Consider the following 50,219-nt stretch of genomic DNA (forward strand, 5'->3'; position numbering starts at 1 on the left):
CCCGGCGATCGCGCTGATCGCCTTCGCCGTGCTGTGGCCGGTGGTGAAGATGGTCTCCTCCTCGACCCGGCACTGGTCCCGCTACGGCGTGGACCTGGGCGCGAACGGGACCGACAACTACAGCAAGCTGTTCGACGAGCAGGACCTGAACGGGGTGCTGCTGCGCACCGGGATCTGGGTCATAGTGGTCGTCACCGTCACCATGGTGGTCTCGCTGGCCGTGGCGCAGCTGTTCAACCAGCGCTTCCCGGGCCGCACCGTGGCCCGCTGGGCGCTGATCGCGCCGTGGGCGGCCTCGGTGATGATGACCGCCATCATCTTCAAGTGGATGCTCTACCAGGGCTACGGCTTCATCAACATCCTGCTGGACGACATCGGCCTGGTGGACCTCAACAGCCCGACCGCGGACTGGCTGGGCCACTCGACCTCCGGGTTCGTCTGGGAGATGGCGGTCGCGGTCTTCGTCTCCATCCCGTTCACCAGCTACACCGTGATCGCCGGCCTGCAGACCGTCCCCGCGGAGGTTTACGAGGCGGCGAAGATGGACGGCGCGAGCAAGGTCCGCACCTACTTCTCGGTGACCCTGCCGATGCTGCGCCCGTCGCTGCTGGTGGCCGCGGTGATCAACGTGATGAACGTGTTCAACAGTTTCCCGATCATCTGGGAGATGACCCGCGGCGGACCGGGCTATGACACGTCCACCACCACCGTGTTCATGTGGGTGCTGAAGAAGGGCGGCCACATCGGGGAGTCCGCGGCCCTGTCGGTGGTGAACTTCGTGCTGGTGATCGCGATCGTCTTCGCCTTCCTGAAGGTGAGCAAGTGGAACAGCGAGGCCGACTGATGACGACGGTGACGACCTCCTCCTCTTCCTCTTCTTCCACCGGCCGCCGGGTGAGCTACCCGGGCCCGGTCAAGCCCAAGCGCGGCCTGCCCGGCAGGAAGATCGCGATCATGGGCGGCGCCTACCTGATCGCCCTGGTCTTCATCACGCCCTACCTGGAGATGTTCCTCACCGCGCTGCGGCCGGTGAAGGAGGGCGCGGACCCGACGATCATCCCGAAGCACTTCGAATGGTCGAACTTCACCTCGGTGTTCTCCGGGACGTCGAGCTTCGGCACCAACATGCGGATCACCCTGGAGATCGCCTTCGGCGCCACGTTCCTGGTGCTGCTGGTGGCGCTGCCGGCGGCCTACTACACGGCGCGCAAGAAGTTCCGCGGCCGCAAGGCGTTCCTGATCCTGGTGCTGGTCACGCAGATGTTCCAGCCGACCGCGATGGTGATCGGCATCTACGGTGAGATGCGCGACCTGGGCCTGATCGACTCGGTCTGGGCCCTGATCATGGTCGACGCCGGCTTCAACCTGGCTTTCGCGGTCTGGATCCTGTCGGCCTACTTCGCCGCGATCCCGGTGGAGCTGGAGCAGGCGGCGATGATCGACGGCGCGACCCGCTTCGGCGCGTTCCGCCGGGTGACGATCCCGCTGGCGATGCCGGGCATCGTGACCGCGCTGATCTTCACCTTCATCGCCGCGTGGAACGAGTTCATCGTGGCCCTGACCCTGACAACAAGCCCGGACAAGGCACCGTTGTCAGTGGCGGTGGACAACTACATCGGCCAGTACACGGTGGACTACGGACACCTGTTCGCGAGCACCGTCATCGCGACCATCCCGGTGATCATCCTCTTCGGCCTCATCGAACGGAAGGTCGTCGACGGACTGACGGCGGGATCCATCAAGTAGACGCGGCCATCGGCTGCTGGCCTCGGGACGGTGGCGGACACCGGCGAACCACACACCAACTCAAGGACCTGAGATGTTGCCACGAGTGGTGCGAAGCTTTTTCAGGACCCGGGCGACATGGTGCTCTGCGGTGCGTACCGACAACGCGAGCGCTTGCGCGATGTCCTTGTTGGAGGCGCCGGTGGCGAGGAGGTCAGCGACCTGGCGTTCGCGGGGGGTGAGATCGGTGCCGTAGCTGTGACGTCCCCGCGGGGCCGGGCGGTACTGGCCGGCCTTGCGCAGACTGCGCTGGCAGCGGGCAGCGTCGGCGGTGGCATCGAGCGCCGTGAAGGCATCGAGTGCCCGTTCGAAATGGGGTGCTGCCGCAGCGGAGTCGGCGGCGAGGAGGTGGCCGAGGTGTTCCGAGCAACGGGCGGCGTGGTAGGGGCGGGGAATCGCCGAGTAACGAAGGCGAGCTTGCTCCAGCAAGTCGAAGGCGGCTCGGGGGTCGGTGTCGGCGGCGATCAGGCCTTGGGCGAGGAGGATTTCGGCGGTCGCGGCCGGGGCGTCCGCACCGCGCGCTCCACTCGCCGCCCGGTCGACGATGTCGGCAGCTTCCCGGTGGTGCCCGGTCACTCCTGCTGCTTCGGCTGCGACGGGCAACAGATCCGTCTGCCAGACCCAGATGTCCTTGTGGCGCAGCGCCTTCAACGCCGGATCTACTGCATTCCAGGCGGCTGCGGGGTCGCCGCGCGCCAGATGGTAGCGGCCGAGAACGGCGCTGCCCACCAGATACGTGAGCGAGAAGGCGTCGCCCGTGCAGTAGCTGAGTGCATGCTGTGCTTCGCCCCAACGCCCGGCTGCTATGTCGAGTTGCGCGCGTATTTGCATCAGTTCCACGCCCACAGTGGGCACTGTGCTCTGGTGGGCCAAGTGGTCGGCTCTGTCGGCCAGGCTGTCCCAGCGGCCCTCGCCGAAGTCGAGTTCGATCCGGTCCACTGCGCACCGCACGAGGATGAATTGGTAGTTGATGCGTTTGGCCAAGTCCTCGGCGGCGTCAAGAAGCGCGGCGGCGCGCTCGTCACGGCCGATCACCAGGTAGTTGTCCGCCGTGTTGTACAGCGCCCGGCAGCGTTGGTAAGCGACTTCCAGGTTTCCCTCTTCGGTCGGGAATCGCTGAAGGAGCTCGTCGACGGCCGGGTCTGCGAGGTTCCCCAGCAAGGTGATGCGACTCGCAAGGACACCGGCACGCGCGACCGGGTCGTCTCCGCGCTCGACGAGCACCCGCGCCCGCTCCATGTCGGCCAGGTTCTGTTCGCGGGTACGGGAGAGAAACTGGCCGGCACCGAGCGTGGCCAGGGCGACGGCTGCCTGCTCGGGTCGCCGTGCCTCCAGCTCCGTGACGGCGATCTCCAGCTCACGGATGCCTTGGGGGTCGGCGTGATTCATCAGTACCCGGCCGACGTTGAGGCGGATCTTGCCCCGTACTGCCTCCGGCAGCGAGGTGTCCGCGACGATGCGCCGCAGGAGGGGGATGCTTTCGGCGGGTTCGGTGCGGCGCTTCATGATTCTGCTGAGCTCCAGAGCGGCCCAGACGCGGATGTCGGTCGGCAGGCTGGCCTCGGAGAGGAGGTGCTGGAGCTGGCCTGCGGCGATGCCGTCGTCGCCGATGGCGATGGCGTGCTCGGCCGCGGTCTTGGTGCGGGGGATCCAGATGGTGGGGTCCCCGAGTTGGCGAGCGTGATAGGCGAGCTGGACGACGGGAGCGTCGGCTTGATTCTCCAGCGCCGCGATCGCCTGGCGGTGCAGGCGCCGGCGACTGGGCCCGAGGATGCGCTCGTATACGGCCTGGCGGGCCAGGACATGACGGAATGCGTAGCGGTCAGGGCTGGTCTCCTCCAGGACGTGAGCGGTGAGGGCGGCTTCAAGAGCGGTCTCGGCTCGCTCCTGGCTCAGGCCCGCAAGCTGGGTGAGGGTTTCTTCACTGGCGGGCACAGCCAAAATGGCGGCTGCGTGTACAACCGCTACGGCATCCTCCGGAAGGTCGGCTACGCGGCAAGTCACGGCTTCTTTCAAAGCCCGGGGGACACCCGCCTCGCGAAGCACGGTCATCGGGGTGGTGCCGGTCGGGGCGTGGACGAGACGGTCGGCGAGGAAGCGGAGATCCTCTTCGGCTACGAGGGGCAGGCCGGCGCTGCGCTGGTAGAGCTGAGGACCCAAGACGGCCGCGGCGCCGTATCCGATGACCGTTTCGGCCAGTTCGGTGATGTGCCTCTGGTCCAGGGGAGCAAGGGTGAGGTCCAGACCGGCGGTGCCGACCGGACGGCGATAGGGGCTGCCGAGGACATTGCGGTGCTCTGGCAGTTCTTCCTCACGATAAGTCAGAAGCAGACGCAGGTGGGGAGGGGTGTTGCGGGCGAGCAGGAGAAGGAGTTCACGCGTGGCCTCGTCGGCCCAGTGGACATCCTCGATGGCCAGCAGCGCCGGGCCGAGAGCTGTGAGTACGCCGAGGATTGCGTGGGTCAGCCCGGGGCCTTGGGGACCGCCGACCGGAGCGTCGGCCGGGTCTGGGAGCGCGTCGGCGAGTTCGGGGACATACGGAGCCAGCTGAGCCGTGACTGGGCTGAGCGTGACATGGCCTGCTGGGAGACGAGCGGACTGCAAAGCGTCGATGACTGGCCCAAAAGGCAAAGGTTCACGCAGCGGGTGGCACCAACCGCGCAATATTTGCACTCCGCTCGCTTCCACGCGCGCGGCGGCTTCGTCGAGGAGGCGTGACTTGCCGACGCCCGCTTCGCCCGCGATGAGGACGACTGCGGGTTCCTGCTCAAGCGTTTCCAGGAGAAGCTTCAACTCCTCGGAACGGCCGACGAAGCCGTAGTTGGCACGGGAGGGCTTGCTCCGAGTGTCATGCTTCGTTGCGGTCACTCTGCCACCCACCGATCTGGGTCATTACGGGATCGCCGGCGCCCGCCCTGAACCCGCTTCTACAAACGTAGCTCTCTCAGGGGCATGTTCGCCTGCGCTGCAGAGGGAGGGCAGTACCCACTCCTCCGCTGCCCATACACATACCTACGTAATGAGGCCGTGGACCTAGCGGACTGCGGGTCCCCTCTATACGGCCACCTATGACAACCGAAACCATCTGTCTGTTTTGTTATCGAAAATCGGTGCCCAGGCTCTGGAATGAGCTCGCCTGCCGGTGTCTGCTGGAAAGTGTGTCGAGAGGGACCGTCGACACATCGTGCATATACCGCTGTAAAACCAACCCGGCGTAGAAGGAACAATACCGTGATGAAGGAACTCTGCCGTGTGACTCGACGTCTCCGCGATGAGGCAGAACCAGAAACGGCGATGGCCGGACATGCCATACGGCCCGGGCTCGGAGGGCTCGCTGCTGGAGTGGCCTTGATGTGGCTGAACGGCCGTCGTGTCCGGAATGAACTGCTCCGCACGCGGTTCGCCGCCGAGCATGACAGCTTGACAGGGTTGCCCAACCGCTCAGCGCTCCGTCGACGCTACGACATGGCGCTCAGGGCGGGCCACCGCCCCAGCCTCATTCTCCTGGACCTCGACGGTTTCAAAATGATCAACGACACCTATGGGCACGACGCAGGCGACGCAGTCCTGGAAGCGGTCTCTCGTCGACTCGATGCGTCGTGTCCGGCCGGCGGCCTCGTCGGTCGCCTGGGCGGTGACGAGTTCTTGGTGGTGCTACCCCAGTCATCGCCTGGCGGAACGGCCGACTCGGTTCAGGCGCTGCTGGATTGCCTAGCCCGTCCGATTGCGTTGGGCGGCGAGGTGAGCCTGGTCGCCGCGGCTTCCATCGGCATCGCATTGCCTGACGGCGCGATTACATGGAGCTCACAACTAAAGCGCGCAGACATTGCCCTTTATCGAGCGAAGAGCGGATTTTCAAGTGTAGTCTTCTTCCGAGCAGGAATGCAGCAACCCTAACCTGTGCTGATGCGTCGCCGATCGACTTTTCAGTGGCGTCCGCGATAGCACCGTGTCGCAAGCGCGCAACAATTATTGGCTCTCGTTGCGAAGCATGCCTCGAAGCTCTTCGGCCCGCCGACATTAAGCCCGCCGGCCGTTTCGGTGCAATGGCTTTCCTCGCTGGAGTCCATTTCTACCGCTCGACTGTTCGGAGGTGTGGGCATGTCTGAGGAATCGATCTACCTGAACCCCTCCGAGGAGGCCGCTGAGGCCGGCCTGGTGCTCGACGGCATCGGGCGGACTCCGCACAGGATCGGACAGTGGGCCGATTGCCGCCCGGTGTACACAGGTCTACTGCTCACTGCCGGCTACGGCGAAGTCAAGATCGAGGGCCGAGGCCGTGACCGCCGGGTGGGGCCCGGCTCCTTCTGCTGGTTGCCTCCGCGTGTGCCGCACGTCCTCAGGACGGACGACGGCGGATGGTCCGACCACTGGATCCAGTTCCACGGTCCGGCGACTGAGGCCTACGAGCGGCTCGGCCTGCTGGCTGGCGGGCCCCTCTTGACGACCCTGGGCGACATGCCGGTGCTCATCAACGAGCTGCGCCAACTGGCCCTGGCGGCGGCTCAGCCGGAGTCGGTCGGGCGCGATCTGGCCGCCGGGGCGCGGCTGCACCGCATCATTCAGCTCGTGCACCAGGCCGGTGTGCCACTGGGCGATATCGGCCGGGCTGCCGTGGACCACCTGGTCCAGCACGCTCTGGAGTCGGTCGACATCCAGGGCGTGGCTCGTCGGATGTACGTCTCCTACGACACCCTGGCAGCCAAGGTGAAGGCGCTGACTGGATGCTCACCGATGGAGTTCGTCATCCGTGAGCGGCTGGCTCACGCCCGGGATCTCCTGACGACCACGGCCCTTCCGATCTCCGCCATCGCCGAAGCGTGCGGGTATGACGATCCGAGCTACTTCGCCCGCCAGTTCACTGCGCGCGTGGGGGTCAGCCCGAAGGCGTTTCGCCTTGGGTCCGGCGATCGGGATGACGCCGGTCGGCGCGTCGTCGGCCCTGATGTCGCCAAGGCCGATGACGCGACGGGTGAAGCCGACTCATGACCTCAGAGGTCACACAGCCCGGTGACGCCGGTGGGTTGACGGGCCCCGGCGGTCGATACTCTGCGGACTCCGCCGTGGACTCGACCCGCCCGAGCACACGGCGGAGCAGGCCGGTCAGCGACCCGCTGAACGGGAACCGTGGTCACCTCGCCGCCGAGACCGCCGTCGATGCATGGGGAATCCGGCCACGACGGCCGCGATCCCGGCTCCGCCGATCACCAGCGCGAGCGTCACCGAGCCGGACGAGGCGGACTGCACCGTCAGGTCGGATCGCGGTGCGAGCGCCGAATCGGAGGGCGGAAGAGGCGACTGGGCCGATGTATCGACGATGGACGAACCTGGCGTTCCTGGGATTTCGCTGCTCGCTGTGACGCTGGGCGTCACCGCGGTCGACGAACTCGTGATCGACGCACTGGACGACCCGGCCGTCTTGGCTGAGGCGGACCCCGACGTGTTCGAACCCGACGGGGACGCGCCCGGACCCGTCGCAGTGGCCGCACTGCGCGGCTTCGTAGTAGTCGCCGCTGTCGTAGCGTCCGCTGTTGTCGCCGCTGTTGTCGCCGCCGCTGTTGTCGGCGCCTCCGACGTCGTGTCCGCTACGAACCCGCGTGTCACGTGCGCTCCTTTACCGACCGCGGCGCGACTGTACGCGGCATGCCCGAGGCAATCACCCCCGTACTCGTCATTGGCGACCGACGACCCGGTCAGCCCTCCGGCGTCCGTCGAGGTGGGCGCGCCGAAGGTGACCCCGATGAAGGGCATCCCCGCGCAGTTCGAAATCCCGAGGTAGTACTCCACGAATCCGCCGTAGTACCCGGTCAGGTTCCCACTGCCGGTGCTCAGCGTCCAGGTCCCGATGTGTGTGGACACGCCGGTGACAGTGTCCCTGGCGGTCCCGGTCCATGTATCCTCTCCGGTCCGTGCGACGGTCAAGGCGTAGAGGTGTCCATAGACACCGTCGAAATCCACCCCGCAACTCATGCCCGCTCCGCCGTCGGCACCGTTGTGGCACAGCGGATCCGTGGAAGTCGTACCCGCTATGAAGCTGGAGAACGCCGCGTGTAGCCGCTCGTGCCCATTGAGGTTCGGTCGCGGCTGCAGGCCCATGTACGCGCCGCCAGACTTCGTGAATCCGAACTGCTGCGCGAAGTAGGTGCCGTCCTCATGCAACGTCTTCGGGTCGACCGTCATCGGAAAGGTGATGTTGGTCAACCCGGCGGATGGAACGTTCGGAATCGACCAGCCGATCGAGATGTTGCCTGCACCGACGCTGGCCGAGGCAAGCGAGGGGGCGATCCCGAGGGTGGCCGAGAGTGCGGCGGCCAGCACTGCCGCGCCGACCTTCAGGCGAGGTGATCCAAGCACGCGTTCGTTTCCTTCCGTGGATGTTATTGAGCGTGTACTCGTCAAACCACTCAAATTCGATCTTCTCAATCCGATCAACAACGGCGGCCCTCTGTCTGCAGCGGGGCTCGCATAGGAGAGTCGGCAGCAGCCGCGGGGTCACAGAAATCTGTCCGAAGCGTGAGCTGAAGGGTGGCGGACAGACGTCTGGACCCGTCTCGCGCGCCGGCGGAGAGTCATGTCCGGGACGCGCTTGAGACGGCGCCTGGCTGCGCACATCTCGCCGCCCCTCCGGTCCACTCTGGGCGAATAGTTACCGCAGGTACCTTTGACCACCAGGGTCGTCCGTGATCTCGCGGCCAATGTTGCTTGAAACTGAACGATTTTTTGCCGATCCACTCACTGGACGTCACACTCGCTGCGCGCTTCGATGTCCGGCATGCGCACGCTTACTCGTCTGCTCCGTGGGCACGTCCCACGGATCCTCGCAGCGGCCTCGCTCCTCGGGACCGCCCTCGTGGCCTTCGCGCCCACTCCGGCGTCGGCCGCCACCACCACCGTCGGAAACGTCACGGCGTTCTCCCAGTCGGGCGCCACCTATTCGGTCTCTGCCGGTTCGACCGCCGTGCAGGTGTCGTTCCTGCGCGCGGACATCTTCCGGATCCAACTGGATCCTTCGGGGTCGTTCACGAACCCGGCCGGCAGCAAGATCGCGGTGAACACCGCCTTCACGCCGCCGGCAACGACCTGGTCGGACGCCGGCTCCTACTATCGGATCGACACCGGCTCGGTGACCCTGCGGGTCTACAAGGCGCCGCTGACCTTCGCCGCCTACCGGCCCGACAACAGCACTCTGATCTGGGCCGAGTCCGCGGGCATCAGCTGGACCGACACCGACACGACGCAGAGCCTCGGCCGCGGCCCGAGCGAGCAGTTCTACGGGACCGGGCTCCGGCTCGGCGCGTGGGCGCTGCGCGGGATGACCGTGCCCATTGCAGCCGACAACGGCTGGGCGGAGAACAACAACGCCAGCCCGGCGCCGTTCTACATGAGCACCAACGGTTACGGCGTTCTGCGCAACACCTGGCAGAAGGGCTCGTACGCGTTCAACAGCCCGGTCACCACGACGCAGAACGAGAAGCGGTTCGACGCTTACTATTTCATCGGCAACGACCTCAAGGGCGTCCTCGGGTCCTACACCGATGTGACCGGCAAGCCGTTCCTGGCGCCGGAGTGGGGTTTGGAACTGGGCAATGCCGACTGTTGGAACGCCTCGAACCCGACCTACAGCGGCGACCACACGCGCCTGGGGCATCAGACGACCACCGACGTGATCGCCTACGCCCAGGCGGCGCGGAACGCGAACATGCCGTCCGGCTGGTTCCTGCCCAACGACGGCTACGGCTGCGGCTACACCAATCTGCAGACCACGGTCTCCAGCCTGGCGAGCCTCGGCTTCCACACTGGCCTGTGGACCTCCACCGGTCTGCCGAGTATCGCCACCGAAGTCGGCACCGATGGCACGCGGGGCGTGAAGACGGACGTCGGTTGGGTCGGCGGCGGCTACGAGTACGCCTTCGATGGCGTGCAGCAGGCGGTGAACGGGATCGAGAACAACTCGAACGCGCGCCGGTTCGTCTGGACCGTCGACGGATGGGCGGGTACGCAGCGTAACGCCATCGTGTGGACCGGCGACAACTCCGGTACGAACGACACGATCCGGTGGTCTGTCCCGGCGGTGGCCAGCGCAGGCCTGTCAGGGCTCAACTACGCCTCAGGGGATGTCGGCGGCATCGGCGGCGGCGACCCGAACCAGTTCACCCGTGACCTGGAGTGGAAGTCCTTCCTGCCGGTTTCGATGACCATGTCAGGCTGGGGTAGCACCAACCCCAGTGCCGGCTACAACGACAAGGAGCCGTGGCAGTACTCCGAGCCGAACCTGTCGGACAACCGCAAGTACCTGGATCTGAAGATGCGGCTCATGCCGTACCACTACACCATGAGCCACACCGCCTCGGTGACCGGCGTGCCGGCGACCCGTGCTCTGGTTCTGGAGTACCCGAACGACCCGGTCGCGCAGGGCAACTCCGTAAGCGAGGAGTTCATGGCCGGCGACAACTTCCTGGTCGCGCCGGTCGTCGACGGCACCACCACCCGCGACGGCATCTACCTGCCGGCCGGGGTCTGGACCGACTACTGGACCGGCAAGACCTACCAGGGTCCGACCACCGTCAACGGCTACAACGCGCCGCTGGACACGCTGCCGCTGTTCGTGCGGCAGGGCGCCATCGTGCCGATGTGGCCGCAGATGAACTACACCGGCGAGAAGCCGGTGTCGACGCTGACATACGACGTCTACCCGCGCGGGAACTCGTCCTTCTCGCTGTACGAAGACGACGGCATCACCCGGGACTACCAGAAGGGGTCCTCCGCGACGCAGGCCGTCAACGTCACGGCGCCGGCGTCGGGCTCGGGCAACGTCGTGATCAGCGTCGGCGCCAGCACCGGTTCCTACACCGGCAAGCCGGCAAGCCGAGGCTACGAATTCACGACGCACTTGTCTGGAGGGCCCAGTGCGGTGACCGTGGGGTCGACCGCGCTGGCCGCTCTGACCAGCAAGGCCGCCTACGATGCGGCCACCACCGGCTACTACTTCGACCCCAATGACCACGGTGGACTGCTGTGGGTCAAGGCCGGCAACCAGTCCGGGGCGTTCACCACCACGTTGACGAACGCCACGGTTCCCACACCGCCCAGCACTGTCCCGTCGCCACTGATCTCGAAGGCCGGCTGGACCGTGAAGTCCTACGACAGCCAGGAGACCAACGCGGAGAACGGCGCCGCGGTCAACGCCATCGACGGCAACACCGGCACTTTCTGGCACACCGACTGGTCGGTGAGCCCGGTCCCGGGACTGCCGCACGAGATCCAGATCGACATGGGCACGCAGTCCTATGTCGACTCGGTGAAGTATCTGCCCCGGCAGGACGGAGGCATCAACGGCCGGATCGGCGACTACGAAGTCTATCTCTCCCTTGACGGGGTCACGTGGGGTTCGCCGGTGGCCGTCGGGCACTTCGCCGACGACGCCACGGAGAAGACCGTGGCCTTGGCCTCGACCAAGGCCCGGTTCTTGCGGCTCCGGGCGCTGAGCGAGGCCGGCAACCGCGGACCGTGGACGAGCGCGGCGGAGATCTCCGCCACGGGTGTCGCGGTTCCGCCCAGCCCTGCGGTTCAGCCCCCGGCAAACGTGGAGCTCGTGGGGCAGGCTGCGAGCAAGTGCATCGACCTTCCCTACGGCAGCACCACTCCCGGTACGCAGCCCACGCTGTACGTCTGCACTAAGAACACCAACCAGCTCTGGACCTTCACCGGCAGCGGAACGCTGACCGGCAAGGATGGCGTCTGCCTGGATGCCTCAGCGCCGATCATAGCGGTCCAGACCTGCGGGACCGGCATCGCGGGACAGAAGTTCACGGCACACGCCGACGGAACCGTGACCAACGGGCCCGGTGGGAGCAGCTGTCTGACACCGGTCGGGAACGGGACGGATAACGGCGTGCAGCTGCAGCTGGCCATCTGTGTCGGGTCCCCTTCACAGAGGTGGAACTTCGTCAGCCCGTAGTGAATCAAAGAACGCCGCTGCGGCGAGGACTCTGCCTCGCCGCAGCGGCCTCTCCGGCCCCTGACACACCAACCGGGCCGGAGCCAGACGGGGCTTGAAGTTCATCACCGACATCGAGTGAGGAAAAGGTGACCAAATCACGAACAGGAGCACGGCTCCTGACTCTGAGCGCGGCCTTTGCGCTCGCTGTGCCAGCGGCTGGTCTGCTGTGTCCGGGCAGTGCCGCCGCCGCCACCCCGACGGCCATCGTCATCGACGGTTCAGCACGGTTCACCGTCGAATCACCCACACTGATCCGGGTCGAGTACGCCGGGGACGGCGTGTTCCAGGACAGTCCGACCTTCACCGCCGTCAACCGGGCCATGCCGGTCCCCGCTTATACGACCTCGGTGTCGGGCGGATACCGCATCATCCAGACTTCCGCCCTGACGCTGAAGTACCTGGAGGGCTCTGGACCGGTCAACGGCAGCAACTTGTCAGTCAACCTGACCGCGGGCACCCAGGCGGTGACGGCCTACCCCAAGTTCCCTCCGGCCAGCGGCACCTGCACGTATCCGGCCGGCTGTGAGGCTGAGCAGCTGGCGCTGTCCGGGTCGGCCGCAGCGGCCACCGACCACACTGGATTCACCGGAACCGGCTTCGTCGCCGGGTTCACCTCCGGGGCGGCAATCAGCTGGCAGGAGTCCGTCCCGGCGGCCGGCCAGTACGCGGTGCAGTTCCGGTATGCCAACTCCACCGGCGGCGACGGGAAGAACCAGACACGGACCGCCACTGTCACGGCGAACGGCGTCTCCCAGCAGGTGAGCCTGCCGACGACGGCGGACTGGAACACCTGGGCCGTGTCGTCGACCACGGTGACCCTTCCTGCCGGGAACTCGCCGGTCGCGGTTTCCTGCGGCTCGGCCGACTCGTGCAACGTGAACATCGACTCGGTGGCCGTGACCGCGGTCGGCGCGACATATCCGACTCCGGTCCCGGCACCGATTTCGTCGACCAACAACCTCGGCGGATACCGGCGCGCTCTGGACCAGGTCGGCGGCTCGGTGCCGATGGCGGACGGCGTGCTTTCCCGCGACGGCTGGTATCTGATGGACGACACGGGCACCGGCTTGCTCAACAGCGACGGGAGCCTGACGCCGCGCCCCGGCCATGGTGGTGCCGCCTACCAGGACGGCTACTTCTTCGGCTACGGACACAACTACAAGCAGGCGCTTCAAGACCTCCACGACCTCACCGGACCGGCGGCGACGCTGCCCCGGTCGGCGTTCGGGGTCTGGTTCAGCGACTACAACGCCTTCTCTCTGGCGAACTACCAGAACACGCTGATCCCCGCCTTCCGCAGCACGAAGACGCCGATCGACCAGCTGGTGGCGGACACGGACTGGAAAGCTCCAAACCAATGGGACGGGTGGGAATTCAACCCTGCACTGTTCCCCGATCCCAAGGCGCTGTTCACCTGGGCGTCGCAGCAAAATCTTCAGCTGGCGCTGAACATCCACCCTTCCATCAAGTCCTCGGACCCGCAGTACGCCGCAACTCTCGCGACAGCGGGCAATCTCGTCTCCGGGGAAGACTTCGATTTCCGGGATCCCAAGCAGCTGCGGGCCTTTTTCAATCTCCACTCAAACATCGAGACGAATGACGGAACGCCTGTCTGGTGGCTGGACCAGAGCTTCAACGAAGGGGCTGCCAAAAATTCGGACGTCTCGCCGGACAGCTGGATCAACGCCCAGTACAAGGCCCATGGCGACGCCCTGGGGCAACGTGGATACGTCCTGGGCCGGGTCGGCGGCAACGGGTCCGACTACTACGGCTTCACTCCCGGTGTCTCCGGAGCTTGGGCCGACCATCGCTCAGCCGTGCACTTCACCGGCGACACGTACGCAGCGTGGCCGACGCTCGCGTTCGAGGCGCAGTTCACGGCCCGCGAGGGCAGCGGCATCGGAGAACCCTACGTCTCCCACGACATAGGCGCCTTCAACGGCGGCAGCGGCTACGACGACCCGGACATGTACGCACGCTGGGTCCAGCTGGGTGCCTTCCAGCCGATTCTGCGACTGCACTCCAACCACGGATTCCGGCTGCCCTGGGATTACAACTGCACCACGGCGAACTCCGCGGCCACCGGGTGCGCGGTGACGCCGGCCGCGAACTATTCGCCGGCAGCTGCGGCCTCCGCCGAGAAGTTCCTGCAACTGCGCGAGGCACTGGTGCCGTACACGTACACCTTGGCCCACCAGGCCACGACCACCGGTCTGCCGATCGTGCGCGGACTGTATCTGAACTACCCCGAGTACAACGAGGCGTATGACTACGGCACTGAGTACACCTACGGTGACGACGTACTCGTGGCGCCGGTGACCACCGCCGGCACCGGTACGGTGAACACGACGGTGTGGTTCCCGCCGGGAGTGTGGACCGACTACTTCACCGGAAAGACCTACACCGGACCCGGTACCGCCTCGGTGTCGACCACACTGGACACGATGCCGGTGTTCCTGCGCGCCGGCGGCGTCATGGCCACCCGGACCGACTACGTCGACTCGGCGAACGCGTCCCCGATGAGCCAGGTCACCCTGGACGTCGCCGCTGGCGGCAACGGGGCGTTCAGGCTCTTCGAAGACGACGGCGTCAGCCACTCGGCCGCATCGGCCACCACCGCGATCGGCTACGACGATGCCGCGCACGCGGTCACGATCGGCGCGATGTCGGGTACTTACACAGGCGCCGTCGCCAACCGCACCTGGACGCTCAAGGTGCGCAACGTCGCGACAGCGCCCTCTGCCGTCACCGTCAACGGCGCCGCCACGACTTTCTCCTACGACGGCACGGCCCATGTCTTGACCGTCACCACCGGGTCACAGCCCACCTCGGCGGCGACAACGATCGCCTACAGCACGGGGACGATCACTTCGGCGACCGGGCCGATCATCGGGGTCGGCAGCGGTCGGTGCGTCGACGTGCCCAACGGCTCCACGCTGGACGCGACGCAGCTTCAGTTGAACGACTGCAACGGCGGATCCGCCCAGGCCTGGACCTTCCCCGGCGATGGGACGATCCGCGCTCTCGGCAAGTGCATGGACGTCCGCAACGCCTCCAGCGCCGACACCACTGCCGTTCAGCTGTACGTCTGCAACGGAACTGCCGCGCAGCAATGGACATATGTCAGCGCCAGCAAAGAGTTCCAGGCGCTTGGCAAGTGCCTGGACGCCTATGGAGGCGGCACAGCGACTGGCACCCAGCTGATCATCTACACCTGCCATGGCGGGACGAATCAGCAATGGAGTCATCCATGATGCGACCCGCCGAAGACACGGTGAATCCCGGCGCGTTCAGGCGTCCCCGCAGTACGTCACCGTGGTCTGATCGCGCATATGAAGGTTCGCATCCGACGGTCCTCCGCAAGGCGATCGCGTCGTCGTCGTGACCGACCCAATGAAAGGCGGCTGGGAATCCCAGCCGCCTTTCGGCTATCCGAGCGCGGTTACAGCAGGGCCTGGCCCTCACCGCGATAGGTGGGCGGAGAGCCGACGATCCGGTCGCCGTCCACGAGGTGAAGGACGTTCACACGCTCGCACACCTCACCGGCCTTGGTGTGCCGGAACCAGACCCGGTCCCCGACGGCGAGTCGTGCGGCGCCTGGGCCGACGAGCGGCGTCTGTACCTCACCGGCTCCTTCGAGGCCGGTGAGCCGCAGCCCCGCCGGCCACACCGGCGTCGGCAGCCGATCGGCCCCGGCGGCGCCCGAAGCCGGCCAGCCGCCGCCGAGGAGGGTCGCCCGATCGGCGTTCGGGCGCCGGACCACCGACTGGACGAAGAACGCGGCCGGCCGGGGTTGGAAGCCGCGATAGGTGTCGAACAGCGTGGGCGCGTAGAGGCCCGATCCCGCACCGAGTTCCGTGACGGCGGCTTCCGAAGCCGTGCTCTCCAGGCTGCCGGTGCCGCCGCCGTTGACGAACTCCAGCGGCGCCAGCTCGCGGACGGCGGCGATCACGGCGGCGCGGCGGCGCCGAAGCTCGCGCCTGGAGACGGCCTGCAGGGTCCTGATGGCCGTCCGCCGCATCGGCGATCCGGGTGCGTCGTCACCGACGCCGGCGATCTGGGCCTCGTAGGACATCACGCCGACCAGCCGCAGTCCGGAGCGGCCGACGACATCCCGGGCCAGCTCGCGGGCCTGCGCAGGCTCGTGCAGCGGTGACCGGTGGGCGCCGAAGTGGAGCCGGCCGCCGAAGGCCACGAGCGAGGCGTCCAGATCGAGGCAGACGCGCAACGGGTGGCCGCCCGCGGCGGCCGCCGCCGTGAACCGATCCAGATGCGCGGGGCTGTCCGCCATCAGCGTGATCCTGGCCGCGAGTACCGGATCCTCCGCGATCCGGCACAGCGCGTCGTCGTCGGCGGTGGGGTAGCCGACGAGGATGTCGTCGAACTCCTCCGCGAGCCACACGGCCTCGGGAACGGTGAAGGCGAGGATCCCCCGGTAACCGGGCATCGCCAGCACCGACCGCATGATCGCCCGGCAGCGTACCGATTTGCTGGCCAGGCGGATCGGCTTTCCGCCGGCCCGGCGTCGCATGGATTCGGCGTTCTGCCGGAGGGCTCGCAGATCGACCACTGCGAACGGCGGCTGGAGGTCGCGGGTGGCCCGTTCGAGGGCTGCGAAATCAATGGCGGCGTCATTGGTGGCGGCGGAGCTGGAAGCGGTCAACGGTCAGGCCTCCCGTCCGGCCGGAGCGCCGAGGACGCGAGCGACGTAGTCGTTCGTGAACAACCCGTGGGGATCGAGGCGTGCACGGACGGCCTGGAAGTCCTGCCAGGCGGGGTACCGCGCCGCCAACGTGGCGGCGGACTGGAAGTGGCGCTTGCCCCAGTGCGGGCGGCCTTCGTACTCGTCCATGATCGCCTCGACGGCGCGGAAGAAGGGCTCGTACTCGGCTCGCACGACCTGGTGGACGGCGATGTACGCGGTGTCGCGGCCGTAGGCGGTGGACAGGAAGGCGTCGTCGGGTGCCGTGAACCGCACCTCGATCGGGAACAGCACCGGAATCCATCGCGCAACGATGAGAGCCCTGACACGTTCCAACGCCTCCACAGCGTGCACGCGAGGAATGGCGTATTCCATCTCCGTGAACCGCACCCGGCGCTTGTGGGCGTAGACGCGATGGCTGTCGTTCAGCTGCTCATAGCGGCCGATCACCCCGGTGAGCGCGCGGGCCACTCGCGGCACCGCGCCCGGGAACAGGCGCCCGAAATGACAGGCGGCGCCCAGCCCTGCGTTGCTGAGCAGGTCGTCGTTCCACCACGCGGCGAGGCGTCCGGGCGGCGCCGCGGGGCGGTCGGTGCGCTGCGAGGCATAGGTCAGCACCTTGTCGGTGTGCGGCAGGGCCATGACTTCGAAGTGGTCGTGCTCGGCGACCAGGCGATCAAGATCGACGAGCACCTCGGTGGCCGGGCGGACCTCGTCGATCCGGTGAATGCGGAACGCCGGCACGCAACGGAGGGTGTAGCTGGAGATCACGCCGAGGGCGCCGACCGAGACCCGCGCGGCACGCCAGGCGTCGGGGTCGCGCGCCTCGTCGATCTCGACCACGTCGCCGGTCGCGGTGACCAGGCGGCAACCGACGACGTTCGCCGACAGGTTGCGGAAGCGTTCGCCGGTGCCGTGGGTGGCGGTCGCCAGCGCCCCGGCCAGGGACTGGGTGTCGATGTCGCCCTGGTTCTCCAGGGCCAGGCCGTGCTGGTGCAGCTCGGCGGTCAGCCGGTGCAGCTTCACGCCGGCCTCCACGCGCACCAGCCCGGTCGCCCGGTCGACGCCGAGGACCCGCTGCATGCCGGTCTGGTCGATCATGACGCCGTCGGTGAGGCAGGTGTCGGTGAACGAGTGCCCGCTGCCGACGGCGCGGACCCGAAGGCCTTCGCGGGCGGCGCGCTTGATCGCCGCGCTGAGCTGCTCCTCGTCCGCGGGCCGCTCGACACGAGCGGGGACACAGGCCTGTTGCCGAGCCCAGTTGCGCCACTTCTCAGCCACGGTGGTCTCCTTCACGAGGGCGGTGCACAGCGTCCGGGGTATGGCCGCCAACGTAAGTGCGCATCTTCCGCGAGGGAAACAACGTGTTGAACGTGGGTCTACAATGATTCGTTGTGGATGTGGCCACGCAGAAGCTGCGGAACTTCGTCGTGGTGGCCGAGGAGCTGAACTTCAGTCGGGCGGCCGCCCGCCTCTTCGTCACCCAGCAGGCCCTGAGCAAGCAGCTCCGCGATCTCGAGGACGCGGTCGGCACCAGGCTGCTGGAGCGCACCACCCGCAGTATGGCGCTGACCTCGGCCGGCGAGGCGTTCCTGGACGCGGTCCGGGAGTCGCTCGCTGTCCTGGACGCCGGCGTGGCCGCGGCGCGCAGCACCGGCCAGGGCCTGTCCGGGACGATTCGGTTGGGTTTCGTCATCGGTGGCGCCCTGGAGCTGACCACGCCGATCCTGGCCGAGTTCGCGGCCCGCCATCCGGACATCAAGGTGGAGCTACGGGAGAGCGGCTTCGACGACCCGTCCGGCGGCCTGTCCGACGGCCGGTCGGACGTCGCGCTGATCCGGCTCCCCGTGGCGACGCCGGATCTGGAGTGGCTGCCGCTGTTCGTGGAACCGCTGGTCGCCGTGCTGCCCCCGGACCACCCGCTGGCAGTGCGGGCCGTCGTCACGCCCGCCGACATCATCGGCGAACCGCTGACCGTCGGCCGCACCGCCGACACGGCCTGGCGGCGCTACTGGACGCTGGACGAGTACCGCGGCGGCCGTCCGCCCGCAGTGGTCCGGGAGAGCACTTCGCACACCGAGGAGATGCAGGTCGTCGCCGCCGGGCTGGCGTGCTCGGTGACGGCGGTCGGCGCGCGGCGGTACATGCCGCACGCCGGAGTGCGGTTCGTGCCGCTCGCCGGGGTGACCGGGTCGGCGCTGGTCGTTGCCTGGCGGCGCGGGCACCGAAAGGGAGCGGTGGAGCGGTTCGTGAACGTGGCGCAGGAGGTCCGGGATCGAGAGCGCGGTATCGTCGCGGCCATTGAGGATCCGGAGGCCTAGTCGGTCGCAGTCTGCTCGGCCCGCGGCTGGGCTGATGTGCGGACTGGGCTGGTATGCGGGCTTGCTGGCCCGCGCAGACCGGCCTCGCCACTGCGCTTACAACACCTAGTTGTAGTTCGACGCCGAAAGCGTTGTTTCCCGTGCGCGCTGGCACGTCTTTATGGTCGCCATCACACCTCGCCGTTGCAGGGGGGACCGAGAAAGGCGCCGCTATGTCAGAGTCTCGCAGCCGCTGGTCAGCCGTCATCGCCTACGCCCTGCTGGGCGCCGCGACGCAGATCCTTTGGCTGAACTACTCAGGTGTCACTACCGTCGCGGCCGAGCACTACGGCGTTTCCGAGAACGCCATCGGCTGGCTCGCGCAGGTCTTCCCGCTGATGTACATCGTCCTGGCCATCCCGGCCGGCCTAGTCCTCGACCGCTGGTTCCGCGGCGGCCTGTCGGCCGGCGCCGTCCTGACCACCGTCGGCGCGTTGCTGCGGCTCGGGGGCCCGACCTACGGCTGGCTGCTGGGCGGACAGGTCGTCGTCGCGGTCGCTCAGCCACTGGTCCTCAACGCCGTCACCGGCATTACTGGCCGCTACCTCGCTCCAGAGAACCGGCCGAAGGGTATCGCCCTCGGTACCGCGTCCACGTTCGCCGGCATGGTCGTGGCCTTCGTCCTCGGCGCGGTTTTCCCCGGCGCGGACCAGCTCGGCGCGCTGACCGCCGTCAGCGCGGCCTTCACCGTCGTCGCGGCGGTGGCCATGCTCGTTACGGTGCGCCGCCCCGGCGAGCACCACCATGCCACCGAGCGGCCGGGACTGGCCACCCTGCGGCTGGCGTGGTCCGACCCGTTCGTCCGCCGCCTGTGCCTGTTCGCGTTCGCCCCGTCCGGAGCCTTCATCGCCCTCACGACCTACGCGCAGGCGCTGCTCACGCCGGCCGGCGTCAGCTCGTCGACGGCGAGCCTGCTCCTAATGGGCAACGTCGCCGCCGGAGTCGTCGGCTGCGCGATCGTGCCGGTGTTGGCGGCCCGGCGCGGCACCGAGGTCAGGGTCCTCTCCGGCGGCCTGCTGATCACCGCTACAGCGGCCGTCGCCATGGCGATATCACCAGGAACTGCCGTCGGGGCCGTCTGTCTGACGGCAATCGGCTTCGCACTCCTCCCAGCGCTGCCCATCGCCTTCGAACTTGCGGAACGTCACGCCTCACAGGCCGAGGGCACGGCGACCGGGCTCATCTGGATGGCAGGCAACCTCGGCGGCCTCGCCGTCGCGGGCGCCACCGGAATGCTCGTCGGCGACCCCACCACGGCCTTCCTGCTCCTCGGCGCGGTCGCGCTGCTCGGGCTTCCAACAGCCGCTCGTCTTCGCCGCGTGTCGGTGGCAGCGGCGTAGGACCGAGGGCGGAAAGAGCGAACGGGCGTCGTGCCAGCAATCCATACCCGGCTTGTGGCTTTGATCCTTACCGTGGTGTGGACGAGTCTGTGACGTGCGGCGTCGACCTATAAGTCCTCTCACGGCCACTGAAACTGTCCGTGACCCTTGCTTCTTCACCCAGGCGATGTATTCGGCTGGGGAGGCGGCCTAGCCGGTGCAGCGGCACCGCCGGCGTAGGCACACACAGGTCTCATCCGAACGACGGTGGGCCCGCGGCCTCCCGAAGAAGTCCGCGGGCCCACCGCGATCCGAGTTCTGAAGCTACTAGGTCAAGATCATCCGGCCCACATCGGGCCCCATGAGGCTCGAAAACGCCCATGATCAACTGAAGGTGTCCAGCAGCTTCATCCCAGGTCGGCAGTCGTCTTTGCGCCTACGGCGCAGGCCGCTGCCCTAAGCGTGTTCAGATGTCGAAGTACAGCTCGAACTCGTGCGGCGTCGGGCGCAGCCGCACCGGGTCCACCTCACGCTCGCGCTTGTACGAGATCCACGTCTCGATCAGGTCCTGCGTGAACACGCCGCCCTCGAGCAGGTAGCCGTGGTCGGCCTCCAGCGCGTCGAGCACGGCCGGGAGCGAGGCCGGCACCTGCGGGATCGAGGCGTGCTCGTCCGGCGGGAGCTCGTACAGGTCCTTGTCCACCGGGGCCATCGGCTCGATCTTGTTCTTCACGCCGTCCAGGCCGGCCAGCAGCATCGCCGAGAAGGCCAGGTACGGGTTGGAGGACGGGTCCGGGCAGCGGAACTCGATGCGCTTGGCCTTCGGGTTCGAGCCGGTGATCGGGATGCGGATGCACGCCGAGCGGTTGCGCTGCGAGTAGACCAGGTTCACCGGGGCCTCGTAGCCGGGGACCAGGCGGCGGTAGCTGTTCACCGTCGGGTTGGTGAAGGCCAGCAGCGACGGCGCGTGCTTCAGGAGGCCGCCGATGTAGTGCCGGGCGGTGTCCGACAGGCCCGCGTAGCCGACCTCGTCGTAGAACAGCGGGGCGCCGTCCTTCCACAGGCTCTGGTGGCAGTGCATGCCCGAGCCGTTGTCGCCGAAGACCGGCTTGGGCATGAAGGTGGCGGTCTTGCCCGCGCCCCAGGCGACGTTCTTGATGATGTACTTGAACAGCATCAGGTCGTCGGCGGCGGCCAGCAGGGTGTTGAAGCGGTAGTTGATCTCCGCCTGGCCGGCCGAGCCGACCTCGTGGTGCTGGCGCTCGACGACCAGGCCGGAGTCGATCAGCGTGCGGCTCATGGTGGCGCGCAGGTCGGCGTAGTGGTCGTTCGGGGCCACCGGGAAGTAGCCGCCCTTGACCCGCGGCTTGTACCCGCGGTTGCCGCCCTCTTCCTTGCGGCCGGTGTTCCAGAACGCCGCCTCGGCGTCGATGTGGTAGTAGCTCTCCTGCGAGCCGGAGGCGAAGCGGACGTCGTCGAAGACGTAGAACTCGGCCTCGGGGCCGAAGTAGCAGGTGTCCGCGATGCCCGAGCCGCGCAGGTACGCCTCGGCCTTCTTGGCCACGTTGCGCGGGTCGCGGGAGTAGGCCTCGCCGGTCAGCGGGTCGTGGATGAAGAAGTTGATGTTGAGGGTCTTCTCGGCGCGGAACGGGTCCAGGCGCGCGGTGGTGACGTCCGGCAGCAGCTGCATGTCGGACTCGTGGATGGCCTGGAAGCCGCGGATCGAGGAGCCGTCGAAGGCCAGCCCGTGGGCGAAGACGTCGGCGTCGAACGACTCGACCGGCACGGTGAAGTGCTGCATCACGCCGGGCAGGTCGCAGAACCGCACATCGACGCTCTTCACGTCGTTGTCCTTGAGGTACTTCAGTACCTCGTCGGCGTTCGAGAACATCAACTACTCCTTTGAGTACGCTTCTCACCGGCCGCTTGGCGCGCCTGCCGACGGCTCACCTGCGGGCCGGGTCTCCCAACGGGCACTCCTGTGACCGTAGGACAGGGCGGTTTCCCGGCCGTGTCCCTTTTGTTTCCGGCGTGTTACACGGAGCCCCGGCACTGTCCAACCTACTCCTTAGATCACGACCACCCCCTCCGGACGCCTCCGACCGATGGTGGTGGCGGGTCTGAAACCCGCCCGGGGTACCGTGGTGGCATGACCTCGTCCGACTACTACGGCCAGCGCCTCGGCCTGCCGCGCTCGGGTCCCGGCTCGCTGGCCACGGTCGGCCGCCGGCTGGCCGCGCTGATGATCGACTGGGCGCTCGCCTACGGGCTGGCCTACCTGCTGGTCGGGGACCGCCTGCTGAAGACCGGCCAGTTCGCGGCGCTGAGCTTGCTGGCGGTGATGTACCTGGTGGGGCTGGGGATCAGCGGCTCCACCCTGGGCATGGCGGCCCTGGGGCTGCGCGTCACGTCCGACCAGGGCGGCAAGGCCTCGCCGTACGCCGTCGGGATGCGCACGGTGCTCCTGTTCCTGTTCGTCCCGGCCGTGATCTGGGACGCCGACGGCCGCGGCATGCACGACCGGGTGGCGCACACGATGATCGTCGCCACCCGCTGAGGATCATGGCGACCCGCTGAGCCGCTCGGTCGAATCGGCGGCTCCAGGACCGCTCGGCTGAACCGGCGGGGCTTGAGGCTCCCTTGAGCCGCCTGCGGCGCCGAACAGGCTGTTCCGAACCCTCTCGCGCCTTTCCATGCCCGCTCAGGAGCCCGAAGAGCCGCTCTGCGGCACTCCCGGACAGGAACGAGACATGACAACGGCCCGCGACCGTCACGGTCGCGGGCCGTCCGACTCCCCAGCACGTTCCGTGGCATTTCGGCGCCATTACATCGGGCGCACTGCCACTCTGCGACGACTAGCGGATCTGGCCCCGCGGCATCTTCCCGTTACGCGGCATCGGGCCCTTCGGGATCGGCATGTTCGGGCCCACGGCCTTCAGCCGGTTCTGGAACGCCAGCACCTGCGCCGGCCGCAGGTACGACTTGCCGGCCGCGGGCTTGAGCCGCATCACGGTCCGGTTCAGCCGGCCCAGCGGGACCATGCCCTCCTCGTCGCCGGCGATGATGTCCTCGGCCACCAGCGGCACGTCCGGCCCGAACAGCCGGGTCAGGTGCCGGCGCTCCTCGGTGAACAGCGTCTTGAGCCGGTTCGGGTTGCCCTCGCCGACCAGGATGATGCCCGGCCGCCCGAGCACCCGGTGGATCATGTCCTGCTGCCGGTTGAACCGCACGCCCGGGGTCACGTCCCAGCCGCGGCGCAGCGTGTCCAGCACCGAGGCGGCCGCCCCGGGCTGCCCCTTGATCGAGGCGTAGGCCGCGCGCTGCGCCCGCCGCCCGAAAACGATCATCATGGCCAGCACGGCCACCGGGATCCCGAAGATCCCGTAGAACACCGGCGACCCCAGCAGGAAGCCCAGGCCCACGAAGACCACCAGGGCTCCCACGCCCCACGCGGCCAGCACCAGCGGGAGCTTGGGATCCTCCTTGCGGGTCATCGAGTAGACCTCGCGGATCTGCCTGATCCGGCCCTTCTTGGGGGCGGCCCCGCCGTCGGGGGTGTTCGTCGTGGTGTCGCGTGCCATGGCACGCAGGATACGTGGTGCTCGCGCGTGGTGGTAAACCAGTTCGGTGCTCAGGTCGCCGGCCGGCTCGCCATCGGGTCCTCCGGTTACTCGGCGCCGGCGCCGAGCCTGGTGAGCGACTCGTGCGCGGCGGCCCGCACCGCGGCGCGTTCCCGGGCCTCCAACACCGCCGCCCGCGCGTTGGCGAGCGCGCGCTGGTGGCCGCCGGCGCGCAGCACGCGGCGTTCGAAGGTCAGGAGCATGGAACGGACAGAGGACGTTGCGGAGCTCATGGCTGAGGACCTCGACCTGAAGACAAGCGGGCAGACAGGGGGAAGTGCGGGAGTGCGTTCGCTGGGCGATATACAGCGCGGCTGGTGGCGTGCCGCTGCCACTATCAAAGTTCTTTGTTACCGGTCTGGCGCCGGAGGGTCAAATCGTGGTAACGGGATACGCAATACTCCGCATTCCCGTGCCGGAACACGAAGCGGCCCCGGTCGCTCGGACCGGGGCCGCTTCTCACAACTTCCTGATATCGACGGGTTACGCGAGCACCGCCGCCGCGGCGGCCTCGCGGGCCGCGACCGCCTCCTGGTACAGCCGCCCGGCGCGGTAGGAGGACCGCACCAGCGGGCCGGACATGACTCCGAAGCCCATCTCCCGCGCCTCCTCGGCGAGTTCGACGAACTCCTCCGGCTTCACCCAGCGCATCACCGGGTGGTGCCGCGGCGAGGGGCGCAGGTACTGGGTGATGGTCACCAGGTCGCAGCCGGCCTCGCGCAGGTCGGCCAGCGCCTGCGAGATCTCCTCGCGCTCCTCGCCCATCCCCAGGATCAGGTTGGACTTGGTGACCAGGCCGAAGTCGCGGGCCTGGCGGATCACGTCGAGCGAGCGCTCGTAGCGGAAGCCGGGCCGGATCTCCTTGAAGATCCGCGGCACCGTCTCGATGTTGTGCGCCAGCACCTCCGGCCGGCTGCCGAACACCTCGGCCAACAGCTCGGGCTTGGCGTGGAAGTCCGGGATCAGCAGCTCGACGCCACAGCCGGGCAGGAGCTCGTGGATCTGGCGGACGGTCTCGGCGTACAGCCAGGCGCCCTCGTCCTCCAGGTCGTCCCGCGCGACACCGGTGACGGTGGCGTACTTCAGGCCCATGGTCTGCACGGACTCGGCCACGCGGCGCGGCTCGTCGGTGTCGTAGGCCTTCGGCTTGCCGGTGTCGATCTGGCAGAAGTCGCAGCGCCGGGTGCACTGGTCGCCGCCGATGAGGAAGGTGGCCTCGCGGTCCTCCCAGCACTCGTAGATGTTGGGACAGCCGGCCTCCTCGCACACCGTGTGCAGGCCCTCGCTGCGCACCAGGCTCTTCAGCCCGGTGTACTCCGGGCCCATCTTGGCCCGGGTCTTGATCCAGCTCGGTTTCTTCTCGATGGGGACGGCGCTGTTGCGGACCTCAAGCCGGAGCAGCTTGCGGCCTTCTGGTTCTGGGGTGACGGCCGTCACTTCGAGTCTCCTTGTGAGAGGGGTACCGCGGTTTCCTGTGATTACCAGCCTACGCGGGCTGGAGGCTATTCCTTCACCGCGCCGACCAGGGCGGACGCCTGGGATTGCTCGGCGAGCACGTCCTGGAGGTGCCCGGCGATCAGCGGCGCGACCTCGTCGACGGTCACGTCCCGGCCGAGCTCGGCGGACAGCGAGGTGACGCCGGCGTTCCGGATCCCGCAGGGGATGATCTTGTCGAACCAGGCCAGATCGACGTCGCAGTTGATGGCGAAGCCGTGCATGGTCACGCCCTTGGCCACCCGCACGCCGATCTGCGCCAGCTTGCGGTCGGCCTTGCGCTGGCCGGCGTTGGACGGGGCGTACTCCGGGCCGGCCAGCCGCGGGTCGAACTCCTCGTCCTCGTCCACCGGGGCGCCGACGGTGCGCAGCTGCAGGTTCAGCCCGCCGAGGTCCTGGCGCTCGATCGCGTCGCCGAGGATCCACACACCGCTGCGGCCGTGGATCCGGGTGGTCTCCAGGCCCAGGTCGGAGCAGGCCCGGATCATCGCCTCCTCCAGGCGCCGGACGTGGCCGACCACGTCCATCGCCTCCGGCAGGCGCAGGATCGGGTAGCCGACCAGCTGGCCGGGCCCGTGGAAGGTGATGCGGCCGCCGCGGTCGACGTCCAGGACCGGGGTGCCGTCGGTGGGCCGCTCCTCGGGGGCGGTGCGGCGGCCCGCGGTGAACACCGGCGGGTGCTCCAGCAGGATCAGGGTGTCGCCGACCTCGTCGGCCACCCGCTTGGCGTGGACCTCGCGCTGGAGATCGAGCGCCGCCAGATACGGAACGGCCTCCGCGCCGAAACCGGCGCGGAGGACCGCGATTCCACTTTCGTCAGACACCCCTCAAGGGTACGCCTGCTTCTTACCGCCCCTACTGGGCCGGGGCGGTCGGCACCTTGAGCACGCCCAGGGTCACGTTGACGGTGTTGGAGCTGCCGTCACGGGTGAAGGTGACCGGGATCGTGTCGTTCGGCCGGTGCGAGCGCACCGCGGCGGCCACGTCGGCGTAGGAGTACACCAGCCGGTCGCCGATCTTGGTGATCACGTCGCCGGACTTCAGGCCCGCCTTGTCGGCCGGCCCGCCGGAGGGCACCTGCTCCACCTTGTAGCCCTTGGTGGTACGGGTGGTGGTGTCGCCGTTGCCGGACTGCTGCACGCCCAGCGAGGCGATCTGCGCCGGCTGGCCCTTGGCCAGGGCGTCGACGATCGGCAGCGCCTCGCTGATCGGGATCGCGAAGCCCAGGCCGATGGAGCCGGCCTGCTCGCTGCTGCCGCCGAGTCCGCCGGACTTGCTGTTGGAGGCGATCGCCGAGTTGATGCCGATGACGTTGCCCTGCATGTCGGTCAGCGGGCCGCCGGAGTTGCCGGGGTTGATCGCGGCGTCGGTCTGCACCGCGTCCAGCACCACGGTCTGGCCGGTGTCGCCCTGGGTCTGCACCGGACGGTTCAGGGCGCTGACGATGCCGGAGGTGACGGTGCTGGTCAGGCCGAGCGGCGACCCGATGGCGACCACCTGCTGGCCCACCGCCAGGTTCTTGGAGTCGGCGAACGAGGCCTTGGTCAGGCCGGAGACGCCGTCGGCCTTGATCACGGCCAGGTCGGCCAGCGGCTCGGTCCCGACCACGTGCGCGGTGGCGGTCTTGCCGTCGTTGAACGTGACGGTGATGGTGGCCGGGCCGCCGGTGCCCTTGGTGGAGCCGTTGTTGCCCTGGTCGCCGCCGAACGGGTTGTTGTTCTGCTGCTGGTTGCTGTTGCTGTTGCTGTTGCCGGCGGCCGCCGCGGCCACCACGTGGTTGTTGGTGACGATCAGGCCGTCGGAGCTGTAGATGATGCCGGTGCCCTCGTCGCCGCTGCCGTCCGAGGTGCTGACCTGGATGTCGACCACGCTGGGCATGACCGACGAGGCCACCTGGGTGACGCTGCCGGGGGTGTTCAGCGCGGTGTTGTTGGTGTTCAGCGGGGCGCGGCCGCTCGACGTGGGCGACGCGGACGCAGTGCCGCTGTCCTTGACCGCGTAGGTGACCGCGGTGCCGATGCCGCCGCCGATCAGGCCCGCGACCAGGGCCACCGCGACCAGCATCTTGCTGGCGCCGGACGCGGAGCGCTTCTCCTGCGAGCCGGGGGGCATGTAGGGCGGGAAAGTCTGAGCGTCGGAGGGCGCGGCCCAGTTCGGCGGAGGGGTCGGGCCGGGGCCGAGGTGGGTGCCGTTGCCGTTCCCGGGCTGCTGCGCGGTGTGCTGCTGGGCGGCCTGGCCGAAGGCGGCGCCGGGCTGAGTCGGCTGGCCGGGCGGCGTCGGCTGGCCGGGCTGAGTCGGCTGGGCGGGCTGGGCAGGCTGGCCGGGCTGGGCCGGCGGGACTGGCGCCGCCTGCGCCTGCGCGGCCTGCGTCGCCGGAGCGCCCTGCCCCGCGGCCGGGTCCGGCTGCGCCGCCTGGACCGCCGGCTGCACCAGCGTCTGCTCGTCGGCCGGCTGGATCAGCGTCGGCTGGTCGGCCGCAGCCGGTGTGGGGGCCGTCGCACCGGCCAGGGGGTCCGCACCGTCGCCGGCCGGGAAGGACGCCGTCGTGGCGTTGGGGTCCTGAGCCCCGGAGCCGCCGGACGTGGCGGGGTTCGCGCCGAAGGTGTCGCGCACGTCCTGGTGCGCGGCCTCGCCGGCACCGTTTTCGCCCAGGCCGCCGACGCCGCCTGCGTTGCTCGAGGGTTCGTTCATGTCGAGGAGCTTCGCCTGTTCACCTTAAGAGCTGCTGAGACCTGGTCAAGAGGTGACCGAAAAGACACCCAGGAGTGCCGCGTCGCCGCGGGTGCGCTCCTGGGTTCCGACCTTATGCCGTCGTGGACGTCTGTGACATGTTCGGCACGTCACGGCGTCGCGCGCGGCACGGATGCTCAAGGTGTTGACCTTCTCAGGGGCGCGCGACGATCACGCGGCCGGGGGCGGCGGGTCGGTCTCGGCCGCCGCCTCTTCGGTCGGGTGTCCGGGCAGCCACAGCCCCAGCAACGCGCCGCCGCTCGGGGCCCGCGCCGCCGCGACCCGGCCGCCGTGGTTCTCAGCGGCCTGCCGCACGATCGCGAGGCCCAGCCCGGAGCCCGGCATGGTGCGGGCCTCGGGGGAGCGGTAGAAGCGCTCGAAGACGTGCGGCAGGTCGGCGTCGGCGATGCCCGGCCCCTCGTCGGAGACCTGGAGCAGGCCGTCGGTCAGGCGCACCGTGACCGTCCCGTCCTCCGGGCTCCACTTGGCGGCGTTGTCCAGCAGGTTCGTCACGGCACGCTCCAGCGTCGCCGGATCGCCCTCCAGGAACCAGGGCTCGACCTGGATGTCGAACTTCAGATGCGGGGCCCGGCGCCGGACCCGGTCCACGGCCTGCCGCACCACGTCGGCGAGGTTCACCGGCTCCGGCGCGGCCTGCGGCGTGGCGTCGCGGGAGAGCTCGACCAGGTCGCCGACCAGGACCGAGAGCTCCTCCATCTGGGCGCGCACGTCCGCGATGAGCTCGGCGCGGTCGGCGTCGCTGATCCGGCCGCTCCCGGGACCCTCGGCACCGGGCTCCGCCCCCGGCCCGAAGACCTGCGCCAGCAGGTCGATGTTGGTGCGCATCGAGGTCAGCGGGGTGCGGAGCTCGTGCCCGGCGTCGGCGATCAGGCGCCGCTGGTGCTCTTGCGAGCGGGCCAAGGCGGTCAGCATCGCGTTGAAGCTGGTGGCCAGCCGTGCGAGCTCGTCAGTGCCCTGCACCTCGATCGGCCGCAGGTCGCCGGTCCTCGCGACGTACTCGGTCGCCTCGGTGAGCCGGTCGACCGGCCGCAGGCCGGTGCGGCCGACGGTGATGCCGGCGCTGCCCGCGACCGCGATCCCGGCGATGCCGACCAGGATGGAGACCAGGGTGAGGCGTCCGAGGGTCTGCTGGGTGTCGTGGGTGGACTCGGCGAGGAGGACGCCCTGGTGTTCCCCGGGGAATGCCGCGTTCTGCGCCACTGGCACGGTCACCATGCGGACCCGGGTCCCGTCGGCGAGCTTCACCGTCCGGAACGCGGTGCCTTCTCCATTGAGGGCCACCTGGAGGTCCGCCTCGGACGGCTTGAACATCGGAGGGCTGTCCTTCACCACGTACACCTGGTCGTCGCTGTTGAAGACGACCACCTTGGTGTCGCTGTAGGTCGGCAGGTCGAACTGCAGGAGCGGCTGCTGATACCGCCGGGCTTCCTCCACCTGGCCCTGGACCATCTGGGCGGCCTGGCTCGCGTGGTTGTACAACGTCGTGTCGGTCTGGCTCAGGATCTGGTTGCGGACCGTCACGAACGCCGCCATCGAGGCCAGCGCCACGCTCACGCCCACCGCCACCATGACCAGCGCCGTGATCCGGGTGCGCAGCGGGACGTGCGACATCAGCTCGGTTATCCGGGCGCGCAGGCGCTCGTACGGTCCGGGACGCCCCTCGTGGTCGTGCCGCTCAGCTTCGGCGAAAGGGTTCACGGGGCCGTCTCACGCAGCGAATAACCCACCCCTCGGACCGTGTGGATCAGCCGCGGCAGGTTCTCGGCCTCGGTCTTGCGGCGCAGGTAGCCGACGTAGACCTCCAGCGAGTTGGCGGTGGTCGGGAAGTCGTAGCCCCAGACCTCCTCCAGGATCTGCGCACGGGTCAGCACCTGCCGGGGGTGCCTCATCAGCAGCTCCAGCAGGTTGAACTCGGTCCGCGTGAGGCGCACCGGCTTGCCGGCCCGCGTCACCTCCCGGGTGGCCGGGTCCAGGGTGAGGTCGGCGAAGGCCAGCGGGGCGTCCGACTGGTCGGCGAGCGTGCCCTGGGTGCGGCGCAGCAGCGCGCGCAGCCGGGCCAGCAGCTCCTCGAGGGCGAAGGGCTTGGGCAGGTAGTCGTCGGCCCCGGCGTCCAGGCCCGCGACCCGATCCGGCACCGCGTCCCGCGCGGTGAGCAGCAGCACCGGCAGGTCTTCACCCGCCGAGCGGAGCCGACGGCACGTCTCCAGCCCGTCCAGCCTCGGCATCATGACGTCGAGCACCACGGCGTCCGGCCGCCGCTTCGCGATCGCCTCCAGCGCCTGCAACCCGTCTGCCGCGAGCTCCACCTCATAGCCGTTGAAGGCCAGCGAGCGGCGCAGCGAGTCCCGGACCGCCTGGTCGTCGTCCACCACGAGGATGTGCATGGCCGCATTCTGCCCCGCCCGGTTGAGAAAGCGCTGAGATCAACCCGACGTCTTCCCCAACCGCACCCCCCACCCCAAGCGTGCGCATTAGACCATTAGAGGGATACAAGTTATCCACACCCCCCCTTTATCCACAGACAGTCATGTCACGGTCGCACTCAGTGCCCACCACTCGGCACAGTATCCGTCATGGATCACGACCTCACCACGGCCCCCGAGCCCGGCGCCCCCACCGCCGGCCACCCGGAGACCGTCAGCCCTCATCCGCCCGGCCCCCCGGCCCCGAGCCCGGCCGGCCCCCCGCCGCCTCCCGCCGGCGACCCCGGCCCGGTCATGTCCGAGGATGCCGGTCGAGGTCCCGCGCCCCACCTCGGCGGCTCTTCGTCCTCCGGCGAGACTGACAGCGGCTGTGCTTCCATCCCCGCCCCCGCGAGCGGTTCCGGCAGCGCCGACAGCGGCGGGAGCGACACCGATCGCGTCGGCACCGATCGCGTCGACAGTGACCGCGTCGACAGCGACCGCGACTCCCGCCTCGGCACCGATCCCGGCGCGACGGGTCTCGACAGCCGCGTCGCCCCTGCGCCGGATTCCGACGCGGGTCCCACCCCGGCATCTGCCCCCGCCTCGGCGCCTCTCACCGCCCCTGATCCCGGCGGCACCCCCTCAGGGGGCGTCGACGCCGGCGGTCTCGACGGCGGCAGCGCCGGTGCCACCCCCGGCACGGTCCGTCTCGCGTCCCCGGGCTCGGTCGTGGCCTCGATCCCGCTCCTCTTCGGCTTCCACCCGGACAACAGCCTGGTCATCCTCGGCATCGGCCGCTCGGCCGGCGGCGGCCGCTACATCCGCCACGGCGTCCGCATCGACCTGGACCAGGTTCGCGGCCAGGAACGCACCGCGGCGCTGGAGCTCGCCGCCCGCCTCCGCGACCACGAGGCCGAGATCGCCATCCTGGTCGCGTTCGGCCCCCGCGGCGCCACCGGCGCCAAGGCCCGCCCCGACCACTGCCGCAAACTCATGGCCGCCTTCCGCGCCCAGATCGAGGCCGCCCCCACCGAGGAACGCGTCACCGTCGTCGACGCCCTCTACACCTGCAACGGCCGCTGGTGGTCCTACATGTGCCGCAACCCCCGCTGCTGCCCCACCGCCGGCACCGTAGTCCCCGCCGAGGCACCCCCGGGCCTGACCACCGCCCTCACCACCCGCGGCCACACCGTCTACCCCAGCCGCGAAGCCCTCGACGCCACCCTCGCCCCCTACCCGCCCGACGTCCTGGCCCGCACCGCCGCAGCCGCCGAACACCTCGACCCCACGTGGTACGACACCGACGCCGGCCTCGCCGACGCCCGCCGTCTGATGGACACCCTCCTCCTCCGCTGCGGCGAAGCGGGCCCCCACCCGGCACCCGCCCCGGCCACCCACCGCAGCACCGTGGACCGCGCCACCGCGGACCGCGGCACACCCGCCCGCGTCACCGCCGCCCGCACCACTCCGCGCCGCCTCACGACCACCGCCACGATCAGCGCCGCAGCTTTCGCCCCCGCCGCACGGGCCCGAACAGCCGCCGCCGAGTCACCGCGTTCCGCTCGCCGGCGCATCACCGCCACGGCCACGGTTCCGGCCGCGGCCGACTGCGACACGTCGACTGCTGACTCACCTGCCGTGTCCCGGGCACCCCACGGCGTCGCGGACACGGTCCCGGTGACGACTGAGAACGGCCTCTCCCACGCCGACTCAGCCACCACCCGCCGCTCCCGAACGGGCGCCGAGTCTCCCCGCGCAGGTCGACGCATCTCAGCCACCACCGCGGTGCGCTCCGAGTCGTCGGATCCCGCCGCCCGGACCACGTCCCTTCGCAGCGGCGCCTCCTCCGCCGAGCGTGGGTCCTCCGCCTCCACGACCACCCGCGAGCCCAATACCGCAGCTGGTTCCCCCCGCTCTGCCCGACGTGACGCCGCCATCACCTCCACTGGCCCCGTCGACATCGCCTCTAGCACCTCCGCGGTCCCGTCCTCTCGTCGGACCAACCGTGTCCCCGCACTAGGCGCTCCTGCCGACCCCTCCGCGCCCGGCACTAGCCGCGTCCGCATCGCTGCGGCCGAGCCCTCCCGCTCCGCACGCCGAGGCGCAACAGTCACCGTCTCCGTCGACACCGGCGCCACCTCCGAAGCCCCCGCGCCAAGTGCCTCCACCGACGGCTTCGCGCCGGCCCCTGCCCCCGCCACCACCCGTGCCCGCGCCCGCATTGCCGCGGCCGAGCCCTCCCGCTCCGCTGGCCGCGGCGCAGCCGCCACCGTCTCCGTCGACACTGCCGCCGCCATCCCCGCGGCCCGCTCCGGTCGCCGCGCCAACCGCATTCCTGCCCTCGGCGCCCCCGTGGAGGACTTCGCACCCGACGCGGACGCGCCGCCGATCAGCGATGCGGAGGCGGCGCAGCTGCTGATCGCCCTCCTCAACTGGCGCGTGCGCGACTACCTCGCCTGCGCGGCTGCGACCGAGGATTCCGCGGGGCGGTTGCTGCGGCTGTGCACCGAGTTGGCGCGGCGGGCGCCGCATCCTGAGCTTCGCCTCGCCCCCTACGCGCTGGCAGCGTGGGCGGCGTGGGCGATCGGCCGGCCGTCGGTCGCGCAGTGCGCGGTCGACCGGGCGCTGGCCATCGATCCCGAGTACAAGTTCGCCTCGCTGATCCGTGCCGGCCTGCATCACGCCATCGATGGCGAGGGTGTGCGCGAGTCCGCCGCCAATACGCGGCGCGATCTGTTCGGTGAGGTCCCCGTCGATGCCGACGTCGCCGATCCGGAGTCCGCTCCGGTCCCCGTTCCTTCTCAACGTTCGACCGAATCCGTCCCCGTAGACACCGATCTGGAGGTGCCATGAGCATCCGCATAGAGCAAGTCGCCACCCCGAGCACGCCGCCGAACCGGCGTACCCGGCGGCGTCTGCCCCACAACCTGGGCGACGTCCGTCGCCTCGCCGCACAGGCCCTGCTTCGTCCCGGCGGTGAGCCCGGCGCGACCCGGCTGCCGCGCCTGACGCGTCGTAGCACGTCGTGTCTCGCCCTCGCCGTGGCCGCGCTGGCGGTCCCGACGGTGCCGAGTACGGCCTCCGCCGCCGCGCCGGCGCCGGCGCCGGGGGTCCACGTCCGGCACCACCTCCCGTCGCACCTGACCTTCCCGGACCCGGGTGCCGTGACCTTCCAGACCTGGGCCACCGCGGGCTGGTCGTTGACCCCGCCGCACGCGGCGGTCGATCCGCGCTGCCTGACCCTCCCGCACCACCACCGGTGCACGCCGTGGCAGTTCCCGGTCACCGAGCCGATGGCGTTCTCCGGGCCGGTGCCGGTCGATGACAGCCGTTCTGTCGTCGGATCCTTCCCCGGCTCCCACCTCAGCCCTCGGGTCGGGGGTGACGTCGACGGTCCCGACACGACCGGGACGTCCGGAGGTGGGGACTCCTCAGCGGACGTGAGCACCACGACACCCGGCGGCCGTGCGGACTCCGACGTCCCACGTTGGGCGTCGACGGGTCACCAGCGCGGTGACTCCGAGGCCATGCGCCCTCGCGTGCTTCCCGCCGCGGCCAGCGCCGCGCCCCTGAGGACACCCTGTCTGCGAGCGGCCTACCTGGTCGGCAAGGACCGCCGCATGCTGGCCCATCTGCGTCCGGCCGTGGATGCCATGGGCGTCGTCGTCAGCCATCGCCACGCGGCGTGCGCGGCGATGGTCGACCATCTCTCTCAGGCTCGCGCCTGATGCCCAGCGCCACCTGCCGCTTCGCGCGCGCCCGCCTTCGGGCGGGCCGCGCGGTCCTCCGCCTCGCCGTCAGTGTCGGAGCCAGAGTCGGGGCCGGAATCGGAAGCAGGCTCCGAGCCCGAGCCCGCCGCCACTTCCGCCGCCCACGCGCGGTGCTCCTGCTCCGCCCACCGCCGCGTCACCCAGCCGGTCCGCATCCCGACCCGCGCCTGCCGGTCGTTCACTGCGAACCACACGTGTCCGATCACCACGAACCCGATCGCCAGCGCCAGCCAGTCGTGCACGAAGGTCGCGCCGGTCCGCATCGACACCCCGACCAGGTGCGGGAACCACATCAACGTCCCGGTCCCGACCATCACCAGGATCGCCCCGCATTGGAACGCCGCGTTCAACTTCTGCCCGGCATTGAACTTGCCCACCGGCAGCGCCAGTTCCCGAGCTCGTTCCGCCCGCCACGCCCGCTTCTTCAGCCAGGTCCGGTCGGTGTCGTTGTGCCGGCTCAGGCGCCGTACGTCTGCCCGATACGCCCGCGACAGCAGCCCGGCCGCCATCGGGATGGGCAGGCTCCAGCCGCTGTAGAGGTGGATCAGGGCCAGGGCCTGACGGTGGCCGATCCGCACCGACAACGACGGCAGGTAGAGGACCGCTCCGGTCGCGATCAGCGTCAGCATCAGCGTGGCGGTCGTCCGGTGCACCAGGCGCTCGGCACGGGTGAAGCGTTCGATCCGCCCGCCGCCGGCGGTGCCCGTGTCGGTACCGGCGTCGTCGCCGCCCTCAGCTCGTCGGAACATCGCCGGTCCTGCCGTTCGACTTGCCCACCCACGCATCGACGTCGTATCCGAAGTTCTCCCAGTATCCGGGACGGACCGAGTCCACCACCTGGATCTCCGACAGCCACTTGATGCTCTTGTAGCCGTACATCGGCGCCGCGTAGAGCCGTACCGGCCCACCGTGGTCGTGGCTCACCGCCCCGTTCAGCATCCGCGTCGCGATCAGCATGTCCGGGTTCTGCGCCTGGTCCAGGGTCAGCGACTCGGTGTAGGTCCCGTCGAAGGACACGAAGCGCAGCGCCTTCGCCGAGCTCTGTACTCCGGCCAGCGCCAGCATGTCGCGCAGCCGCACGCCGCTCCACGGCACCTTCGGCACCCGCCACCCGGTCACGCACTGGAAGTCGCGCACCATGTCGGTCTGCGGCAGCGCGGCCAGATCGGTGAGCGAGAACTTCTGCGGCCGGTCCACCAGCCCGGTGACCGCCAGCCGATAGGTGGCCGGGTCCGCCTTCGGCACGTCGCCGGTCACGGTGTAGAAACGCCACTCGTTGCCCAGCGGAAGGAGGTTGGTCAACCCTGTCGGGTCGTGTTGTGCCACGCCGGCCAGGAACCGCTGCACGGCGGCTCCGCCGACCACTCCCACGGCCCCCAGGCCCACGACGCCGAACACGACGCGCCGCCCGACCGGCCGCCCTTCCCCATCCGGCCGGTCGGGCCCTTCACCAGCACCGCCGCGGCCGGTCACGCCGCGCGGGACGTCGAATGCCTCACCCACGTACCCATGACATCACCGCAGGTCACGCCGCACCACCATCCGGAAGGGAGGTTCTCGGGTTCGTAATAATTCCGCCACTGATCTGGCCGCCCGTTCAGGAAGGAGCGCAGACTGCTGAAACGGCGAGGGGCCGGGCCGGCTCGGCACCTCCGCCGAGTCCTCGTGTCCTGACCAGGGAGACCACTGCGTGACACCGCCTCCGATCCCGCGCCGCGACAACGGGGCCACCTTCGACCGGCTGTTCGCGGAGGGCGCCGAAGCGGTGCTGGCCGGAACCCACGGCATCGAGGTGCCGCCCGAGGACGGCGGGTCGCGGTGGGGCGTGTCCGCCCTGCTCCGGCCGGACGCCGAAGCGGCGGTGACGCTCGAAGCGGTGGCCCGGGCGGCCGCGGCGGTGGCCGGCGACGGCCACTGGCTGACCGGGGCCGTCCAGAGCTCGCACCTCACGATGCGAGCCTTGGAGCAGCCGCGGGTGGAACCGGTGCCTGCCGACGACCCCGGCGTCGCGCGGTATGCCGCAGCGTTGCACCAGGCGATGGCCGGGATCGGTCCGCTGGCCTTCGAGGTCGTCGGCCTGACGCTGACCCGGTTGTCGGTGATGGCCTGCGCGCTACCGGTCGACGACGCTCCGGACCGGCTGTCCGCCGCCTTCGCGGAGGCGCTGGGGCCGGACGCGTGGCTGGAGGACGGGCTCGGCTTCCAGCGCAGCATCTGGTACCTCAACCTGCTGCACTTCGCCGCCCCGGTCCGCCGGCCGCAGACGGTCGTGGAGTGGGTCGCCGCGCGACGGGCCTTCGCCCCGATTCCGGTGCGGATCGCCGAGGTCGAGGTGGCGGCGTGGCGGTTCACCGGCTCCGGGATGGCGCCGGTGCGCCTGGCCGCTGTGCCGCTGCCGCTGCCGACGCCGACGCCGACGCCGCTGCCGACGCCGACGCCGCTGCCGCTGCCGACGCCGACGCCGCTGCCGACGCCGACGCCGCTGCCGACGCCGCTGCCGACGCCGACGCCGCTGCCGACGCCGACGCCGCTGCCGACGCCGACGACCAGGCACTAGTGGCGGTGATTGCGGCGGTGCTGGCCTCAGTGGCGGTGACTGCGGCGGTGCTGGCCTCCTCCGAGGAGCAGCCGTCGTGCCTCGGCTCGCCACCAGGCCGGTTGGGTCTGCGTGATCGTGGACCATGGCTGGTCCGGGTGCAGGCCGTGGGTGAGGAGTGCTTCAGCGCGGATCTTGATCGAGAAGAAGCCGTGCCAGTGGCCGTCCTCGCGCTTGCCGCAGGTCAGGTGGATGAGGATGTCGTCGTCGCCGAGCGGCATCCAGTCCATGCCGTGGTCGAGCAGTCAATCGACGATCGTGGCGCGCGGGGAGGGGCAGCCCGGGAGGTTTTCGTACCATGTCAGGGTGATCCACTCAGGATCCTCATTCGCCATGATGCGAGCGTAGCTCCGCTGTGGTGAGGGGGGCTGCTGTTAACGGACTGGCCGCGGGCGTTACCCTGTCGGCCGACCCCAGTTCTCGTCACCCTGACGACATCACGCTACGATGAGCGGATGCCACAGGACCTCGACGCCCCTTATGACCCGGCCGCCTACCCGCCGTTCGCGGTGACGGTCGATCTGGTGGTGCTGACCGTCGGGGAGCAGGGGCTGAGTGTGCTGGCCGTGCGGCGGGGCGAGGCGCCGTTCGCGGACCGGTGGGCGTTGCCCGGGGGCTTCGTGAAGCCGGACGAGAGCCTCGGCGACGCGGCGGTGCGCGAGCTGGCCGAGGAGACCGGGCTCGGGCTGCAGGTCGCGGTGCAGGACACGCAGGGCGTGCCGGACCACGGTGTGCACCTGGAGCAGCTGGCGAGCTACGGCGATCCCGGACGCGACCCGCGGATGCGGGTGGTGTCCGTGGCGTACCTGGCGCTGGCGCCGCTGACCTCGCTGGAGCAGGGGGTGGCGGGCCGGCCGTTCCCGTCGGCCGGGGGCGATGCGCGCGCGGCGGCGTGGCTGCCGGTCGCGGAGCTGCCCGGGTCGGAGGGGCTGGCGTTCGACCACGGCCGGATCCTGGCCGACGGGGTGGAGCGGGCGCGTTCGAAGATCGAGTACTCCTCGCTGGCCGCGGCGTTCTGCCCGCCGGAGTTCACCGTGGGGGAGCTCCGCAACGTGTACGAGGCGGTCTGGGGCGTGCCGCTGGACCCGCGGAACTTCCACCGGAAGGTGACCGGTACCCCCGGCTTCCTGGTGCCGACCGGCGGTACCACCTCGCGGCAGGGTGGGCGCCCTGCGCAGTTGTTCCGGCGCGGAACCGCCACGCTGCTGAACCCGCCGATGCTGCGGCCGACGACGGACTGAGACGCACTGAGACGCACTGAGACGCACTGAAGTGCACTGAAGTGCACTGAAGTGCACTGAAGTGCACTGAAGCGTGACTGAGGCGTGCTGAAGTGGGCCGAGGTGGACTGAGGCGGATTGTGGCTGAGGCGGACCGAGGCGGACCGAGGCGGATCGCGGCGGATCGCGGCGCGGCTCGCGGCGCGAGGCGCGGCTCGCGGCGCGAGGCGGCCTGAGGCGGATCGCGGACCGAGGCAGATCGCGGACCGGGCGGACCGGCCACAGACCGGCCACAGACCGGCCACCGCTCAGCCGCAGCCTGAGCGCGGCCCGGTCGCAGCTCGCGGAACTCGGCTCGGCGCTCGGCTCTAGTGCTCGCCGCCCAGATCGACGACGTAGGCCTCGTAGACCAGATCGTTGCCGCGCTGGCAGTGGCGGTCGAGGCGGCGGGTCAGGTCCGCGAGCTGGGAGTCGGAGAGGTTCTCCGAGAGGTCGCGGTTCATGGCGCTGCGGAGTTCGGCGTGTTCGCGGATGAGGGAGTCGACCGCGAAGGTCAGGCGCGGGTCGGCGGCGACGATCTCGGCGTACAGGCCGTACTCGCCTTCGGTGGCCGCCAGGTGCTCAGCGATGGCGGTGGAAAGGGGGACGGCGGGGGCGAGGCCCATGGCGCAGACCTCCTCACAGGTGGGGGTCTTCTCATCGTGCGCACGCCCGTGGGCGGTTGTCCAGAACCAGGGGGTAGCGAGGTGCCTGCGACACTTCATCACTCTTCACGGTGATTAGCCCGCGTCTCGTGAGTGATCAAGGCTACCGTAGCGGACAGCGGTGTCGCGGACGGTGATCGGACTGGTGGAGATCGTCGGTAACGGCAGACGTCGTGCGGCAGTACGGGCCCCGGAGGATGAGGAGTCGCGGTGATCGAGGCGATCGAGCTGAGCAGTACCCGCCGATCGCGCGGCCCGGGCGGCGGGCCGGTGGACAAGGTGTCGTTCGACGTCTATCCGGGCCAGGTGACGGCGCTGCTCGGGGCGGCGGGGTCGGGGAAGTCCGCGGTGCTGCGGATGATGGTCGAACTCGAGCCCGCCGACGGTCGCACCCTGTTCGGCGGACGTCCGTATCGCGCGTTGCGTCCCGCGGTTCGGGAGGTGGGTCTGGCCCTGAACCCCGACGCCGTGCACCCCGGGCGTACCGTGCAGGCCCATCTTCAGCTCTACTCGGCGGCCGGTGGGGTGCCGAAGGCGCGGATCGCGGAAGTGCTCGAAGTCGCGGGCCTGTCCACGCAGGCCACGGTGCGCTGTGGCCGCCTGGACCCGGGCCAGCGTGAGCGGCTGGCCATCGCCGCTGCGCTGATCGGCGACCCCTCGGCCCTGATCGTGGACGAGCCGTACGCCCTGGATGCCCACGGCATGTCGTGGTTCCACGCCCTGATCCGTGCCTACGCCGCCCAGGGTCGCACGGTCCTGGTCGCCGCGACCGACCCCGATTCCCTGGCCGGCACCGCCGACCATGTGGTCATTCTCCGCCGTGACGAAGAGGACGGCGTCAGCCGCGTCATCGCCAGCCGCTCCGCCGCCGAGGTCTTCGACGAACACCGCGCCACCGTGGTCCAGGTGCGCAGCCCTCAGGCCGCCCGCCTGGCCGCCGCCCTGGAGACCGAGGGTGCCCGCCTCTCCGCCGCCGGCCCCGGTGCCCTTCAGGTCCGCGGCCTGGACCGCGCCCGCATCGGTGAAGTCGCCCACCTCGCCGGCATCTGTCTCCACGAACTGAGCGAGATCGGCCATGACGACGACGTCTTCGGCCTCCGCCCCGTCCCGCGCCAGAAGGAACTCCTTCCCGGCCTCAACCACGTCGGCATCGACGACGTCGCCCCGGCCACCTCGTGGAACTCCGGCGTTCGGCTCCTCGCCGACACCAAGCCGATCGAGATCGAGATCGAGGAGGCCGAGGTCGTCGAGTCGACGCTCGAGACCGCCGTCGCCGTCACCGAGGTGCGGGTCCAGGCGGGCGTGCCCGGCGCTGGTGAGGTGACTCTGGAGCTTCCCACGGCCGCGACCACCGATCAGGTCTCAGCCGGGGCCGGGACCGGGACCGGGACCGGGACCGTGCAGGTTGCTGCCGGGGCTGATGAATCGCAGGTCAGCACGTTGAGTGTCAGGGGCCCGGTGCCGGCAGACGCCGGTCCGGCCCAGGCCGCGGCGACCGCGACGGCGCCGGAGACGGAGACGGCGCCGGAGACGGCGACCGCGACGGCGACGGCGACGGCGACGGCGACGGCGACGGCGACGAGCATCAGCGACCCGGATTCGTCCGACACCGAGCAGTCGCAGACCCCTGCGGCAGCCGCCAAGAGCACCGCCAACCGCGCCGTCGCCACCTTCCGCTGGAACGGCGGCGGAATCGATGCTCCGGAGTCCGATGTCGTCGTCGAGGCGACCTCCGCGCCGGCGCAGCCCGCGGTGCCCTTCACTGTGGCGGCGGCGCCTGAGCGGCCGGTCGAGCCTGAGGGCATGACCCCGTGGCGTGCGGTGGCGGCGCGGGCGGTGCAGCAGCAACAGCAGGATTCGGTCGTCGAGGCGGCCTCGGCAGAGCAGGAAGCGTCCGCATGATCGCTGCGTTCCGGTACGAGCTGCGTCGGTTGGGGAGCCTGCGGGCTACTCGGCGGGTGCCGATGGTGGCGGCCGCTGTGGCGGCCGGTCTCGGCGTGGCGGCCGCTCTGGCCGTTTCGGCCGGGGCGGCGGAGCGGGTGGTGGCGATGTTCCGGTTGGCCGGGACGTTGCCGGCGCTTGTGGCCGCCGTGGTGATCGGCGCTTCCGCTTCCGGGCACGAGCGGCACTACAGGATGCGCTACGTCACCCTCGCCGTGGTGCCGCGGCGGGCGTGGCTGACGCTGGCCAAGTCCACGTTCACCATCCTGCTGTCCGCGCTCACCGGCGCACTCGTCGCTCTGGCCGCCGCCCTCGGCTACGCTCTCGCGCTCGCCTGGGCCTACGCCGGTGACCGCACTCTGATTCCGGACGGCGCCGCCGCCGACCCCGTGCTCCAGGGCGTCGCCCCCGCGGCCGCCGCGGCGACCGCGGCCGGGCTCCTCGGCCTCGCCGTCGGCTGGCTCACCAGCTGGTATCACGCCTCCGTGCTGGTGGCTGCCGCCTTCGTGGTGGTCGGGACGCCGCTCGCCGCGGGCCGTCTGGTGACCGAACTGCCCGCCGTCGGCGACGGCCTCGCCCGCGCCGAGCAGTCCCTGCGCGACACCCCCGTGCTCTCGGCACTTCTCAATCCCCGCGTGCTCACCGCCTGGCCGCCGCTGCGCTCCGGCCTGCACCCCATCCCGCCGACCTCGCTGGCGGCCACCGCGCTGCTCGCCGCGGTGGCACTGCTCGGTCTGGTCGCCGGGGCTGTGAAGTGGCAGCGGGGGTGACCCGCTCGGGCCCCTGACGACCTCGAACCTCACCGGCGCCGAAGCGCCGGCCAGGCCGACGCCGCTTAGGCGGCGTCCTCGTCCAGCTTCAGCGACACCGAGTTGATGCAGTACCGCTGCCCGCCGTGGTCCACCGGACCGTCGTCGAACACGTGCCCCAGGTGCGATCCGCACGCCGCGCACCGCACCTCGGTCCGGACCATCCCGTGACTCCGGTCCTCGAGCAGGGTCACCGCGTCGCCCTCCTGCGGCTCGTAGAACGACGGCCAGCCGCAGTGCGAGTCGTACTTCGCCTGCGACCGGAACAACGGCGCGTCACACGCTCGACAGTGGTACGTCCCCTCGGTGTGCGTGGACACGTACTCCCCGCTCCAGGGCCTCTCCGTACCCGCCTCGCGCAGCACCGCGTACTCCATCGGCGTCAGCAGCGAGCGCCACTCCGCGTCGGTCCGCTCAACCTTCTCCACCATCAGATTCACCCTTCTTCGCCGTGCTCAGCGTTCCTACTAGATAACGGCTGAAGAGGAATCCGTCTTCCGTCAGCAGCGTGTGCAGGATCAGCGGTAATCCCCCCGTAAGATCCGGCCCGGCCAGGATCCGCATCGAGTCGCCTCCGCGGAGCTGGGGAGACACCGACAGGCACAACTCGTCGAGTCGCTCGGCCGCCGCGAGCTGCGCCAGCAGGTGCGGCCCGCCCTCGCACAGGATCCGCCCGAGCCCGCGCTCGGCGAGCCGGTCGACCGCCAGGCCCAGGTCCACGTAGCCGGCTCCGGCCGCGATCACCTCCACCCCGGCCGCGGTCGCCGCCTCCACCTGTTCGGGAGGCGCGGCCTCCGACGTCAGCACGATCGTCTGCACCGCCGGCTCGGCGAACAGCGGCAGCGACCAGTCCAGGTCCAGCAGCCCGGAGACCACGGCTATCGCGGCGGTCGGCGCCTGACCCGCGGCGGCGCGAGCGGCCTGGTACTGGTCCCGGACCTTGGCCGGCCGGTAGTGCTCGGCGCGGACCGTCCCGGCGCCGACCAGGACCACGTCGGCCAGCGCTCGCAGTACTCCGAAGATCCGCTTGTCCGCCTCGCCGGAGATGCCCTCGGACTTCCCGTCCGCGGTGGCCGCTCCGTCCACGCTCGCGACCATGTTGGCCCGGACCCAGCGCCGGGCCCCGCCCGGGTAGGCGTAGACCTCGGCCAGGTCGACCTGGCGGTTACGGCGCGAGGGCGGCAGCAGTTGATACATGGGACCAGCGAATCACAACAAACGACTCCTGACACGTGCTGCTCACCCGCAAGCTCCGTCCGGCTCCGCAAGGGAAATGTGATCGGCTTCACATGTGATCAATTCCACGCTCCGCATGGCTCTGGACACCCGTGCGGAGCTGGGAGATTGGAAGGGTGCCGACGTCTGCTCCGATAGTCTCCGCGCCCGCCGCGACCCTCGTCGGCCGCCGCCCTGTCGTCGGCGCGGACCGCTTGATCGCCGACCTGGTCCCGCCTCCGCGGTTCGATCAGGTGCGGTTCTCCTCGTACGTCCCGAACCCTGCCGAGCCCAGCCAGTCCGCCGCCCGCGACCGGCTGGAGACCTTCACGGCGGCCGTCGCCGCCGCGCCGAAGAAGAGCGGCGGGCTGTTCCGGAAGAAGGCGGCCGCTCCCAGCGTCGGCGGTGTCTATCTGGACGGCGGGTTCGGGGTCGGCAAGACCCACCTGCTCGCCTCGCTCTGGCATGAGGCGCCGGCGCCCCGCGAGCTCAAGGCGTACGGAACCTTCGTCGAGTACACGAGCTTGGTCGGCGCCCTGGGCTTCGCCGCCGCCGTGGAGCGTCTGTCCGACTTCGCGCTGGTCTGCATCGACGAGTTCGAGCTCGACGACCCCGGAGACACCGTCCTGGTCTCCACGCTGCTCACCCGGCTCTCCGACCGCGGCGTGAAACTGGCCGCGACCTCGAACACGCTGCCGGACAAGCTCGGTGAGGGCCGCTTCGCCGCCACCGACTTCCTGCGCGAGATCCAGGCGCTGTCGGCCCGCTTCGAAGTGATCCGCGTCGACGGGCCGGACTACCGGCACCGCGATCTGCCGACCCCGCCGGCGCCGGTCGCCGACGACGCCGTCCGCCGCACCGTCGACGAGCGCGAGGGCGCCACCCTGGACACCTTCGACGGTCTGGCCGAGGAGCTCGCCGCCGTCCACCCGAGCCGCTACGGCGCCCTGATCGACGGCGTCAGCGCGGTCGGGATGACCGGCGTGCGGCCGCTGGACGACCAGAACGTCGCCCTGCGCCTGGTCGTGCTCATAGACCGGCTGTACGACCGCAAGGTCCCGGTGGTCGCCTCCGGCACGCCGCTCGGCGAGCTGTTCACTCCGGAGCTCCTGCGCGGCGGCTACCGCAAGAAGTACCTGCGCGCGATCTCCCGGATCACCGCGCTGGCGCGGGACGGGGTCGCGCTCGCCGAGGCCACCACGCCGGCCGCCGCCGTCTGAGCACTCTGCGCACTCTGCGCACTCTGAGCGCTCTGAGCCGTACGCTGAACCGCTGCGAGGACGTGCGCGGCGGCCAGCCCGATGGCACGCTTCGTACATGGCGAAGTCGTTTATGGACCGGCTGCGGGCCCCCGAATCTCCGGTCAACCTGACCAAGCTCTCCACGGACGCGCATCCGGGCGTTTCTTCGAAGGACGACGCCCTGAAGGCGCTGCCGGAACTCGGGGAGCGCCTGGCGAACTTGCAGGAGAAGCTGTTCGCCCAGGCCCGCGGCGGCAGCGAGCCGGCCCGGAACAGCGTTCTGCTGGTGCTTCAGGGCATGGACACTTCGGGCAAGGGCGGCACCGTCAAGCACGTCACCGGCGTGATGGACCCCGGCGGCGTGCACATCACCTCCTTCAAGGCGCCGACCGAGGAGGAGCTGTCCCATGACTTCCTCTGGCGCGTCCGCAAGGCCCTGCCGGGTGCCGGCCAGATCGGTGTGTTCGACCGCAGCCATTACGAGGACGTGCTCATCGTCCGGGTCCGCGACCTGGTGCCGCGCGAGCAGTGGGAGCCGCGCTACGGCCTGATCAACGAGTTCGAACAAGAACTCGCCGACCAGGGCACGACGATCGTGAAGTGCTTCCTGCACATCAGCCGCGACGAGCAGAAGGAGCGGCTGCTGGCCCGGCTGGACGACCCCACGAAGCTGTGGAAGTACAACAAGGGCGACGTCGACGAGCGCAAGCTGTGGCCGGCGTACCAGGAGGCGTACGAGGCCGCGATCAACCTGACCTCGACCGTGACGGCGCCGTGGTACGTGATCCCGGCCGACCGCAAGTGGTACCGGAACTTCGCCATCACCAACCTGCTCATCGAGACCCTCGAGCGGATCGACCCCAAGTGGCCGCCGGCGGACTACGACATCGACGTGGAGAAGGCGCGAGTCCTCAGCTCCTGACCCCCGCTACGCTGCGGCGGTATGAAGATCCGTGAGGCGACGGCCGACGACTGGCTGCACATCTGGCCCTTCTTCCGCACTATCTGCGCCGAGGGGGAGACGTTCGTCTATCCCTTCGACCCCTCCGAGGAAGAGGGCCACGCGATGTGGATGGAGCAGCCGCCGGGCCTGACCGTGGTCGCGGTCGACGACTCCGGCCGCGTCCTGGGGACCGCGAAGATGGGCCCCAACCGCCCCGGCCCGGGCGCTCATGTCGCCACCGCGAGCTACATGGTGGACCCGGCGGCGTCCGGACGCGGCGTCGGCCGCGCCCTCGGCGAGTACACCCTGGCCTGGGCCCGCGAGCAGGGCTACCGCGCGATGCAGTTCAACGCGGTCGCGGCGAGCAACGCCCGCGCGGTGCACCTGTGGCAGGCGATCGGCTTCGAGATCGTCGGCACCGTACCTGAGGCGTTCAAGAGCCCGACGCACGGGTACGTCGGGCTGCATGTGATGTATCAGAAGCTTGATGAGGCGGGAGGTCAGCCGGGCCGGAGGTTCGGCAGGGCGGCTGGGTAGGCCCGCGGGAGTCCGCGCGCCAGTTCTCGGGGCTCGTTCATGTCCCACCCTTCGTTGCTGGTCTCGATAACTTCCAGAGAACTCTTTGCAGAGAACACTCTGCAATATGTAGGGTGTCACCATGCCCGAGAAATCCGTCCGCCGTCTGGATGCCCGCTCCCTCCGTGCCCTGGCCCACCCGCTGCGGATGAGCATCCTGGACGCGCTCAAGGCCGACGGACCGGCTACCTCGACGACGCTGGCGCAGCGCCTCGGCGAGAGCACCGGCACGTTGAGCTGGCACCTGCGGCACCTGGCCGAGCACGGGTTCATCGAGGAGGACGTCGAGCGGGGGACCAAGCGGGAACGTTGGTGGCGGACGGTGGACGACCGGCACCAGCTCGATCCCGGGGACGTTCCGGAGGAGGTCGCCGCGCTGAACGTCTACATGGGGGAGATCCTCCGCCATTGCTTCGAGCGGGCGGGGCGCTTCTTGTCCGAGTCGTGGAGCTCCGAATGGCAGCGTGCCTCGACGCTGTCCGACTGGCAGGACCTGCGGCTGGCTCCGGAGCAGCTCGCTGAGCTCAACCGGGAGTTGCTCGCCCTCGTCAACCGCTACGCAGACGGGCCGCAGAACCCAGACGGTCTGCCGGTGACGGTGCAGATCCAGTCCTTCCCGCGCTCCGCGGGCTGACCGCACGCCAGTCCGTTCCACCACTGCCGTCGCCTGCGGCAGGCCTGTTCGCAAGGGGGTCATCCCACCATGCCCGAAAACCCGTCCCGCAGCCTTCTGCTGCGCCATCGCGACTTCCGCCTCTTCTACGTCGGCGACGTCGCCGATCAGTTCGGCACCTCGGTGACGAGCGTCGGCGTCCCCCTGCTGGCCATTTCCACGCTGCATGCCGGTACCTTCGCGGTCAGCCTGCTCAGTATGTTCGCCTGGCTTCCCTGGCTGCTGATAGCCCTGCCGGTCGGCGTCTGGGTCGACCGGACCCGCCACCGGCCGGTCATGCTGGCCTCGGCGCTGGCCTCCCTCACCCTGCTCGCCAGCGTGCCGCTGGTCGGCGGCGGGATCGGATATCTGCTCGCCGTCACGCTGCTGCTCGGTGCCGCCTCGGTGTTCTACCAGACCGCCTACCGCGCCTACCTGCCGTCTCTGGTGGCGCCCGAGGATCTCGCCGAGGGCAACGCCAAGCTGCACGGAAGCGCCTCGGCCGCGCAGATCGTCGGGGCCGGGGGCGGCGGGCTGCTCACCCAGGTGCTCGGTGGCTTGCACGTGCTGTTCGTCAACGCCTCGACCTTCGTCGTCTCCGTGCTCTGCCTCGTGTCGATCCGGACGAAGGAGGCGCGTCCGGAGCCGGCCGAACGGGTGATGCGCCGGGAGATCGCCGAGGGCCTGCGCCTGGTCGGCCGCGATCCGTGGATCCGGAGCCTGACGTTGTTCGGGGCCGCCTCGAACCTGGCGTTGATGGCCTACCAGTCGATCCTGCCGGTGTTCCTGATCCGGCACGTCGGCCTGGGCAAGGGCGCCGTCGGCCTGCTCGTGGCGGCGGCCGGCACCGGTGGCGTGCTCGGCGCCTTCCTGGCCCGCCGGGTGGCGGCGCGGATCGGGACGGCGCGCGCGACCCTGCTGTTCGAGATCGGATTCGCCCTGCCGGCCCTGTTCATCCCGCTGACCACGCTCGGCGTCGGCGTCCTCTGCTACCCCGTCGGCGCGTTCTGCGTCGGGGCCGGCGTCGTGGCGGGCAACGTCCTCAAGAGCGGCTTCCTGCAGGGCTACTGCCCGCCGCGCCTGCTCGGCCGCCTGAGCGCCAGCGCCTCGTTCGTCAACTACGGCACGCTGCCGCTCGGGGCCCTGCTCGGCGGCACGCTCGGCACGCTGCTGGGCATCCCGGCGGCGATCTGGATCACCACCGCCGGGGTGCCGCTCGCGGGCGTGGTGCTGCTGCTGTCACCGCTTCGGCGGGTCCGGGACCTTCCGGACACGCCGCTTTCAGCGGAGACGCCGACCGAGCCGCACCTGTTTCCCGCCGGAGCCTGAGCAGGGCAGGGCAGGGCAGGGCAGGAAACGAGCAGCCCTATGGAATCAGCAGCCTACGGAATCAGCAGCAACTTCCCCGTCGTCTTCCGCGCCTCCAGATCCCGGTGCGCCTGCGACGCCTCCCCGAGCGGGTACTTCGCCCCCACCCGGATGCTGACCGTCCCGTCCTGGATCCACCGGAACACGTCCCCGGCCCGCCACTCCAGCTCCTGTCGCGCGGCGATGTAGTTGGTCAGCGTCGGCCGGGTCAGGAACAGCGACCCGCCCTGGGACAACCGCAGCGGGGCCACCGGGGGCACCGGGCCGGAGGCGTTCCCGAAGCTCACCAGCATGCCGCGCGGACGCAGCGAGCCCAGCGACGCCTCGAACGTGGAGGCGCCGACGCCGTCGTAGACCACGTGCACGCCCTGCCCGCCGTTGCGCCGGAGCACCTCGGCGGCGAGCTCGTCGCCCTCGAACTGGTCGTACCGGATGATCTCGTCGGCCCCGGCCTCGGTGGCGAGCTTGGCCTTCGCCTCGCTGGACACCGTGCCGATCACCTTGGCGCCCGCCGCCTTCACCAGCTGGACCAGCAGCAGCCCCATGCCGCCGGCCGCGGCGTGCACGAGCGCGGTCTCGCCGGCCTTGACCGGGTACGTGCTCTGCGTCAGGTAGTGCGCGGTCATCCCCTGGAGCATCGCCGCCGCCGCGGTCTCGACGTCCACGCCGTCCGGCACGGGCACCGCCCGGTCGGCCGCCACGATCATCTGTTCGGCGTAGCTGCCCCAGCCGTCGGAGGTCGCCACCCGGTCCCCGGGCTGGAAGTCGGTGACCCCCGCGCCGACCGCCAGCACGTGCCCGGCGGCCTCGGCGCCCGGCGTGTACGGCAGCTTCATCTGGTACAGACCGCTCCGCTGGTAGGTCTCGATGAAGTTCACGCCGGCCGCGCCGACCTCCACGAGGAGCTCTCCGGGGCCCGGCTTCGGAGCGTTCACCTCCGACAGCTGCAGGACGTCTGGGTTACCGAGCTCACTGACGACGATTGCGCGCATGCAGGAATCCTTTCAAAGGTCCCAAGGGTTCGCATGCGTGCAACCGCCGAGCCCGCGCGGTGATTCCGTCAGGCCGCCGCCATCAGCCGGCACGCCGCCACCGACCCGTCGAACCGGGCCAGCACCGTCGCCGCCACCTCGGGCGCGGCTCCCAGCTCCGCGGCGACGGCGTCCGCCCCGGCTCGCAGCGCCGAGTCCCGGATCCGGTCGGCCAGCAGCCCCGGCGCCAGGAAGTACGGCGCCACGACGACCCGCCGCGCGCCCTGCCGGCGCAGGCTCCGCACCGCGTCGCCCGCCTGGTCCCCGACCGCCGGCACCGCGAGCACGCGCTCCCAGCCGCTGTCCTGCCAGTACCGGGCCACCTCGTCGACGACCGCGGCCGCCTTGCGGTCCGAGGATCCGGCCCACGCCAGCACCACCGACGCCTCCTCGTCGCCGGGCCACACGCCGGCCTCCCGCAGCCGCCGCTCCATCCCGGCCAGCAGCAGCGGGTGCGGCCCGAGCGGCGCGGTCAGCACCGGCTCGGTCACCGTCGACCGCCACCGCCGCGGCAACTCCCCGTGTGCGGACCGGACGGCCGCCGGGATGTCCTGCCGCACGTGGAAGGCGGTGTTCAGGAGCAGCGGCACCACTTTCACGTGCTGGTACCCGTCCCGGACCAGACCGTGGAGGGCCCGCGCCGCGGTCGGGCCGCAGTGGTCGAGGAAGGCGGCCTCGACCCGCAGCTCCGGCCGCTGCTCGCGGACCGCGTCCACCAGTGCCTCGACCGCCTCGCGGTGCCGCGGGTCCCGGCTCCCGTGTGCGACGGCCAGCATCGCCCGTGCCTGGTTCACGCCAACCCCCTCGCCCTGAGCACGCGCCGCTCCAGCGGCACGAACAGCAGCTGGTTGACCGCGACGCCGACGGCCAGGATGAGCACGATGGCCGCGAAGGCGCCGGCCATGTCGTTGGTGTCCTGGGCGTTCTTCAACAGGAAGCCCAGGGAGTGGCCGAGGCTGGCGGACTGGACGATGATCTCGGCCGCCAGCAGCGAACGCCACGCGAACGCCCAGCCCTGGCGCAGCCCGGCGAGGTAGCCGGGCAGCGCGGCGGGCAGCAGGACGTGGCGGACGGAGGCCAGCCCCCGCGCGCCGAGGTTGCGCCCGACGCGCAGGTACAGCGGCGGCACCTGGTCGAGTCCTGAGACCACGCCGACGGCGATCGACGGCACCGCTCCGAGCAGGACGACCGTGTAGAGCATCGCCGGCGTCGGTCCGAAGAACATCAGCGCCGGGGGCACCCACGCCACCGAGGGCAGCGACTGCAGACCCGACAGGATCGGACCGATGCCCGCCCTGACCGCCTTGATCCGGCCGACCAGCAGGCCCAGCGGGGTGCCGATCGCCACCGACGCGCCGAACCCGACCGCGCCGTGGCTGATGCTGTGCCGGACCGCGGGCCACACGTCGCCGTTGCTGTAGGCGTCTTTCAGGGAGCTGAACACCTGAGAGGGCCCGGGCAGCTTCCAGTCCGGCCAGAACTTCGCCGCGTACAGCGCCTGCCAGACGGCGAGGATCAGCACGACGGCGACGAGCGGGGGGATCGCGGAGGCGGCCACGCTCCGCAGTCTGCCGGTCTCCGGTTCCGCCGATGTTTCCAGCGCGTCAAGTCCGGCCTCGATGTGTGCGAGGGAGTCGCCGGTCTCCCGGCCCGGTGCGGCCGTCTCGGTGGTGTCAGCGGCCATGGCGGGAGATCTCCTCGCGCAGGTGTTCTGTGA

Annotated in this window: 41 protein-coding genes; 20 read left to right on the top strand and 21 right to left on the bottom strand. The window is 70.0% G+C overall.

The genetic code is table 11. The features are described from left to right. Nucleotides 1-844 (top strand): carbohydrate ABC transporter permease (locus tag ABD466_RS39195; protein ID WP_344662362.1); only part of this gene is annotated, 844 nt, incomplete at its 5' end. Then, complete coding sequence (locus ABD466_RS39200) at nucleotides 844-1,746, top strand: carbohydrate ABC transporter permease (protein WP_425558852.1); 903 nt, start codon at nucleotides 844-846, stop codon at nucleotides 1,744-1,746. The genes ABD466_RS39195 and ABD466_RS39200, both read left to right, overlap by 1 nt. A 60-nt stretch (nucleotides 1,747-1,806) precedes the next feature. Here ABD466_RS39200 and ABD466_RS39205 read toward each other — a convergent pair whose 3' ends face one another. Beyond that, nucleotides 1,807-4,653, bottom strand: a complete 2,847-nt coding sequence (locus ABD466_RS39205) for an ATP-binding protein (protein ID WP_344662363.1) — start codon at nucleotides 4,651-4,653, stop codon at nucleotides 1,807-1,809. Nucleotides 4,654-5,019: 366 nt separating this feature from the next. Between ABD466_RS39205 and ABD466_RS39210 the strand changes: the two genes are divergently transcribed. Both ABD466_RS39210 and ABD466_RS39215 read left to right on the top strand, forming a co-directional pair. Then, nucleotides 5,020-5,682: a diguanylate cyclase domain-containing protein gene (locus ABD466_RS39210; RefSeq protein ID WP_344662401.1), complete on the top strand. Its 663-nt coding sequence runs from the start codon at nucleotides 5,020-5,022 to the stop codon at nucleotides 5,680-5,682. A 204-nt stretch (nucleotides 5,683-5,886) separates the two neighbouring features. Beyond that, nucleotides 5,887-6,774, top strand: a complete 888-nt coding sequence (locus ABD466_RS39215) for a helix-turn-helix domain-containing protein (RefSeq protein WP_344662364.1) — start codon at nucleotides 5,887-5,889, stop codon at nucleotides 6,772-6,774. Between the two features lie 114 nt (nucleotides 6,775-6,888). Here the strand turns inward: ABD466_RS39215 and ABD466_RS39220 are convergent, their stop codons facing one another. Next, nucleotides 6,889-8,139, bottom strand: a complete 1,251-nt coding sequence (locus ABD466_RS39220) for a hypothetical protein (protein ID WP_344662365.1) — start codon at nucleotides 8,137-8,139, stop codon at nucleotides 6,889-6,891. A 418-nt stretch (nucleotides 8,140-8,557) separates the two neighbouring features. Here ABD466_RS39220 and ABD466_RS39225 point away from each other — a divergent pair, with 418 nt between their 5' ends. After that, on the top strand, nucleotides 8,558-11,743 hold the full coding sequence (locus ABD466_RS39225) for a TIM-barrel domain-containing protein (protein WP_344662366.1): 3,186 nt from the start codon (nucleotides 8,558-8,560) through the stop codon (nucleotides 11,741-11,743). A 188-nt stretch (nucleotides 11,744-11,931) separates the two neighbouring features. After that, the gene (locus ABD466_RS39230) at nucleotides 11,932-15,039 is read left to right on the top strand and encodes a TIM-barrel domain-containing protein (RefSeq protein WP_344662367.1); all 3,108 of its coding nucleotides are present in this window, start codon (nucleotides 11,932-11,934) and stop codon (nucleotides 15,037-15,039) included. Between the two features lie 188 nt (nucleotides 15,040-15,227). Here the strand turns inward: ABD466_RS39230 and ABD466_RS39235 are convergent, their stop codons facing one another. Beyond that, nucleotides 15,228-16,448 carry an amino acid deaminase/aldolase gene (locus ABD466_RS39235; RefSeq protein WP_344662368.1) on the bottom strand — a complete coding sequence of 407 codons (1,221 nt, stop codon included), beginning with the start codon at nucleotides 16,446-16,448 and terminating at the stop codon, nucleotides 15,228-15,230. A gap of 3 nt (nucleotides 16,449-16,451) precedes the next feature. Beyond that, the gene (locus ABD466_RS39240; protein ID WP_344662369.1) at nucleotides 16,452-17,768 is read right to left on the bottom strand and encodes a D-arabinono-1,4-lactone oxidase; all 1,317 of its coding nucleotides are present in this window, start codon (nucleotides 17,766-17,768) and stop codon (nucleotides 16,452-16,454) included. Between the two features lie 113 nt (nucleotides 17,769-17,881). Between ABD466_RS39240 and ABD466_RS39245 the strand changes: the two genes are divergently transcribed. Both ABD466_RS39245 and ABD466_RS39250 read left to right on the top strand, forming a co-directional pair. Beyond that, complete coding sequence (locus ABD466_RS39245) at nucleotides 17,882-18,808, top strand: LysR family transcriptional regulator (protein ID WP_344662370.1); 927 nt, start codon at nucleotides 17,882-17,884, stop codon at nucleotides 18,806-18,808. A gap of 212 nt (nucleotides 18,809-19,020) precedes the next feature. Beyond that, the gene (locus tag ABD466_RS39250) at nucleotides 19,021-20,187 is read left to right on the top strand and encodes an MFS transporter (protein WP_344662371.1); all 1,167 of its coding nucleotides are present in this window, start codon (nucleotides 19,021-19,023) and stop codon (nucleotides 20,185-20,187) included. Between the two features lie 445 nt (nucleotides 20,188-20,632). Here the strand turns inward: ABD466_RS39250 and glnA are convergent, their stop codons facing one another. Beyond that, the gene (glnA, locus tag ABD466_RS39255) at nucleotides 20,633-22,057 is read right to left on the bottom strand and encodes a type I glutamate--ammonia ligase (RefSeq protein ID WP_344662372.1); all 1,425 of its coding nucleotides are present in this window, start codon (nucleotides 22,055-22,057) and stop codon (nucleotides 20,633-20,635) included. Between the two features lie 258 nt (nucleotides 22,058-22,315). On the opposite strand from glnA, the gene ABD466_RS39260 reads away from it, so the two are divergent. Further along, nucleotides 22,316-22,723 (top strand): RDD family protein, encoded by a 408-nt coding sequence (locus ABD466_RS39260; RefSeq protein ID WP_344662373.1) that lies wholly within the window; start codon nucleotides 22,316-22,318, stop codon nucleotides 22,721-22,723. Between the two features lie 298 nt (nucleotides 22,724-23,021). Here the strand turns inward: ABD466_RS39260 and ABD466_RS39265 are convergent, their stop codons facing one another. The 7 genes from ABD466_RS39265 to ABD466_RS39295 form a co-directional block, all read right to left on the bottom strand. Beyond that, on the bottom strand, nucleotides 23,022-23,747 hold the full coding sequence (locus ABD466_RS39265; RefSeq protein ID WP_344662374.1) for a DUF4191 domain-containing protein: 726 nt from the start codon (nucleotides 23,745-23,747) through the stop codon (nucleotides 23,022-23,024). A gap of 86 nt (nucleotides 23,748-23,833) precedes the next feature. Then, on the bottom strand, nucleotides 23,834-24,019 hold the full coding sequence (locus ABD466_RS39270; RefSeq protein WP_344662375.1) for a hypothetical protein: 186 nt from the start codon (nucleotides 24,017-24,019) through the stop codon (nucleotides 23,834-23,836). A gap of 250 nt (nucleotides 24,020-24,269) precedes the next feature. Then, nucleotides 24,270-25,271 carry a lipoyl synthase gene (lipA, locus tag ABD466_RS39275; RefSeq protein WP_425558854.1) on the bottom strand — a complete coding sequence of 334 codons (1,002 nt, stop codon included), beginning with the start codon at nucleotides 25,269-25,271 and terminating at the stop codon, nucleotides 24,270-24,272. 17 nt (nucleotides 25,272-25,288) lie between these two features. After that, nucleotides 25,289-26,104 carry a lipoyl(octanoyl) transferase LipB gene (gene lipB / locus ABD466_RS39280; RefSeq protein WP_344662377.1) on the bottom strand — a complete coding sequence of 272 codons (816 nt, stop codon included), beginning with the start codon at nucleotides 26,102-26,104 and terminating at the stop codon, nucleotides 25,289-25,291. Between the two features lie 31 nt (nucleotides 26,105-26,135). Further along, a complete protein-coding gene (locus ABD466_RS39285) occupies nucleotides 26,136-27,971 on the bottom strand; it encodes a S1C family serine protease (RefSeq protein ID WP_344662378.1) in 1,836 nt (611 codons plus the stop codon). A gap of 210 nt (nucleotides 27,972-28,181) precedes the next feature. After that, nucleotides 28,182-29,729: an ATP-binding protein gene (locus ABD466_RS39290; RefSeq protein WP_344662379.1), complete on the bottom strand. Its 1,548-nt coding sequence runs from the start codon at nucleotides 29,727-29,729 to the stop codon at nucleotides 28,182-28,184. Then, nucleotides 29,726-30,415 (bottom strand): response regulator transcription factor, encoded by a 690-nt coding sequence (locus ABD466_RS39295; RefSeq protein ID WP_344662380.1) that lies wholly within the window; start codon nucleotides 30,413-30,415, stop codon nucleotides 29,726-29,728. Before ABD466_RS39295 ends, ABD466_RS39290 begins: the two co-directional genes overlap by 4 nt. Before the next feature lie 189 nt (nucleotides 30,416-30,604). On the opposite strand from ABD466_RS39295, the gene ABD466_RS39300 reads away from it, so the two are divergent. Both ABD466_RS39300 and ABD466_RS39305 read left to right on the top strand, forming a co-directional pair. Then, nucleotides 30,605-33,289 (top strand): DUF4192 family protein, encoded by a 2,685-nt coding sequence (locus ABD466_RS39300; protein WP_344662381.1) that lies wholly within the window; start codon nucleotides 30,605-30,607, stop codon nucleotides 33,287-33,289. Then, complete coding sequence (locus ABD466_RS39305; RefSeq protein WP_344662382.1) at nucleotides 33,286-34,164, top strand: hypothetical protein; 879 nt, start codon at nucleotides 33,286-33,288, stop codon at nucleotides 34,162-34,164. The genes ABD466_RS39300 and ABD466_RS39305 overlap by 4 nt, the downstream gene beginning before the upstream one ends. Here ABD466_RS39305 and ABD466_RS39310 read toward each other — a convergent pair. Both ABD466_RS39310 and ABD466_RS39315 read right to left on the bottom strand, forming a co-directional pair. Further along, on the bottom strand, nucleotides 34,149-34,955 hold the full coding sequence (locus ABD466_RS39310) for a cytochrome b/b6 domain-containing protein (protein ID WP_344662383.1): 807 nt from the start codon (nucleotides 34,953-34,955) through the stop codon (nucleotides 34,149-34,151). The genes ABD466_RS39305 and ABD466_RS39310 overlap by 16 nt on opposite strands. Beyond that, nucleotides 34,939-35,709 carry a molybdopterin-dependent oxidoreductase gene (locus ABD466_RS39315; RefSeq protein ID WP_425558853.1) on the bottom strand — a complete coding sequence of 257 codons (771 nt, stop codon included), beginning with the start codon at nucleotides 35,707-35,709 and terminating at the stop codon, nucleotides 34,939-34,941. The genes ABD466_RS39310 and ABD466_RS39315 overlap by 17 nt, the downstream gene beginning before the upstream one ends. A 187-nt stretch (nucleotides 35,710-35,896) precedes the next feature. Here ABD466_RS39315 and ABD466_RS39320 point away from each other — a divergent pair, with 187 nt between their 5' ends. After that, nucleotides 35,897-36,763: a hypothetical protein gene (locus ABD466_RS39320; RefSeq protein WP_344662384.1), complete on the top strand. Its 867-nt coding sequence runs from the start codon at nucleotides 35,897-35,899 to the stop codon at nucleotides 36,761-36,763. A 26-nt stretch (nucleotides 36,764-36,789) separates the two neighbouring features. Here ABD466_RS39320 and ABD466_RS39325 read toward each other — a convergent pair whose 3' ends face one another. Continuing rightward, nucleotides 36,790-37,032 carry a hypothetical protein gene (locus ABD466_RS39325; protein WP_344662385.1) on the bottom strand — a complete coding sequence of 81 codons (243 nt, stop codon included), beginning with the start codon at nucleotides 37,030-37,032 and terminating at the stop codon, nucleotides 36,790-36,792. Between the two features lie 225 nt (nucleotides 37,033-37,257). Between ABD466_RS39325 and ABD466_RS39330 the strand changes: the two genes are divergently transcribed. Next, the gene (locus tag ABD466_RS39330) at nucleotides 37,258-38,043 is read left to right on the top strand and encodes an NUDIX hydrolase (RefSeq protein ID WP_344662386.1); all 786 of its coding nucleotides are present in this window, start codon (nucleotides 37,258-37,260) and stop codon (nucleotides 38,041-38,043) included. Nucleotides 38,044-38,390: 347 nt separating this feature from the next. On the opposite strand, the gene ABD466_RS39335 is transcribed toward ABD466_RS39330, so the two are convergent. Then, the gene (locus ABD466_RS39335; protein ID WP_344662387.1) at nucleotides 38,391-38,687 is read right to left on the bottom strand and encodes a hypothetical protein; all 297 of its coding nucleotides are present in this window, start codon (nucleotides 38,685-38,687) and stop codon (nucleotides 38,391-38,393) included. A 249-nt stretch (nucleotides 38,688-38,936) separates the two neighbouring features. On the opposite strand from ABD466_RS39335, the gene ABD466_RS39340 reads away from it, so the two are divergent. Next, entirely contained in the window at nucleotides 38,937-40,628 is a 1,692-nt protein-coding gene (locus tag ABD466_RS39340) for an ATP-binding cassette domain-containing protein (protein ID WP_344662388.1), read from the top strand. Further along, a complete protein-coding gene (locus tag ABD466_RS39345; RefSeq protein ID WP_344662389.1) occupies nucleotides 40,625-41,437 on the top strand; it encodes a hypothetical protein in 813 nt (270 codons plus the stop codon). The genes ABD466_RS39340 and ABD466_RS39345 overlap by 4 nt, the downstream gene beginning before the upstream one ends. A gap of 65 nt (nucleotides 41,438-41,502) precedes the next feature. On the opposite strand, the gene msrB is transcribed toward ABD466_RS39345, so the two are convergent. Beyond that, the gene (gene msrB, locus ABD466_RS39350; RefSeq protein WP_344662390.1) at nucleotides 41,503-41,907 is read right to left on the bottom strand and encodes a peptide-methionine (R)-S-oxide reductase MsrB; all 405 of its coding nucleotides are present in this window, start codon (nucleotides 41,905-41,907) and stop codon (nucleotides 41,503-41,505) included. Further along, the gene (locus tag ABD466_RS39355; protein WP_344662391.1) at nucleotides 41,891-42,673 is read right to left on the bottom strand and encodes a pyrimidine reductase family protein; all 783 of its coding nucleotides are present in this window, start codon (nucleotides 42,671-42,673) and stop codon (nucleotides 41,891-41,893) included. The genes msrB and ABD466_RS39355 overlap by 17 nt, the downstream gene beginning before the upstream one ends. Before the next feature lie 155 nt (nucleotides 42,674-42,828). Between ABD466_RS39355 and zapE the strand changes: the two genes are divergently transcribed. From zapE to ABD466_RS39380, 5 genes are all read left to right on the top strand, one after another. Continuing rightward, nucleotides 42,829-43,911, top strand: a complete 1,083-nt coding sequence (gene zapE, locus ABD466_RS39360) for a cell division protein ZapE (protein WP_344662392.1) — start codon at nucleotides 42,829-42,831, stop codon at nucleotides 43,909-43,911. A 97-nt stretch (nucleotides 43,912-44,008) separates the two neighbouring features. After that, nucleotides 44,009-44,854: a polyphosphate kinase 2 family protein gene (locus tag ABD466_RS39365; protein ID WP_344662393.1), complete on the top strand. Its 846-nt coding sequence runs from the start codon at nucleotides 44,009-44,011 to the stop codon at nucleotides 44,852-44,854. A 21-nt stretch (nucleotides 44,855-44,875) separates the two neighbouring features. Next, nucleotides 44,876-45,412 (top strand): GNAT family N-acetyltransferase, encoded by a 537-nt coding sequence (locus ABD466_RS39370; protein WP_344662394.1) that lies wholly within the window; start codon nucleotides 44,876-44,878, stop codon nucleotides 45,410-45,412. Between the two features lie 121 nt (nucleotides 45,413-45,533). Further along, complete coding sequence (locus tag ABD466_RS39375; protein WP_344662395.1) at nucleotides 45,534-46,085, top strand: winged helix-turn-helix domain-containing protein; 552 nt, start codon at nucleotides 45,534-45,536, stop codon at nucleotides 46,083-46,085. Between the two features lie 69 nt (nucleotides 46,086-46,154). After that, on the top strand, nucleotides 46,155-47,432 hold the full coding sequence (locus ABD466_RS39380; RefSeq protein ID WP_344662396.1) for an MFS transporter: 1,278 nt from the start codon (nucleotides 46,155-46,157) through the stop codon (nucleotides 47,430-47,432). Nucleotides 47,433-47,485: 53 nt separating this feature from the next. On the opposite strand, the gene ABD466_RS39385 is transcribed toward ABD466_RS39380, so the two are convergent. From ABD466_RS39385 to ABD466_RS39395, 3 genes are all read right to left on the bottom strand, one after another. After that, nucleotides 47,486-48,463 (bottom strand): quinone oxidoreductase family protein, encoded by a 978-nt coding sequence (locus ABD466_RS39385; RefSeq protein WP_344662397.1) that lies wholly within the window; start codon nucleotides 48,461-48,463, stop codon nucleotides 47,486-47,488. Between the two features lie 68 nt (nucleotides 48,464-48,531). Further along, nucleotides 48,532-49,296: a sirohydrochlorin chelatase gene (locus ABD466_RS39390; RefSeq protein ID WP_344662398.1), complete on the bottom strand. Its 765-nt coding sequence runs from the start codon at nucleotides 49,294-49,296 to the stop codon at nucleotides 48,532-48,534. Continuing rightward, nucleotides 49,293-50,186 (bottom strand): ABC transporter permease, encoded by an 894-nt coding sequence (locus tag ABD466_RS39395; protein WP_344662399.1) that lies wholly within the window; start codon nucleotides 50,184-50,186, stop codon nucleotides 49,293-49,295. Before ABD466_RS39395 ends, ABD466_RS39390 begins: the two co-directional genes overlap by 4 nt. Nucleotides 50,187-50,219: the final 33 nt, after the last annotated feature.

The sequence above is a fragment of the Catenulispora subtropica genome, from assembly GCF_039531675.1.
In the GTDB taxonomy this organism is placed as follows: domain Bacteria; phylum Actinomycetota; class Actinomycetes; order Streptomycetales; family Catenulisporaceae; genus Catenulispora; species Catenulispora subtropica.

What these genes read in the sequence shown, in the direction of transcription:
- ABD466_RS39200 (WP_425558852.1), top strand. Translation starts at nt 844, where the DNA reads ATGACGACGGTGACGACCTCCTCCTCTTCCTCTTCTTCCACCGGCCGC.
- ABD466_RS39210 (WP_344662401.1), top strand. Translation starts at nt 5,020, where the DNA reads ATGAAGGAACTCTGCCGTGTGACTCGACGTCTCCGCGATGAGGCAGAA.
- ABD466_RS39215 (WP_344662364.1), top strand. Translation starts at nt 5,887, where the DNA reads ATGTCTGAGGAATCGATCTACCTGAACCCCTCCGAGGAGGCCGCTGAG.
- ABD466_RS39225 (WP_344662366.1), top strand. Translation starts at nt 8,558, where the DNA reads ATGCGCACGCTTACTCGTCTGCTCCGTGGGCACGTCCCACGGATCCTC.
- ABD466_RS39250 (WP_344662371.1), top strand. Translation starts at nt 19,021, where the DNA reads ATGTCAGAGTCTCGCAGCCGCTGGTCAGCCGTCATCGCCTACGCCCTG.
- glnA (WP_344662372.1), bottom strand. Translation starts at nt 22,057, where the DNA reads ATGTTCTCGAACGCCGACGAGGTACTGAAGTACCTCAAGGACAACGAC.
- ABD466_RS39260 (WP_344662373.1), top strand. Translation starts at nt 22,316, where the DNA reads ATGACCTCGTCCGACTACTACGGCCAGCGCCTCGGCCTGCCGCGCTCG.
- ABD466_RS39265 (WP_344662374.1), bottom strand. Translation starts at nt 23,747, where the DNA reads ATGGCACGCGACACCACGACGAACACCCCCGACGGCGGGGCCGCCCCC.
- ABD466_RS39270 (WP_344662375.1), bottom strand. Translation starts at nt 24,019, where the DNA reads ATGAGCTCCGCAACGTCCTCTGTCCGTTCCATGCTCCTGACCTTCGAA.
- ABD466_RS39285 (WP_344662378.1), bottom strand. Translation starts at nt 27,971, where the DNA reads ATGAACGAACCCTCGAGCAACGCAGGCGGCGTCGGCGGCCTGGGCGAA.
- ABD466_RS39295 (WP_344662380.1), bottom strand. Translation starts at nt 30,415, where the DNA reads ATGCACATCCTCGTGGTGGACGACGACCAGGCGGTCCGGGACTCGCTG.
- ABD466_RS39300 (WP_344662381.1), top strand. Translation starts at nt 30,605, where the DNA reads ATGGATCACGACCTCACCACGGCCCCCGAGCCCGGCGCCCCCACCGCC.
- ABD466_RS39305 (WP_344662382.1), top strand. Translation starts at nt 33,286, where the DNA reads ATGAGCATCCGCATAGAGCAAGTCGCCACCCCGAGCACGCCGCCGAAC.
- ABD466_RS39310 (WP_344662383.1), bottom strand. Translation starts at nt 34,955, where the DNA reads ATGTTCCGACGAGCTGAGGGCGGCGACGACGCCGGTACCGACACGGGC.
- ABD466_RS39325 (WP_344662385.1), bottom strand. Translation starts at nt 37,032, where the DNA reads ATGGACTGGATGCCGCTCGGCGACGACGACATCCTCATCCACCTGACC.
- ABD466_RS39330 (WP_344662386.1), top strand. Translation starts at nt 37,258, where the DNA reads ATGCCACAGGACCTCGACGCCCCTTATGACCCGGCCGCCTACCCGCCG.
- ABD466_RS39335 (WP_344662387.1), bottom strand. Translation starts at nt 38,687, where the DNA reads ATGGGCCTCGCCCCCGCCGTCCCCCTTTCCACCGCCATCGCTGAGCAC.
- ABD466_RS39345 (WP_344662389.1), top strand. Translation starts at nt 40,625, where the DNA reads ATGATCGCTGCGTTCCGGTACGAGCTGCGTCGGTTGGGGAGCCTGCGG.
- msrB (WP_344662390.1), bottom strand. Translation starts at nt 41,907, where the DNA reads ATGGTGGAGAAGGTTGAGCGGACCGACGCGGAGTGGCGCTCGCTGCTG.
- ABD466_RS39355 (WP_344662391.1), bottom strand. Translation starts at nt 42,673, where the DNA reads ATGTATCAACTGCTGCCGCCCTCGCGCCGTAACCGCCAGGTCGACCTG.
- ABD466_RS39365 (WP_344662393.1), top strand. Translation starts at nt 44,009, where the DNA reads ATGGCGAAGTCGTTTATGGACCGGCTGCGGGCCCCCGAATCTCCGGTC.
- ABD466_RS39370 (WP_344662394.1), top strand. Translation starts at nt 44,876, where the DNA reads ATGAAGATCCGTGAGGCGACGGCCGACGACTGGCTGCACATCTGGCCC.
- ABD466_RS39375 (WP_344662395.1), top strand. Translation starts at nt 45,534, where the DNA reads ATGCCCGAGAAATCCGTCCGCCGTCTGGATGCCCGCTCCCTCCGTGCC.
- ABD466_RS39380 (WP_344662396.1), top strand. Translation starts at nt 46,155, where the DNA reads ATGCCCGAAAACCCGTCCCGCAGCCTTCTGCTGCGCCATCGCGACTTC.
- ABD466_RS39385 (WP_344662397.1), bottom strand. Translation starts at nt 48,463, where the DNA reads ATGCGCGCAATCGTCGTCAGTGAGCTCGGTAACCCAGACGTCCTGCAG.
- ABD466_RS39395 (WP_344662399.1), bottom strand. Translation starts at nt 50,186, where the DNA reads ATGGCCGCTGACACCACCGAGACGGCCGCACCGGGCCGGGAGACCGGC.